This window comes from Orbaceae bacterium lpD04 (assembly GCA_036251935.1).
GTDB classification, from domain to species: domain Bacteria; phylum Pseudomonadota; class Gammaproteobacteria; order Enterobacterales; family Orbaceae; genus Orbus; species Orbus wheelerorum.
Genome location: CP133967.1, coordinates 692,058 through 748,481, shown reverse-complemented (window position 1 = coordinate 748,481; position 56,424 = coordinate 692,058). Strand labels below are relative to the sequence as shown.

Here is a 56,424-nt window from a genome sequence, read left to right as displayed (position 1 = left end):
TAGATTTGATGATATACATCAACTTGAATTGAGCTTGTTGTTTCAGCGGTTCCACAAAATGTATCAGTTTTAACATTAGATATCGGGGTATAAACAATGTATGGTGCGTAAGTGTTTTCATCAGCAACCAAAGGATAAACATGTCCATCACACAGTTCAGCTAATGTGTTATATATCTGTTTTTCAATCATTTCATAAATACCTCGTCAATAGCGGTTATAATTCCAGTGATACAAAGGTTTTCGGCTTTACTTTGGTTTGTATCAAATGCAGGTCTGATAAATGGATGTGGTGCCATTTTAGATGTGCCATACTCAAGCCAGTTAGCCTTTTGCTCAGAAAGCCGACCACCTTTAATATAAACCTCGCCAGTTCTTGCGGTAGATCGTGATTTAATGTCCTTTTTAAGTATTCCTTTACGAACGGGAGTGCGTTTTTTTACTTCATCACGTAGCAAATCAACACCTTTTTTAAGACCTTTTCGCATTACCTTGTTTTTTTCAGGCTTAGATAAACGTTTTAAATCTCGCTTAAGCACTTTAAGGCCGGATAAATCAAAGCTGACAGAATTAGCCATTATTTACGCCCTCACTAACAGGTAAAGTCAGATAATCAAGGCCGCTATTTAAATCAGCTAATACACCAGCGATGTTATAAATTTTATCTCGATATAAAATTCTCATCGTTGAATCTATAACTATGTTTTTGTTGTATCTAATGATGATTTTCGCAGTAACTTCTGACTTAATAGATTGTGCAGTTAAAAACTCTTTAACACTCGATGGTTCAACACTCGCCCATACTTTGCAAACATCTTCCCATTTAACTTTTATTGAGCCTGTACCCGTTTTTGAGCTTATTTTTTTTTGAATCGTAATTCGATGCCTTAATTTTCCTGATTTCATAGTGGTATCACTCGATAAGGATCAATCAGTTCATAAAATCCAGTTGGGATCTTTGCGGCATTACGTGAGTCGTAAAAATGATTAACCGCAAGAATCAAAGCCATTTTTATTTCAGCATTAACGACTATTCCGTTACTTTTATCTTCAGGTATAGAATCCTCATACAATTTTCGATTTAACCGTGTTTCTGCGCGATTTATTGCCGCCTTTAAGTACATATCAAGCAAGCTATCTTCATCACTATAGTCAATTCGGCATTGAAGTTTGAGTTCTTCAATCGTTGGAAATTTCATTGTGACTCCAATAAAAAAGCCCTTTACCTAAATAAAGGGCATAAAAAAACCGCTTAACGCGGCGTTATTTCAATGAAATCTTGCCAACATCAAGCAACTTGATTGCGTTGCTATCAGCAAGCATTGAACCAACCCGTTTAGTAGTATAGAAACCAACAAACGGCTTATTGGTGTAAGGGTCACGTAACATACGAATACCAATACGGTCAAAAATATAAAAACTTCGTTTAAAATCGCCGAATGCAATAGGTGATTTTTCATCGCCGACATCAGGCATTTGCTCATTTTCTGCGGCAGCGTAACCAAGAATTGATGATGGCTGACCTAACTGCAGGCCCGGTTGCCACAAATAATTACCGTTACTATCTTTTAATAAACGGACTTGGAATAACGTTTGATTATTAAGCATAAACTTAGATCCAGCTCGATAAACTTTACGCTGTGTGTAAATTAGCTTAAGCAAATCATCCCCAGTTACAATACCGGATTTGGCAGGAGCTATAGTTTGTAATTTACCCCAATCACGCGTTTTATCGTCCTTGGTATCAGTTGCGTATGCTAAAAAACCTTTTGGTTTATTCGTTCCGTCACCTGATGTAAATGCGATCTCTTCACTTTCCGCAAAATTTTGTACGAGCTCATTAGTAATAAATTGTTCGACACTAAAGAATGCATCATCAAGCATACGCTGAGTTGCCTGTGGGTTACCGTATATTTCACCGAAGATCGGTTTAATTTCAGTAAGTTTTGACGTACCGGTCTCTGGTCGTTTATCTATTTCACCAACCCAACCGCTAGACGTTCCACCAAGATTAACTAATTTTTTCCACTCTTCAGTTCCAACGGTTATAACTGTAGCTTCTTGACGCATGACAACTTGGTCTTTAAGCGCAGCCAATATATCAGTGTTTAATTCAGTCGGTACAGCAAACCCACCATCTGAGTCACTTCCTGTTTGCATTGCTTTTCGCTCAAGCTCTGCGAGTCCAGCTTCATCACCTTTTTTAATAAAGCGCATAAAAGCTTCTTTGTGCTCAGAAACATTAGCGCCTTGACCATTTGGTCGTTTCATTGATTTTAGCTCAGCTTCCATATCGGATTTTGCTTGTACTAATTCACTGATTGTTTGGTTTAATCCGTCTACTTTTTCGGCTAGTACTGCTTTTTCTTGTGTTACCGCATCAATGCGCTTGTCATTTGCTTGCTTAAACGTCTCAAATTGACCTTTTAGCTCTTGCGCGACGAGTTCAACATCTTTGTTATCTAAAGCCATGATTTATTTCTCCGTAAAAATTGATTTTAAAATTATAATTGCGTTTTCTGCATCATTATCAGCATCACGCTGTTTTAATGAAGAGTAACCCTCAGACATAAACGCTTTTGCCTGATTTCTCGACAATCCAACGTCGCGCAGGACCCGTTCAATGAGTTTTGGTTGTGGTATATTGCCATTTTCTAACGCGCACTTAATGTTATTAATACGTGCGTCATCATTAGCCGGAAATGTGACTAGTGATATTTCAAATAGCTCTATCTCTTTTAAGATAAACGCTTCTTTTGTAGCATCGTACTCGTAATCGTTTAAGCGATATCCGATTGATAAACCAGATAATGATCCAGCTTTCATGTGTGCATAAGCACGTTTAGCAAGAGGGTCATCATCAATTAACAGTTTCCCTGATACTTTTAAGCCATTTTCATCCTCTTGGATATCGGTGTAGATACCAATAGGCTCCTGCATGTTATGTTGCCAAAGTAAAGCCGGCATACGTCCTTTTTCACGCCACAAAGCTAAAGACTTTTCAAAAGCACCTTTTACTACAATGTCACTATAAGAATCTTTCACACCAAAAACTGAGCCGTAGCCCTCAAACTCACCCTTATCGTTAATTGACTTCACCATTAGTGGCATATCAAACTTGTTCTTCATCTTCTTTACCTGTATTAGCTGTCATATTTAACGGCGTTAAGAAAACATCACCGCCCTCGCGTGGGTTTCTATCTTCTAAGTCTCGGCATTCATTGGGTGACAAAATTCCCCAGTTAATGCCGGTTGCATAAGATTTATATCGAGACGACATATCACCGCGCATTAACGCACCGACATTAAATTTTGCGTAAAATCGACCTTGCTTTGATTTTTCAACAAGCCCAATGTTGATTCGCTGCTCTATCCTCGTTAAATAAGGGATCAATGAGTAGTTAACAAATCCCATACCCAAGTTTTCAATATTTGAGAATGTTGCTCTATCCGTGTTTTGTACCAAGTGAAGTGGTACGCGAAATATGCGACAGATTTCCTCAAGCTGAAATTTGCGAGTTTCAAGGAACTGCGCATCTTCCGAGCTCATGCTAATTTGATTCCACTTAAGCCCCATTTCTAAAATCATAGGCTTGTGCGCATTTGATAATCCTGTATGGTTTTCTGTAAACTCTTTCTTTAATCGATTAAATGATTCGTCTGTTAAGGTTTGATCTGTTTGTAAAACTCCGCTTGAAACTGCGCCATTACCAAATAAACCTGAGCCGAATTGCTCTGTTGCCATTGCTAATTCAGCAGCTTTTCTTGCTTGGGTTATCGGGCTAATGCCCAAGAACGAATCTTTTGTGAAAATTCGTACATGCCAGATATCATCTTGAGTTAAAAATTGACTATTACCATCGGGGAAAGTGACTTGATAAACTGGCTGCCAGTTATTATCTAACTTGGCAAAAACCGCTCCTGCATCAAGCGGTAACAACTCTTTTACTTTACCGTTTATCTTAACTTTATATGCATAGAAATTGCCGCGCAAACAAAGATTAGTCATAATACATTCCCAAAACTCTTGTGGGGTCATGTAATCATTTGGCGCAATATAGAGGAGTTTATATAAATCGTCTCTTATTGCTTTTTTTCTCTCACTTCCCGTATCTTCATATAAAAAACAAGGTAACATGCCAACCGATTCAGCTAAAACCCTAACACAACTAAATACACCCGTTAATGTCATGGCGTTATTTGGGCTTACAGATAAGCCAGTTTGAGATCCGTTACGAATATAATCATAATATGGTGGTGGTGTATTCTCATCTTGTGGCTTACTTTTCTTTAGAAAGTTAAATAATTTCATTATAATGTCCTTAATCCTACCTTCTCGATGTGATCAGATAGCTTTGTATCAAGTTCACCACCATTCACAATTAATCGACTTAACCCGGTAAACATAGCGACGGGACCATCAATTTTGCTTTCATTTGATGATTTATTCGGGAATATATTGTCGTTTTTGTCTGGTTTAACGAGCACATTTGACATCATCCAGTTCATGATCGGATTATTATTATGGTGAAGCCGCCCGGAATAAGTGTATGCCTCTGCCATTTTCATGGCTTCGGATAGATTTTTAACGGTTTGTGGCACCTCAACCAACGGAAAACCATCTTCATTTAAAGCCCTTGCAAACTGCGTTGCGCTCCACGGGTCATATGCTATCTCGCGTAGGTTTTCACCTTGTACCCATGTTCCAATTTCTTCTTTAATTAAAAGGTGATCAACCACTTCGCCATCGGTTAGTTCAAGGAACCCCATATCAGACCATTTACGATATAATTCAGCCATTCGTTCAGAGCATGCGCTTAATCGCCCCTCTGGTAGCCAGAACCGAAAATCAGCGTGAATGTCACCATTATGAGCAAGCCATAATTTAACGGCCGCGCACATATCGACTTTATTAGCGAGGTCCATACCAACCCAAAGCGGATATTCTTTTAATTTATCAGGATTATCTAACGGCTCGCATTTAGCCCACTTGGTCGAATCCATCCAAGCTTCACTTGAACTTACCCAAATATTTAAATGCTTAGTTAAAAAGTTATTTCTTGCACTAACTTGCTCTAGTGCTTTCTTTGCAAGCCTACGCATATCATCATAGCGCTTACAAATACCAAGACCGGGATTCGCTTTAATCCAGTTTTTTTCATCAAATGGTTCATCGTCATCGTCAAGCGTATAAATAATTGCAAAGAATGAGTCATCCTCAATTAATCCACTTAGGACTTTTGTTGCATACTCTCTTATTTCATAACAAATACCCGTTTGATTTGTTCCAGCAGTTGTTATTGCGGCAATAAGAGATTGTAGCCTTGCGCCTGTTGCTGTCTCTAATACATCCCACACATCTCGAGTTTTATGTGCATGAAGTTCATCAACGATGCCACAATGAATATTTAGACCATCAAGGCTATTGGCGTCACTAGAAAGCGGCTCAAACTTAGATCCCGTCTTGAGTTGAAATATCGCCATCTTATTAAAATCAAGTAGTCGGCCCAGTGCTTTTTTAGATTGCCTGATCATTGATTGAGAATCGGCAAAAACAATTCTAGCCTGATCACGAGTTGTAGCCGCGCTATAAACCTCTGCGCCGCCCTCACCATCAGCGCCAACCATATACAAGCCAATACCTGACGCAATAAAACTTTTAGCGTTCTTTCTGGCCACTTCGTTGTAAGCCGTCCTAAACCGCCGGACAAAACGAGGCTTGCCGTTATCATCTAGCTTCGGCTTACCCGTTAATTCATCAACCAATGGAACAACAAAACCAAATAGATTGATCAGGATAAATATATGCCAGTCCATTAAAACAACTATTTTGCCAGCGAGATCGCCTTTAACATGTGGTATAAATTTGTAAAAATCTAAGATGTGCTGCGCTCGGTTATGATTAAAATAAACACCTCGCTTTTCGCCATGCTCTAAATCATCTAAAAATCGCTGGCAAGCTAATATTGTTAATCTTCCAGCAACAATATCGCCATTAACTACTGACTTTGCATAATCAATACCTTGTTGTACTTTTGCCATTATTTGCGTCCTTTCAAAAACTCTTCTAATGGATCGAATTCATCTTTATTTGTTACACTAACCTTTGAGCGACTTGATGGAGTCATACCAAATTCAGCTAACATTGTTTTAATTCGCTTCCATGCATCAGCTTTCATTGCAGCTGCAGGATGTGCCTTAATTAATCCCTCACTTGTTCTATAGGTATAATCTTCTTTATCTAATACACCACAGTGATGGCGATATTCTGCGTAAGCTTCGACGAGCAACTCGAGAGCTTTGCCATCAATTTTTGTTAATACACCGATACAATCTAGTTCATCAGCGATCACATTAAACCAATATTTAGGTAGTTTTTTTAAATGACGTGGTGCATTAGGGATCGCTTTTTTGGGTTGAGGCTCATTTTTATTTTTTCCACGCTTACCAGGGTTACCCTTAAGATTATTAATATGCGTGGGCGTTTTTGCTGGTCCCGGCATTATTAAATTCTCCTAGATTTTGAGTAATCCGAACCCTAAAAAAGGTTTACAACTTGCGGTGGTGTAAAAAGAGGTATGCCGACGGTACTAAGGCGTTGATTCTGTAGGGATTTACCTACCCCCTCCCATTTAATCGTTCTCTTGCTGTTTTTCTCTTGTGACATTCTTTATTTATTGCTCGTAAGTTAGATAATGAATCATTACCACCGTGAGCTTTGGGTATAATGTGGTCTACTTCTGTAGCTGGTTTAATGAAATGGAATCTTTTACATTCTTCACACTGGCATAGATACTTATCACGCTTTAGTATTCTTCCTCGTAACTTATCCCATGCGGTACCATAACCTCTTTGATGCCTGCTTTTACCGTTTTGATACTTAGACCATGTGTTCTCAGTCTTTGTATGTTCAGCACAGTAACCGGTTGTATCTGTAGTCGTCTTGGCGCATCCAATCTTTCTACATGCTTTTGGTATTCTTGGTGGCACTTTCTTTCACCTTTTTATTAATTATCTTAGTGAGCTTGGTGATAGCTGAGGTGTTATCAGTTTCAGGACTCATTGTTACTTCTTTCCACTCACCATTAATCAAAGCCCTTACCTTTACCTTACCACCGCAATAGATAAGTTCATTGTTCTGTATATCACCACTAATGCGGCGCTTACTTAGATCAGCGTGAAATTGTTGTATTTGCTCTCGATACATAATTACTTCTTCCTAATTGAGATAAACATTATGAATAATATCTTTTCTTTCGATTAGACTTGTTTAATAGATAGCCTATTCTGGCGTGCTTATTACAATAACCACTTGAATAGCTTGTATGTGCAATACAGCCTTTATAACGACATTGCATTATGTTTTCCTATTTAGTTAATTATGGTCTTATGGATATTTATCGCGAATGATTATTTAAAAATTTAATTAGATTGGCTGACAGTCTTTTATTTAGATGCAAAAAAAACCGACTTTCGCCGGCTTGTTAAAAATTTATATATAGTAGATAATCATTTTTTTACTATTGGAATATTAATATGCGTTTACTTATAAAAATATTATCTATAATTACAATTATTTGCTCATTAGTAGCGTTAGTTAACGGTATTTTGATTATTATTTATTTTTCGTTTGATTCTTATTATTACGATAAAATAGCACAATTTTGTCTATTGTTAGAAGCCGCTTTAATTACGGGGATTGTAGTATTACTTGGATTGTTAATGCCATTATGGATGATGAATCAAATAAATAACCGCAATTAAGCGGTTAATGATTGGTTTATAATTTACGGCCGATGGTGTTATTCCAAATCTTAACGGCCTCTGGTGCATAATCAACTTTATCAGTTGCTATCTTGCAGTGTTTGCAAATTATGCGATATGTTGTTTTTGAAAATCCACCACTTGTTTTAGTGAGTGTGGCACTCCTACCGCAAAAAGAACATTCATTCATTATTTCACCTTAACCAATTATCTTTACAATTATGGTTTATGGGTAGCGTTTTATGTGTTTTGAATAGATATGCATGATATTTTTTTACTCACCCGGGTAATATTTATACTTTATGCGGTTATTGTGAATATTTAACCAAAATAGCCAGTAGCACGCCACATTACTAGGTGACTAAGGTAGTCGATGTGGTGAGTGGTTGTGGCAGATTAGCTACTGGCGTTATTTAGTTACCGTTCCAACCATCAGTTATTAAGTCGTCGGATTTGTCTGTCATTTATTTAAATCCCTTATAGCTAAACCCAAGTCAGGTGACCAAATAGCCAAATTAATAAACCTATAACTTTCCATAATCCAAATACTGCAAGAATGGTGAGGAATATTACTAAACCGCTAATATTTGGTATTCTTCCCATTATTAATCTCTCTTATTGCTCAATTAAGCAAACATTCTTAATATATTCTTGCAAGCCTAAAATTTGATTATCTTTCGTTATAATGTCGTCTCGGAGTAAATAATAATTTTGTCGAGCTTCTCCAGTGAGTTCGCAGGCTTTTGCATCATCCAAGTTGGTGGTGGTGGGCTTTGCGGCTTTATCGATGTTGAGCTGCAACCGACCAAGCCCATTGATAACATTGTTATAAAACTTATTGTTTTCAGCTTTTGCATGAGTAAGTTCCTGAGTGAATTTACTATCTATCTCGTTAACTTTTAAAACTAATTTTTGATACTGCTTAAATTCGTCTTTAACTTGTGATAACTCAACTTCTATAACCCCAAGCTTCGTATATGTGTTATTGATATCAATAAAAATCGCTATCAAGGCCCCAAGCGCAGCAATAACCATTATGGCTATTATTAATTTAAGTTTGACAGACATAATGCACGCTCTTTTTCACGACGAGTAACTAGGCCATTTAATACTTTACCATTTGCTTTATTCCAACGTGGCAATTCGTTACAAGCTGCTTGATAGTTACCAGTATTAAGATATTGATACATCGTTGAGCTTTTCATCTTTGAGCAGCCAACATTGAATGTGATTGAAACAGTCGCATCAAATACTGATTGCGGCAGATGAAAACCATTAGCGAACCGGTTAACGCATTGTTCAGCGCTTTTGATATCACCAACCCAGCGCCGCGCTATTTCAGCATCTGAGTATTTCCGTTGTTCAATTTCGCCAGTAGTTGAACCAATACCGACCGTTAGAATATTAGCAGGGCAATAATAAGGCTCATTTCTACAAGCTTCTGCATTACCCATTATCTCTAAGCCAGCTTTACTTGTTCTGATTTCATCAGCATAGTCACTGGTTACAATACCAATTATTACTAAAACACTACAGATCGCAGTTTTCGCTATCTTTTTTATGTGCTGCATAGTATCGCTCTCTTACTTTCTCTTTATGTATTGCATCGCGGCGCTTATACCACCAGTTAATAGCACACGTTAAAAGTGCTGTGCCGACACCAATAAGAAAAGCCCATTCATCACGGGACAGCGCACCGAATGTTGCGAAAAGGCTACACCATGCATAAGAAATGTGAGATGTGAATTTATCCATTCTATCAATCTTCATAATTGCGCCCTTGTGGGCTTAAGTTAGTAAAAGACCTAAGCCCTATCTAGCCATCAGTCAGTTAATTCTGAAACAGTTTTCATAAAACATTCTTCTTCAAATTCAACACCGATCCCTTTTCGTCCTAATTTCTTAGCGGCCTTTAATGTTGATCCTGAACCCATAAAAAAATCTGCGACAATATCACCTGGTCGAGAACTTGCATTAATCACATCCTCTAACATAGCCGCTGGCTTTTCACATGGGTGTTTTCCTTTGTAGTAAGGAACAGGAGCATAAGTCCATACATCGATATAAGGTACTTTTTTACTAACAAGGAATGGCCGTCTTAATAATTCGTATTGGGCTTTTAAATCATCATATTGCAGAGATAAGATCTGATAGTTTTTATGCAAAAGTGAATATTCATCAGCTAATACGTTATGATCATGCATCAGTGGATTAGCTATACCCTTTTCTTTTGCTACACGATTAAATAAGCTTTGTAGGTCTGCATATTGTTTTTCACTTGGTAATTGCCATTGGCTATAACTAAACCAGTGACTACACATTTGTGTACCAGTTGCTATGTTAATATCTGCTGCAGATATACCCAATAATTCTCTAGCTGATTTAAAATATTCTATTAAAGGGGCAAACAAAGATTGTCTTAATTCGCTACATTTAACAGCATAACCAGACTGACCTTTGAATTTCCCTTCGGCGTTATAATGCTCAGCAAAAATAATGCGTTCTGAGGCAGGAAAGTAAGATCTTAATGATTCTTTATGTTGTCTCAACCATGGCCCGTTAGGTTTAGACCAAACAATATGATTAAGAACGTTAAAGCGTTGCTTTACGAGAAGTTCTGTTTCAGCAGACAACCTAGAGCCGCAAAAACAATACAACGAACCATTTGGCTTTAATACTCGCCAAAATTCCGCAAAAATATCATCTAGCCATGCTAGGTAATCAGCCTCCGTCTGCCATTGATTGTCCCAACTATTAGATTTAACTTTAAAATATGGCGGATCGGTTAAAATAAGGTCAATATGATTATCAGGTAAGCTTTTTAGAACATTAAGGCAATCATCATTAATTAAAATTAGATCATTTATTTTTATTTCTTGATTCTTTTTACTGGTCATTTATACAGTTATTCCGTAAAATACCCAAGCTGATCGGCTGGGACTCGATTGATACCTATGACCATGACTTATGGGTGTCAATGTCTGCTGCATGTTAGCGCATGTAGCAGTCTCCCATTCACATATAAAAAAAAGCCTCAGATTAACTGAGGCTGGAAGTTATCCACTTAAGGGATAAAATGAAAGTTTTAGAATTGGCGAGGTGCAGCGATATATGTTACACGCGGAGACAATACATATATCTACTCGCCAAAATTAGGTAATAAAAAACCCCGACTTGTTAAATCGAGGTTTAATTTGAATGCAAGAACTGCAATTTAATCACATTGTATGTCGAGACATCGAGACAGTCAATAGTAGATTTCACTTATTTTTTAGTTGATCATTGTATTGTTCTGCTCTTCTATTAAAATCACTCAATTCTCGCTTACTAACTATTTGAGATCTAAACAATACAAGAAAAAGCAACATAATTACTCCATATATAGGAATAAAAAATAAAGAATAGTGATACGAGGATAGAAATGAAATAGCCACAAAAAGTGCCATAAATAACAAACCTAAGATCTTAAATGAAGCATTCGTACTTTTTAATTTTTTTAAATTATCTTGATTAATGTCAGGCTTACCTTTATCCATGATTAAATATGGGTATAGTTTTTTAAAATAACATGGAGAGATAGAGTGATTGTAAAATTCAGATAATCCAATAAAATAGTCAGCCATTTCTCTATTATAAGTTTTTGAAATTCTTTCTCTTACTAAATAATCTAGTTCAACCTTACAAATTTTTTTAGTTTCTTTAGTACCAAATTCAATACCATTTTTAAAAAATTTTGCCTTATAAGTAAAAATAAAATCACTCATTAAAAATTTATCTAAGATAATCTTGACCGCTTCAATAAAGCCCATCATATATTTACCTCACTGTATTTGAGAATAGTAGTATAACATACACTATACAAGGTATTTATATGATTATATCCATAACATCATCAATTTTAGCTAATATATAAAACTCAGCTAATTTTAGTTGATCACATATGAAATCATTACTTTTATTTATATTCTTAGCAAGTAAGCGACGTGATTGTTTGTTTATGTAAATTGATTTAAGAATTGAATACGAAATAGGATCTATTTGTGCTAGTCGCAAAGCTGCTTTGTCGACTATATGAGCTTCGCTTTCACTAAGTAAAGGACGACAATCAAAGCAATCACCAGAAGTAACTGGTATTGATGGGGATTTGTATGGGTATTCTAACCCAGTTCTGGTACTGCGACGAACATTAGCCCAAGCGACAAGGACCTGTTTTATATCTCTCTTCATATACTCTCCAATATTAATAAGAGAGGAATTTTTACAATATACAGTCTGCACTCTGTTTATTGCTTACACTCCACGATTAGCCATCTTAACATCTAGACGTTTAGATGGCAACATTCAGACTAAATTTAAAATTAAATCATCATTACACAATCAGCCTAATTTGGGTTTATTGTTAATGCATCAAAACCAGAGGCCGTTAATTTTAGTTCTCCTGAACCGAAGTCGAAAAGGAGGCCGAGCGTTCTCAATATTTTTAATATCTCTGGGGGTGTTTTCTCTCCCTGATTTAAAAGATAGATAAATAAATTCCCAAAATTAGGGTTTAATTTTAATCTACCCTGATAATACTCTTTAATATCAGGGAGTTTTTCTATTAATGGCAGAATTCCTTTTTGAGTATATTCTACTTCATTTAAAGTCCTTAGCCTTTCACGTACTTTAGCAACATAAACTATAGTTTTGCCAGTCTCACTATCTTTTTTGGTACATAATCCGTTTTGCATAATTTCCTCTATTTTGTTAGTTATTTTGATATATTATAGTTCATACTTAATCAGTTGCTGGAAATTATTTTGTTAAATTATGACTTGCATCCCAAAAACACAATCCAGAAAGTTAATTAATAATAATATTTGTGATCCGTGTCTTTGTTCCCATTCAACCACATTGTGATGTAAATCATTGTGATGAGTTCGACAAAGCGGAATGGTGAAAATATCGTGAGGTTTGCCCCCCATTTTCCCTTGGCCATAGCCAATAATATGATGGGGATCATCTGCTTGCTTACCACAACAAACACATGGCTGAGTTTTTACCCACTGCGTGTATTTTTCACATTCCCAGCGCTTTAATTTTGGCCGTAACATAAATGATTCTGGCGAATTGATATCAACCGTTATTTTTTTGATTGGCTTAGCTACTTCCTGCAGGTATTGCATAGTCTCATTAGCTTGTTGGTTTAATGTAATATATGAGCGGTCATCGCTAGCGATTGTCTCCGACTCTTTATATACTGATTGATGCTTTTCCATCTCACGGTTATATAGCAATCTTGCCATGTTCTCTGGTATCAAATCATGTTGTCGATTAATAACCGCCCACCAACCAAGTTCAAATATTGATAATTTATGGCTAGCACCTAGTTTTAAATCTTGTGAAATACTTTCAAGTAAGAACATTTTTAAATTGCGCTGTGCAATACTTTTTATATTTTCATCAATGACTAAATCTTTATTATGATGATAGCAAATACGAATCGCACTATTACTTACCGTTTCATTTGTAGACTCATGATAACAATAATCACCATCTTCTAATTGGCATTTATATTTTCTTTCTAGCCACCAATCAAAAACGAAACCCTTATTTTTTATAATATCGATGATTTTATCGTTAAATAGAAATGGATCTATATGCTTGTTTTTTAGGAGTGGTTGTTCTTCATTTAATATGCCAGACTTAATGCCATTGTGCTTTTCTGTACTTGGCTCAATAATAATGCGAGAACTGGTACCAATCTTTTTTAAAAGTTCAGCACCAGGTTTAAGAATTATCAGCCCTAATTCAGGCTGATAATATGGAGTAAGTAATGCTTTCATTATGCTGCTTTAGCATTTTGCATTAATTTTAATAGTTCTTTGAACCGGCTCTCATAAAAATGAGGTTGGGTTTCTCTTTGATTATTAGGAGGTGTTAAGTTTTTACCGTACATTAGTCCATATGAAGTTACTGACCAAAATTCTTTATCCTCGCCAGTTTTTAGGCTTTTACGCTTATTACGTTCAACAATACCAAGGTCCTTTAATATTGCATAAGCTACTGTTGTTTTGATTGGTACCTCATATTTTTGTAGTAAGTGAGTTAATGAAAATGATGGGCGACTGGAACCATCGATTACATCGCTCGGCGCATCAATAGCATAATTAGGCGTTAGATTTGGTAACCCAAATGTTTGTTGAATAGTTTTACAACCATTAAGTACTGATGAATTTGATAGATTAAGGTTCTTCTTCAAAAAGTCTAATAACATAAAACTAGCATTAATTTTGTTAGAATATAGATCTGATGGCTGTTGTTTAGTCATTACTTCATCAAAGGTACGGATCACCTTTAAATTAAAAGTAGGACTAATCCACATAGCGTAAGCATAAACTAGCTCTTTACACACATAAGTACCGGGGTTAACTCCACCTTTAACAACATTGGTTATGTTTTGACCTAAGCCCGAATTAGGGCTTAGCTCTTGTATAAGCTCTTGAGCCTGATTCGTGAATAACCACTTACTAGGCCTTTTATGGTGAATACTGCCCGCTGCTCTATGGAAGTCATTTAAACAATATAAACCTTGTTCATCTTGACGAATAACTACGTTTTCAATAGTAATTAATTGATTCATTTTTAATACTCCACTTTTATTTTCACAATACTAGCCTGCAATGCTAGCGACGATTGATACAACTAAAATCAGTAAAAAGTGAAAAGTATAAGGAGCAAATACCGATTGACGGCATTATTGATGTGGCATTACTTGCCACGATAGATTGGCTCTGCATAATATGCTCCTATACTCCACTTGTTTTATCTTAACCTCTGCACTGGTTAAGTATCTTTTCGTATTATGTCAGTCTGCACTCTGACATTAAAAATATATTATTTCAATTCTTGTGTATTCATCACTGGGTAATCATTATTATTGAATTTATACTCAATATCTACCCATTGATTACTAGATTTCCCTTTTATTAATTGTTTAATAACTAAAGAGCATCTTGGTGCTTCTTTTGTATCTTTCCTTATATTATCAATTAATACTAGATATTCTCCGTTGTTTTCTGGAGTGAACTCCGTATTAGCGTATCTACAATAACTAACTCTATTTGGTCTAGTTAAATTCGTATCAGTAAACCAATACTTACTCACATTTACGTTAAAGTCTAACTTTTTATCAGCTGGAACATAAACATTGTATTGAATCTTGCTATCCTTTGGTACAGGTATACCAAAATCTCTATTTTTTGTCTCATCATCAAACTTTATAGTTGTTCTTGTTTCATTCATAAAAATGCCTTCACTCTTACGAATAAGAAAAGTTCTAGGATAACCACTGAGAAGGTTAGTTGATTGAGCAAAAGTAATTTTTGCCTTTGGCTCTGTTTGTTGTGGTTCTTGATATGTTTCATTTAAATAAGTATTACAACCGGATAATACCAATGCAGTAAAAACAACAATAAAAAACTTATATAACTTACTCATTCTACTCTCTTCCTAATTTCTATCGATTTTAAATATTAATAATATAACAATGAATGCTTTTTATAACGAAAGTGTAATATATACAATAAATTATAATTTATCAAACTCTAATACGTGCCTAATTTTTACTTGGTAAATTTTTACTTTCGGATATTTATCTCTAATTAAAGCTATCAGTTTATTCTTTTTTTGGTCGTTTATTTTAGGTCCGAAATATACTGACTTAATCTGCTTTTTAATTTCAAAATATGAATATAATTGATCATCATTTAAATTCTCTACTCTCGTTACAATTCTTACTTCCTTTTCATAATTCCAACAGTGATACTTTTCATAAAAAATATTATCTAAAATATTTGACTCTTTTATAAGAAAGTAATCATGCCAAAATTTATAAGAATTCCCATCTAGTTCATTTTTATAATTGATTTTACGTAAGCTATTATTAGCTACTCCATTTATTTCATCTAATTTGTCAAAAGAAACTACAACCCCTGAATACTGATCTGCATAATGATACCAAAGCGCTATGTTGTCTTTAATTTGTGATAAACATAGAATACGAGTTTTTTTAATTTGGTTTTCCCAATTATCACAAAGCTGTTTTATTATTTTTTCTTCGTTAATCAATAAATCAGTTAACTTTATCCCTTTTTTTTGGGCCTCAATCACCACTTTATGAAGAGGTTCAATCAATTCACTTATATCCCTTTTTCCTTCAACATAATCTGTTTGAAGATATTTTAGTATTTCAGATGAAAAACGCTTGAAATCAAGGCTACCTAACGGATAACGAACTACATCAAAAGGATCATTAAACAATAGTGGAGAGCTAAACCTTAGTTTTCCAGACTCCAATACCTTACAGCAAACTTCTGCAGACATATATTTATATAATTCTTGTGAAATACCCTTATTCATCGTTAAAGATAGCCTTATTTAAAGAAATATTTATTAAAATTTTACCATTACTAATAACATTATACCAATTCGATTCAATTCGTTTTATCTGGCTGTCATCAACCCAAACACCAGCATATGTTAATGAGTCAAATAAAGCTTTATAGTAATTATTAGCACCTCATATTGTGAAATAAAATAACGATATTTTATTTTTCAAATAGAAAAAAATTCAATAGAATAATACGTTATTTGATTACATTATCGACAGAATAGGAAAAAGGGAAAGATCGATGAGTATAAAATGTATGTGTGATAATAAAGAATGTAATAGATTTTTTACTGCAGATCCTGATGTCATCTGTCCCTTTTGTAATAAAAAACAGAAAATAATTAAAAATATGATAAATAGCTTTCTTTTTGCTGGAGCCATTGTTGTTGGTGGATATCAAATTAACAATTGGATATCTCATGATCGATATCCAACAGACATAGAATATAGTCTAATAAATCGCTGCCTTAATGATGGAAAATATATATCAGAAAAAATATATAAACAAAAATTTAAGCTTTGTGTATCTGCTTTGGAAAAAACTATAGAAGATATTAGTTATCCCACTTATAAAAATAATCTAACAAAATTTAACATTACTTTTGAAAAAAACTTCCAAGAATATAAAACCAAATGAAAAAAACTTGTTTGAATACAGAATATGAATCACTTTTGGATGAATTTGATAATGGTTTAGTCCGATTGCAATGGAATATTAGAAATTTCTTCGATGAGTTTTATAACACACCAACAAATGAAGGCGGAGACGGCATATTAAATAAAGATGAAATAAAACAAAAATATGATGCATTTAGAAAAGCTAAATCTAGACAAAAAGTAAATTTATACGAATTGAAAACATATATTAATTATATTCAAAATCACCATAACTTTAAAACATCACAAAATATATATGCTAATTATATATCGTTAGGTAATTTAAGTCCTAGCACTGAAAAAATACTAAAAAAAATTTCTACAGAATTTACAAAAGAATTCATGGAGAAAAATGATGAGATGTAAACGATGATTGTATAATATCATCGTTCACATTTAGTAATTCTATTTTACTTTAGGTGGATTATTATCTCGACCACCACCTGAGCCTTTACCGGGTATTTTACTTGGCCAATTTGTTTTTTTAGACATGTGATATCTCCTTATATAGTGAATTTAATAAACCATATTATTTATGGTGTTTATATACTAACAAAGGTCATTGTGACACTATGTGACATATTGTATAAAAATACTTCTATTGAGAAATTTATGTATTTCTTTCATATATATCATGCTTTAGCCTCCATTCGATTAACTAGATTTTGAGCAGCCACCACCATCTGATCATGAGGAAAACGGTCGATAATCATTTTGTTAATGCTTTGTTTGACTTTTAATTGAAGTGCTGCAGGTAATGCTTTAGCGCTCTCAATTAAATTAAAGATTGAATTAACTTCTTTTGGCCAGACCGTGTTATTTATTGGATCAGGAATGGTATTTTTTATTTTTTCGTAACTTTCAAATATTTCATTGCGATCAATACATGAAACTTTGCATTCGCCAAATGAACGAGGATTATATACAGCATATAAAGAACCTTTGTTATTGCCGTTTACTTTCTTTTTCGTATCTGCCCTAACAAATGAAATACGTCCACCAGTGATAAAACAGATTTCTGATGCTGTATCTTTTAATGTTTTAAACCACTCAACAGATGTATCGACAGGTAATAACATCACTGTACCCACTCCATTTGCTTGAGCTTCTTTAGCTTTTTTCACCCAAGGTAGTATTTTTGAATATGGTGGATTACAAAATGCATAACCTCCCCTTAAATGTGACCAACCGTTAATTAATGAATTGTATGACTCGGTTAAGTAATTTAAGTGCAAATGGTTATGATCACTTGCAGCAACATCGCAGACAAAGTTAAATCGGGCGTTTAAGAACTCGTACAGTTCAATTGGAGTCTGCCATAGGTCTTTAATATCAGTATTAGTTTTACTGGTTGAGTGTTTATAGTCTGATTTAGCCATTATTAGAACTCCTTTTTGCTGCTTCGATTCTGTCTCTTATTTTTTTAATTATTGGGTGATCACACTGAAATGATGATAAGCATGGCGCTGAATCTTTGTTTTCGATTTGTACTCTAATTTCTGGTACCTTTTCACCCCTACTTAATTTTTTTACCCATTGATTAAGTGAGTATTCCGCCCGTTTTTCTACTTCGAGGTCCGATTGGTTGTGTTGCAACATATTTTTTCTTAGGTCGGTTACGATCCAATACATAATGGGCAGTGACCAAGGAAATAGTTCAGCACTTGAATAATCAAGACGCTTAGAATTGTATTTTCTAAATTCTCTCATCACTTCAATTACAGTTGGCAATCCCATCAAAGAGTAGCTACCCTCTTTGCTCCAGGATATGAATTTTCCAACCGATGGTAAAAAGTCAGTATTCTGCTTCCGAGCAATAACTAAACCAGCATCCACCTGCTTGAGAAGTAAACCATTTTCAACAAATGCTGCTATCCATTCTCGACGCATAGAATCATATTCTTGTTGAGTTTTAATGGTATTCGCCATTGATGGAAATATTCCCTTTAACGACATAAAAATTTTATTAAACTCTCTTTCGTAATATTCATGGCCTTTGCCTGTGGGCCTTGCCCTTTGCGGCTCATGACGCAATCCTGTTTGAACATTACTGTAAACGTCTTGTAGTGGCTTAAGCATGTTGGTCTCCCTCATTCAAATAGCCGGTACTATTCCAATTAATATTGGTGTTGCTATTCGATTGCTGTGGAACATTGAAAAACCTATCCCAATGTTTACGAAGCTTTGCTGGGCACTGAATATTATCTTTCCAAAACCCATCCATGTTGGCGATTTTGAATCGTCTACAAATTTCTTTATGTGAATTATCATAACTACCACCAATAACCTGCGTTCTAAGAAGCCGAATATCATTCACCCAGTCAAACCAATTCGGCACCTGTGCTGTTGGGTTCACATCAAGAATTTTTTTATAAATATAATCCGCAGCTCTCAAATCCTCTTCGGTACCCCATTTTTTACCTAACGGAGAGTAAATATACGCATCAGGATATTTAGATAAAAACTTATTCAATTTTTCTTCGTCTTTGGAATTTGAAAAATTCCGAGACATAGAAATAAGGATCTGTATGTTAGTAATAGGATCTGTTATAGATTCGGGAATTTTACCGAATCCATGGTTTCGGGGATTTTCCCGTTTGGAAGTGGGAATTTTACCGAATGAGTGGGGTAACGGTTCCCCCTCTGATTCGGTAATTTTACCGATTAGGATTTGCTCTTTTTCATCACAGTCGGGAAACAATAATTTAACAAGCACATCTTCATTAAATCGATAGTGAGTTGTTGGCGTTCCGAACGCTTTCTTTTTACAAGTCTCAATGCTTGAGCCTAATAATAACTTTAATTTTTTGATTGAATATCGAACCTGATCGACAGTAAGTCCAAGTTCATCGCCTAATTCTTCATTTTTCTTCCAAAACCATCCATCTTCACGCATTCCCTTTCCGGATAAAAAAACTAATTGCGCGAGAATAGCTGCAAGATTGTAATCACCTTTACAAAAAAGAATATACGGTTTTGGTATGCTGATATTATTGCGCTGGCCGCTCATTTGAGTGACTACGTTAAATAATCTACTCATGAGTGTATTCCTTGAAATGAATTCCACAAATATTTAACTATTTTGTGGGTGACTGGCTGCCATTGCTGGTTTATCATGGCTTCATATTGAAAGCTTGAATGATCCAGTTTTCTACAACGTAATTGCGTTATAGTGTTATTTAATGTTAAACTCTTCATTGCGACTAATACTCCACGTGTTATTTCGCGACCGACCGATAGTGCTTCTGCAAAATTCGCTATCGGTCACCCTTTCCAAATATCAAATCTGTTATGACTAAAATTTCACTTAATCGACATTGAATATTGTAAGATGTGAGCTTTAATGCCTGTTTCTCTTTACGATCTAATATACCGTCAGATGTAAACTCGTTATGCTGACGACAAAAATCCCCAAGCCCTGACATTAACTCATTAAACTTTTTCAGTAATTCGTCGTTATCAAGCTCATCAAATTCTGGTAACTTAACAAATACACCACCTCGATATTTTGCTATCGCTTCTGTAATAACATTAGAATTGGCTTCTGCTTCCATTTCTAATACCATTCCAAGCGGTACCATTTGACCGTTTAACTGTCTAACTCTATTGCGAAGTGCATTTTCAGTGCCGGAGTCAGGATCTAATCGACTAGCCATTGCTGGATATTTACCATCAAATGAAGTGATTAACTTATGCGTCGCTTCAGTTATTTCTGGTGGTGTTGGATAATTTCTATTGTCCACATGTACTCCTTATTTTTGTGGTTTAACAATTTTGATTGTCATTTATAGTATGACTCCGTAACGAACTCTCAAAACCATAACAAAGCCATTCAACGCTACAATGAAGAGCATGGGATATTTCTAGAATTCGTCTAGGTCTCTGTATCTCCCCTTTCTCAATCGATTGAACAGATTGTTGAGAAAGGCCTGATAATTTACCTAGTTGTACCTGAGTTAAATTAAGCTCCAATCTTCGAGCTTTGACTCTTTCAGCAATACTCATTTAAGTCTCCTTTTACAGTTTTTTATGTATTGTTATACAGTTTATACTGTTTGTCAAATACAGATTTTCCTGTAATTATTAAGTTGTAAAATATTAAGAGGTTTTTATATGGCCACGCTAGCCAACAGAATAAGAGCAAGAAGAGAAGCCTTAGGTCTAACACAAGATGATGTCGCCCAAAAAGTGGGGATGACTCAACAGTCTTATCAAGCTATTGAAGCTGGACAAACTAAAAAACCTCGTTTTTTATATGAAATATCTCAAGCGTTACAATGTGATATGGCTTGGCTATTAAGCGGAAAAGAAGAAGTAAATATCGCTCCAGTTAATTTAAAAAATATCCACAAAGTTCCAATTATTAGCTATGTTCAAGCAGGACTTTGGACTGAGTCTTGTAATATGGAAGATTCAACTGGTTATGAATATTTATTAACAGATCTTGATATATCAGCAAATACTTTTGCACTAAAAATAAAAGGTCAATCAATGGAGCCAGAATTTGTTGATGGGGACATGATAGTTGTAGATCCGACAATAAAACCATTACCCGGTGAGTTTGTTGTGGCTGTAAATGGTGAAGAAGAAGCCACTTTTAAAAAGTACCGTGAACTTGGGTATGATGAACATGAAAGAATGCAATTTGAATTGGTACCTCTAAATTCAGACTACCCTAAAATGAGTTCATTAACACAACAAATAAGAATTGTAGGTACTATGGTTGAACATAGGACTTATAGGAGAAAAAGATGACCAATACTATAAAAAAAATGACTGAGGTATGGGGAGTTACTCGATCAACTATCTTAGATTTTGCATTTAGTGATATTAAAAAAATTATGGGATTTGCAGGCATAGATATGTCCATTATTGCCCATCTGGAACTGAAAAATGGATCTACAAAATCACAGTTATTAAGTGAAATAGATTTAATAACAGGCACAATGGACACCTCAACATTTAATCGATTTGTGCTTATATGCTGCGAAAAAATAATAGAAATAATGCCTTCAAAAATTGACTCATTAAATAGTAATTTAAAAAAATTAGGATGGAGCTATATCGATAATAGTATAACTCCTATAGATATTCTAAATATTGAAGAATTATCGTACCTCCCACAAGACGCGTTAACTGATATTAATAAGGCAATGACCAGATTTCGTGAAAATGATCTTAGTGGAGTAGTAACATCCGTGTGCGGCGCATTAGATTCTGTCACATCAAATATTTATAGAGAATATGACTTAGGAGATCCAACCCAAGACTCTTTTCAGCAAAGAATAGTAAATTCAATAAAGGCTTTACAAGTAATAGAAAAACTTAGAAATGAATTATATTCTCAAGATGGATGGGATGAATCTGATATTAAACCATTCACTAAGAACCTAGAAGGTTCATTCAATCAAGCTGCATATGTCATGCAAACCTTACGTTCAAAGATAGGTGATGTTCATGGAACAAAATCAGTTATTGAGAGTTTAGTATATGACTCAATAAAATGGTCAACGTTATTACTCAGAATGTTATCGTAAATTAGATCTCAGACTTCAACTAATCTAAATAGTTTTTTGATTGGCCAGCTTTAAACTCAATTTAAAATCATACTCAGAAGAGCAAAAATTATTATTTACATTTTTACAGCTTAAACTGTTTACTTTTTACAATTTAAACTGTAAATTAACTTATATTAAATTGCTCTTTAAAAATCAAAAACTAATTAATTGAACGATTTGTCAGGTCTTCGAATTTCATACCTGATTCTGATTCAAAATACTCTAAAGCTGAAATGGGATAACTACATGTTGTACACTTGATACACTCTACCCATTCAGCATTTGATTCGGGACTTGTTCTTGGCTTGGTTTCAAGTAAATATTCGTGGTTCTGACATATTACACAGCTGTGTTTTAAGTTTTCAACTTTGCTCATAGTAGTGACTTAATTAATTAGTAAAGATTTATTATAACAAAATTACTGTTATTATATACAGCAATCTTGTTAAGCTCTTTAAAAATCAGGAACAGTATTAACCAAATGTATTTTTATTAATATAGGAGATTATATGATAATAGAATTGGAAGTTCATTCTTCTTCTGAGTTGCCAAGACCAGAAGATTGGACAAAAGAAGCTATTCTTTTTAACAAATGCGATGGCTACCATATTGCTCACAAGATAGTGTTTAATGATGACGGCTCATTTGATGGTTTTTATGATTTCACAATGAACCGTTTTGATAAAGACTTCTATGTCGCTTGGGCTATTTTACCTGATAGCGTGACTATTAAGTAAGTGAACGCAAAAAGGTTCGAAATATTTTTATATTCTTATCATTATTAGGAATAGTGTTATCTTTTATCATTTTATTTAATATTGGTTTAAGATTTTCCTCTGTGAAAAATTTTTTCGAATTATCTAAAATGGATGTAACCTGGTTGAAACAGTTTTCAATATTATTGACCTTTTTGGATGTCTCCAAAATAAAATCTTCATCATCTATATCAGGAGGCATAAGAGAAAGTTTTATTAATGTCTCTTCTAGTTCTACTAATAATAAATTTTTTAAATTATTGGCATCACTCAAAACAGATGTATAAGAAACTACGCCAATAAGCTCCTCAACCTCATATGGAGGAGACCTACCCTGTAGTTTCATTACATCTATTTCGTGTTGATCTGCTTTACGAATCCAAATTATTCGACCGTTGCCTAATCTCATCATATTAGAAAATTCAGATCTTGCGAAACTACCGACTTGATCTATGTTAGATATTTGGGTCATTTTTTTTAGGATTATTTTTGCAACAGGTTTTAAGCTATTTAGTCGATCAAACCAGAACGTTAATTTATCTTTGTTTTCCAATAATGATTGTTTGGCTTGTGAAACCTTTAAAGACCGATCAAATGATCGAGTCTTTGATTTAAAATTTATTTCACCAAATATCTTCTTACCACATATGTTACCAATATAAGTTTCTTCACCAGTTGAAGTTAAAACTAAATATCCGTAATTATGAGGTTGATTACAGTTAGTTAAACAACAACTAAGTTTTTCTTTAAACGAATATTCACCAATAACGTCAGCAAGTTCTTTACCTTGAGGGTCAAAACTAGTCACAAAGTTCGGTCTATTTAAAATATCATCCCAACTATGAATTTGAATATATTTATTACCTTCAAGAAGAAATATAAGACCATTTTTAGACATAAATCTTCATCCATTGCAATTGTGGTTTCCTAAATTATATCAAAATTCCTTGCTGTTGTGGTGACAAAAGGAAACTTGAGCCTAACAAGTATAAAGATAGGCACCTAGTACAATTGGTTAATACTATTTCTGATTATCGGTTTATAAAGTGGAGTACCATCGTACGTTCTTGGAGTGCAGACCAGAGCGTTTTATTAATTAACACGTGGAGTATTAAAAATGTTTTTCAAAAATCTTATCGTTTACACAATGCAGGATAATAGCAGCATCAAAAATATTAATGATGATCTATTACAAAAAATTGCATTTGTCCCTTGCGGTCCAACTGACTTTTCAAAAATGGGCTTTGTATCGCCAGTTGATAATTATGCTTTGATGCTCACCCTTGGTGAACATTCGCTTCTAAAGGTTAGGACAGAAAGCAGGATCCTACCCTCTTCTGTTGTCAATAAGAAGCTAGCTGAAAAGGTTAAACGCCAAGAAGAGTTATTGCAGCGTAATTTAAAAAAATCAGAAAAGCTTTTATTGAAAGATGAATTGATGATTGATTTATTACCTCAAGCATTTACAAAAGACCAATATACTAATATTTGGATTAATCACCGAGATAATTTTATTGCTGTTTCTAGCTCGAGTTTCAAACAAGCTGAAAATATACTTGCATTATTGCGCAAGGAACTTGGCACGTTAGCTGTAACACCATTATCAAGCGATCAACCGGCAGAAAGAATGTTTACTGAATGGCTCAGAGAAGATAAAGCAGCTGAAAACTTTATTATCCATAATGATGCGCTTTTAGTTGATCCACTTGATACGGGAAAAATCAAACTAACCAAAGAAGACTTAACGACTGACGCGGTTAAAAATTACTTAGATGCAGGTCGTACAGTTGAATCAATTTCACTAGTTTATAAAGCTCAAACAACGTTCACGATCAATACTAGTTTTATTCTATCAAAGATTGGTTATTCTTCTGAAATGTTAGATAAAAATGATGATTTCAACGTTGACGAAAAAGAATGCAGGATAGAAGCTGATTTTTTACTTGTAGCAGAAGAGCTATCTAGTTTAATTAAAGATTTAATGCCAAATTTTAAAACTGAATAATTTTCGGAATATTTTGTAGTTGAATTTGTACCTAATCCAACTAGTGCAAAAAATGCCTTAGTTGGATAAACCTTAACGAGTGCAGACGTTAACAATAAAGTGGAGTATTTATGACTTGGATAACAACCTATTCTGGCCGTCATTTTGACTATTTAAAACCTAGTATTGAATCAATCAATATAACCGATATTGCTAAAGCATTATCACATGAGTGCCGATATACAGGTCAGCTAGAACGATTTTACAGTGTTGCACAACACTGTGTTGAATGCAGCTATATCGTTCACAAAAAATTCGCTTTAGAGGCCCTATTGCACGACGCTGTTGAAGCATATTGCAAAGATATACCCTCTCCTTTAAAAAGACTTTTACCTGATTATCAACGTATGGAAAAAAGCATTGATCTAATCGTTAGGCAAAAATTTAATTTACCGCTAGCCGAATCACCAGAAGTAAAACGCGCTGATTTAATTATGTTAGCAACAGAACACCGCGATCTTGCTAATGATGGTAAAGACTGGCCTATATTAAAAGACATTCCTATGCTTCAACGCAAGATTGAGCCATTACCTTCAAATATAGCTCTCATTCATTTTAAAAGGCGTTTTGACGAATTAACGATGGGGATGATCTAATGCATAACAAGAAAATGAGGTTATCAGATATAAAGCTATTTCACCACTTTAAGCATGATGGACGAATACTACAGCTAATTGATAATGATTATTTAGAGCAATGGGCAGTTGGGTATGATCAAAAAACAGGGGAAGTAATTAACTTAAATTTATACATAAATGTTGAACCTATAAATGTAGATATCATTGAAATTAATAATCGTTAAGTTGCAGATAACAATTATTTGAAAATTTTGTGGAGTATTTGGAGTAAAAATTATGATACGTTATTTACCATTAAGCAAATATTGTAGTGATTTTGGTGATACGGTTAATGCTGTTAATTTACGGTTAAAACGAGGAATATGGGCGCACGGAATCCATGTTTTTAAAGTGTCAGGAATCAAAGAACGGCAAGTGGATATTTTGGCGGTAGATGAATGGAAAGGCAAGGAAAAGCAAAAATGCCGCGCGGAGTAACTATTCGTGAGCATACAGTAAGTAAAACAATATCGATCACCTTTACTTACAAAGGTGTTCTTTGTCGTGAGCCACTAAAAGGCTTACCGGTTACCACATCGAATATAAAATATGCTGAACGGCTACGAGGTGAAATAATCAATAACATAGAAAGAAACATATTCAACTATGCTGATTATTTCCCGAACTCACCGAAATTAAAAGCATTTGGTTATTCAAGTAAAGGATTAACAGTATTTAATTCATTAAATAACTACATTGAACTATGCTGTAAAAGGCAATTATCTCCATCGACAATTGATGGTTACAAAAAATGTGTTAATGCTCTTAGATATTTGCATAATATTTTGGTCACAGAGCTGACAGCCGGTATTATTAAAAACTGGATCCAAGAGCAAACCACATCACTAAAAACTAAGCGAAATATTTTATCTTTTCTAAAATCATCGTTAGATGATGCGGTTATTGATGGCTTAATACTTGTTAATCCGGTTTCATCAGTATCAGTATCTCGTTATCATAATGCTGAACATGACAAAATTAAGGATGACTATGTTGTTGACCCATTTTCACCTCGCGAAATCGAATTGATATTGAAATCATGCATAGATGAACAGCATTACAATTTATTTAAATTTGCATTTGCAACGGGGTTAAGATCAAGCGAATTGTGTGCAGTAAAATGGAAAGATATAAATTTCAATGATAATACACTTCATATTAATTCAGCTAGAGTAGTTGGTATTGAAAAAACGACGAAAACAAAAGCTGGTACCAGGACTATAGAGCTAAATATACAAGCTATTTCAGCGTTATCTAACCAAAAAAAACATAGAGTTTTAGGTAATGAATATATATTTTTGGATCCTAAAACAAAATCGAACTGGGCTAGCGCTGACGCGATCAGAAAAAAAGCATGGGTACCGGCATTAAAACGAACGGGAATTAGATACCGGAATCCGTATCAAACACGGCATACATTTGCTACCAGTCATATCAGTCAAGGCGTAAACCTTTTTTGGTTATCAAAACAAATGGGGCATAAAGGACCTGAGATGCTATTCCGTCATTATGGAAGTTATCTCAAAGAATATGACGGAAATACGTCGATCAATAAATCTGCAAGTTAACTTCACGTGCACTACACGTGCACTTTTAAGACCACGTGTAGACCATTTTAAGACTATTTACTGTGTTTTTAACCAGTTTAAAAAATCAATAACTTGTTGATTTTATTGATAATAAATTTATTTGAGTGGTGGAGCTGGGGGGAGTTGAACCCCCGTCCGAAATTTCTACATCCTCGGCACTACATGCGTAGTTTGTCTTTTAATTTCGTCTACCCGCTGCGAACAAACACGCCACTGATAAACTAGCTTGATTAGTTTTAATGCTTCCGCCACAAGCTAGGCTTCCACACGATCTCGTTTGGGTTTGACTCCCCTTGATCCCCGTCCTACGAGCGAAGGCTAGGGAGGGAAGGCTCTGAGCAGGTTATTAAGCTGCTAGTGCGTAGTTTTCGTCGTTTGCGACTATATTTTGCGGTTTGTTAACGAGGCCTACCGCACCTCGGCATGCACCTTGGGTTTCGCAAATCCCGTCGAATCCAGAATCAGCCCCAAAAATGAAACACTAGTATACCCAAAATTCTGACGTTTAACTAGCGCTATTATTTTGCTTAAGCTTATTAAGTAAAAAGTCGCGCAATACGATCGCATGATTATGCTTAAGATCTCGACTTCCATATAACAGCGTTATTGGCTCATTATCTTTAAGTTTTTGATATAAAGGAATTATCGCGGGATTATTTTCAAGTTCTTGCTGATAATTTTGATAAAAAATATCCCATTCATCTAAATGCTCGTGATACCACTGACGTAGTTCATTTGATGGGGCAACCTCTTTTAACCAAGCAACACCAGTAAGCTTCGCTTTACTAATTCCCCTTGGCCATAAACGATCAACTAAATAACTATCTTGATTAAAAGACGCTATTTTTTCATAAACACGTTTAAGGGTAATTAATGACATATTATGATATTTTATCGAAATTTATTGACGGCTTGAAACAAATAAACCGCATCGCTAGTCAAAAACGATACGGCTTGAATGACACCAATAGATTATTTAGTGTTATCTTTTTGGGTCATTGGTAGGTTTTGTTGTTGATAAACTAACGTATTGTTACCTGATTTTAAAACCAGTTTACCATTTACTTTCTCAACATTAGCACCTTTACTTAACATATCGCCAATTACAGTATCTAGTTGATTTAAAGTAGGCTCATTACAAAATACGCGAGTCATTGCAACGCCATCAGCAGCTTGTAATACGCCATTTTGATAGATTGCTTGGCCATTAAATATATTACACATTTTGCCATTTAATTGAATATTAGTCACACTGCTATCTTGAGTAATATTAAGTACAGGTGGAATAGCGTTTGGTATAGGCTGATCATTTACTGAAACAAGTAGATAACTACCAACGATATTGTTATCAGTTTGGTTACTAGAACAAGCTGCTAACAATGCTGAAGCACCAACAACGGCACATAATGTCACTATTTTTTTCATTTCTGTCTTTCTCCTAACTTATTAAAAAATTACACAATTAAATTAAATGGTTCCGTTTACCTAACAATAGCATAATTTCAATACAATGCAATTAAAGTAAGCGTGATTATTAATAATTACCATAATCATTAAAACATGAAATACACTTAGATATCAATAATTAACCCACTTCTGGATTAACCCAATTAGCAATTGGTTTATCACTTTGTAACGCCGCAATAATATTATCAACTGCGCATTTTGCCATTGCATAACGGGTTTCCGTCGTTGCCGAGCCAACATGTGGCGATAGTAAAATATTATCTAATTTTAATAAGGGGGAATCCATCGGTAATGGTTCAACTTCAAATACATCAAGCCCCGCTGCGCGAATAATTTTATTTTTTAGCGCCTCACCTAACGCCTGCTGATCAATAATTTTACCGCGTGCGCCATTTATTAATATCGCTAATGGTTTCATCAAAGCGAGTTTTTCTTTGGTGATTAAGTGCGTGGTTTCTGGCGTTAAAGGTAAGATCACAACAACAAAATCGGCTTGTTTTAATAAATCATCTAACTCACAATGAATTGCTTGATATTTTTGCTCTACATCTTGATGTGCTGAGCGATTATAATAAAGAATATTCATATCAAAGCCGCAATATGCGCGCTTAGCTATCGCTTTACCTATACGCCCCATTCCAAGAATACCTAAGGTTTTGCCATAAATATCTGTGCCGTAATAATCTGGCGTGATACTCTTAGTCCATTTACCATTATGGATTAAATTCGACAATTCAACGGTTCTTCTAGCGGTTGCCATTAATAAGGTAAAAATAAGATCGGCGGTTCCTTCAGTTAGGACAGTAGGCGTATTCATTAAACGAATGCCCCGTTTTTTGAGCGCCGCTAAATCATAATTATCAAAACCAACAGATATGGTTGATGCGGCTTTAAGATTGGGAGTATTAGCTAAAAAAATATCATCCACTCTCGTTGCCATATTAGAGCCAATTATACCATCAGCATTAATTAGGGCTTTGGTAAATGCATCTGTATCAGCATCTGGGCTACTTGTAAAAACAGTTAGATTGAATGCTTGTTCTAACCTTTTTTGCTGTTCAACAGGAATTTTACTAAATAAAACGACATTTTTTTTCATAAAAACACCCATAATGTATATAAATTAAGTTGTCAGTTTAGTCTTTATTCGCTCAAAAATAAAAGAAAACAACTTAAATATTATCGATACGAAAGTTAGTTTTATTCAGTGAAAGATCATAATAAGCATACTATTAACAAATACCAGGCTAATTATTTAGTTTGAAGGTTTAACTTAAGCCCAGCTAAAATTAGCGCCAACAAGCAATTGAAAAGAATATTTTTATTAAGGCTTTGGTTGCTATAACAAATATAACAATATGTAACCGTTATCTTGCTAAACTTTCCAAGACCTTGCATGACGTAAAAAAATAAGGATAGGTGATATCAACAATCATATATATAAGCCGTTTAGCGTTACCATGTTTTAAACGACTTGTTATTTAATTGCACATTCAAGGCACGCTTTAATACAATTTGTTAAAGCGTTAATTTCAGATTTAGCTAGGCTGAGGATCTTATTTTACCTGCTCGGCAGTTTTATAATTTCATGAATTGTTGGAGTTTTAGCGCTCGCTTTTTGTAACCATTTAGCTCACCTCGTTAGCATTAACGATTCGCGTTTTTCATGATCCGTGCCTTATTGACTTGCCATTCACGATCTTTTTCATCGGCACGTTTATCGAATTGTTTTTTACCTTTAGCAACGCCGACTTTGATTTTAACCCAAGCATTTTTCCAATACATGGATAACGCAACAACCGTGTAACCTTCGCGATTAATTAGACCAAATAATGAAGATAACTCTTTTTGATTTAAGAGTAATTTACGTGTTCGAGTTGGATCACAAACGACATGACTTGATGCAACGCTTAATGGCGTAATCGTTGCGCCAAATAGCCATGCTTCGCCATTTTTAAAGATCACATAACTATCGCTAATATTTACCTTACCTGCACGTAGGGATTTAACTTCCCAACCTTGCAAAGACAGACCAGCCTCGATTTCTTCTTCAATGAAGTATTCGTGGCGCGCGCGTTTATTAAGTGTAATTGTTGCCGAACCCGGCTTATGTAATTTTTTCTTTGTCATAATATGCGATATTATAGATTTACATGCTACTATATGCCACAACTTTATGTGTAATTAATAATTTAAATTTATGACTCGTGTTTTTTATGAAATAACAGAACCCTACTCAACAACACAAATGTTTGATTTAGTTAATGATATTAACTCATATCCTTTGTTTGTGCCTGATTGTGCAAGTGCGGGTATATTACGTCAGCAAGACAATATTGTTCAAGCTTTTATCGAGGTTGAAAAACTTGGATTTAAGAAAAAATTTATTACGCTCAATAAACTTAATACGCCGCACTCAATGGAAATGACCTTAATTGATGGTCCATTTAGTCAATTGCGCGGTACTTGGAGCTTTATCGCTATATCGGAACATGAGTGTAAAATTAGTTTTGATCTTACATTTGAGTTTAAAAATAAGTTGCTTGATCTTGCCTTTACACCATTGTTCAAAGAATTAATGGAAAATATGGTAAAAGCCTTTAGTGATCGAGCAAAACACGTTTATGCTTAATTGGGGTTGTTGATATGATTAATGTACAAATTGTATATGCCTTACCTGAAAATCCAATTATCGTTGATTGCACTATCGATGATAATTGCACGGTAAAACAGGCGATAACACAATCAAATATATTATTTCAACACAATCTTATTCTTGATAATCATCAAATCGGTATTTATGGTAAACCGGTAGTCTTAACAGATACATTACAAGATGGCGATCGTATCGAAATTTATCGACCATTAATTAATGATCCTAAAGAAATTCGCCGCAAACGCTCACTTGCGCAGCAAAAAAAGAAAAGGCAAGCCAATGAGTCGCGATAATCATTTATTAATATTAAACGATATTGAAGCTGTTTGTAAAAAGCGTAATGTTAAATTAACCAATCAACGTAAAATTGTTCTTAACATTATGCTTCAGGCACAAAAAGCCATGAGTGCATACGAGCTCTTAGATTTACTAAAACAAGAAGAGCCTCAAGCTAAGCCACCTACTATTTATCGTGCGTTAGATTTTTTATTAGAACAAGGTTTTATCCATAAAGTAGAATCGTCTAATAGCTATATTATTTGTCCTCATTTTAGTCATCCTAACCATATTTCGATTTTATTTATTTGTGATAACTGTAAGCAGATCCTAGAAAAAAATAGCCACCAAATAGAAAATAACCTAGAGCAGCTTGCTAAGCATAATCAGTTCGCAGTAAAGCATAGTATTATAGAAATACATGGTCTTTGCCCTGCGTGCCAGAACACATCCCTTTTATCAAAATGACATTGGCTATTTTTGGTTTATGGCTTTGTAGTATCTGCTGTGATACTGTTGGTCAAATTGCATTTAAATGTGCCGCAATATCACCTAAGCGTCAAAGTGGATGGCATTACTGGTTTGCTATATTACGTAGTTACTGGCTATGGATTGGTGTATCCGCTTACGGCGTTGGTTTCTTATTTTGGATTGCCTTTTTAACCTTATTACCGCTATCCCAAGCAATTTTACTCGGATCAGCTAATATTATTTCGGTTATGATTGTTGGCCGCTTAGTGTTTAAAGAGCAGTTAACGCCATATCGTATAATTGGTGTTAGCTTAATTACCTTTGGCGTTATTTTAGTGGGGATCGGTTAATGAAGCGTTTTTATATTATTGGCTTTGCATGCTTGTTATTATTTGATACGCTTGGCCAAACGGGCTTTAAGTTTTCGGCACTTAATGCAAGGCCGCTTGACTACTCATTAGAATGGGTAATTCGAATCTTATCTAATAAATGGATCTATATTACCACCTTAAGCTATATTGGCGCTTTTTTTACTTGGATGATTTTATTGAAAAAAGCCCCTGTAGGCCCAGCATTTGCCGCATCAAGGCTACAAATTGTTACAGTAATGTTAGTATCAATATTTATCTTTAATGAGCCTTTGACAGTCACTCGCACATTAGGTGCGATAATTATCATTTCGGGCATTATATTTTTGGCATTAGCTGAAAAAAAATTAGCAAGTAAGCAAAAAGATAATCAATAAAATACGCAGTTATTACATAACTACGTATTTTAAACGAATGGTGTTATTGATTATTTAACATCAACTAAGGTTTCACTATCAATAACAATGGCTAATTCCGCGTCACGTAATACGATATTCGCTTCATAATATTTGCCATTTTTAAGGAGTTTTTGAGCTTTACTAACGGCAATACGAGTTTGTGCAAGCGGCATTAGATACTGCGTTTGATTAACGCCAACACCGGCTAATTTTAACTCTTCTATTGCTCCTTGTTTATCACCACTTTTCATCTTCTTATTGGCTTTTTCAATTGCAGCATTTTTAGCTTTAGTCGCGACATAATTTTCCGCAATAGAAATAGAAGAATCAATTAATACATAATCACCATTTTTAGTTAGTGCCGGATCTTTAGCCTGTTTAACAAAGTTTTTCCAGTTTGTTGCATCAGCGGCGAGTAATTTTGCTGCTTGATCGGTTAACTTCATTGCAGAGTCAGGATTAGCATTAAAAATCGCTAGTCGTGCATATTGCATCATTCGAACAGCGTCAAAGCCTTGAGTTGCAACTGCTGATAGTTCTTCAATTTGTTGGTTGGTAATAGCCGATTGAGGGACTTGTATTGTTGGTGTACTTGCTGAAGAAAAGCCTGATAACATAGCGAGAGAAAGAGCGGTTACAGTTAAAATACGTTTCATAATGTGATTCTCCTAAAATATTCTCATTCAGAATTTTTCTGAGTTTAACAAATAATAAACCGAGGCTGATAATAAATAAGTTATTTATTATCAGTAATATATATACTATGCCTTCTCGTATACCGTGTCAAATCACGTCTAAATTACGATTTAAATCGGCGCCTTGCCTACTCAATAGGTACACAAAGCGTCGTCGCCAATATTATTCAGTTATCTAATGTTGATCAGATATAATTTGCGAGCCCTTGCCATGTAAGTAAATAGTTTAGATATCTCTATTTAGTTATGATTTAATTTTATTTCACTAATTGTTAAAGCCAATCAATAAAACTAAACCAGATAACTAAGAGAAGAGTCTAAGATATTTCATTGATAATAAACTAACGCCACACTCACTATCAAATTCGTTGAACTTAACTAAGAACGACGTATAATGCACAAGAATTTTAAGGAATAGTCATGGCGTTAAAAATAACATCTAAATGTATCAATTGTGATATGTGTGAACCCGAGTGCCCTAATGATGCAATATCAATGGGTTTTGATACTTATGAAATCGATCCAGCTAAGTGCACAGAATGTATAGGATATTACGATCATTCAACTTGTCAGCGAGTTTGTCCTATTCAAAATGCGATCATTGCAGATCCAAATTATCATGAAACTGAAGAACAGCTTATGACAAAATTTAATCTGATAAAAAAATCGCGTTAATACTATTTGATATCAATTCTTAAAGCTTTAGGGATTTCAAAAATAATATCTTCTAATATACCGTCCATCTCAATTAATGAATGATAGCCAATACCTTTAAGGTAATTAACTACGTCATTAACTAAAATTTCTGGTGCAGAAGCGCCTGCGGTTACCCCAATAATTTTCGCATTTTCAAGCCAGTTAGGTTGAATATCTGAGCTAAAATCGATTAAGTAAGCCGGTTTACCTTCGCGGCGAGCAAGTTCAGCAAGGCGATTAGAATTAGACGAATTTTTTGAGCCTACGACTAAAACAACATCAGATTGCTTCGCAAGTTGACGCACCGCTTGTTGGCGATTGGTTGTGGCATAGCAGATATCATTTTTACGTGGGCCACGAATATTAGGAAAACGTTGATATAAAGCCTCAATCACTTCAGCGGTATCATCAACAGATAATGTCGTTTGCGTCGTAAAACAGAGGAAATTTTCATTTTTTACTTGTAATTTAGCAACATCAGCAATTGATTCAATAAGATAGATCCCACCTAAAGAGTTACTATATTGCCCCATTGTACCTTCAACCTCAATATGCCCAGCATGGCCAATTAAGATCACCTCTTCACTGCGATTGCTTGCTCTGGCAACTTCCATATGTACTTTTGTCACTAATGGACATGTTGCATCAAATACCTTTAAACCACGTTCTTTCGCTTGATTTCTTATCGCTTTAGATACGCCATGAGCAGAAAAAACTAATGTAGCCCCATCAGGCACATCATTAAGATCTTCAATAAAAATAGCACCCATCTCTTTTAAGCGATTAACGACATAACGGTTATGTACTACTTCATGACGAACATAAATTGGCCCATCAAATAGATCAATTGCACGCTCAACAATACTAATTGCCCTATCAACACCCGCACAAAAACCGCGCGGGTTGGCTAAAATAATTTTCATTTTTTAGGCTCTTTTCTCGTGTTATAACCAGCAAAGATAAAAAGCACAATACCGACACAAATGGCGCAATCAGCAAGATTAAATGTCGGGTAATGCCATGAACCGAAATTAACATCTAAAAAATCGATCACAAAGCCATGGTAAATACGATCGAATAAATTACCTAAGGCTCCACCAAGAACTAAAGCGAGCGAAAAGCTTTCTAATTTTTTAGTTCGGCCATTTTTATAAAGCATATAAATAATTAATAAACTAATAATAATTGCAACAGCTGCTAATAACCATCGTTGGCCTTCAAGAATACTAAATGCAGCGCCAGTGTTTCGATAGTAGCTAATTGAAAAGAAGTTTAACAATCGAACTGATTCACCATAATAAAAAGTATGATGAATATAAAATTTAGTCGCTAAATCAGTAATTAGCACAACCGCCGTAAAAACTAACCAGATAAGGCCTTTAGCCTTTGCAAAACATAGCTTCATATTAGCTCACTCTTTTAAATAGCAAAGGCAAGATATTCACCTTGCCTCTACGTTTATACACTAAAATAATATTTAGGCAAACTGACGAACTTCACCATTACCATGAATATTAGTATCGCAGCGTTTACATAAATGCGTGGTCGGTTCATTATCAACAGTATAGTGCCAGCAACGAGGGCATTTATCACCCTGAGCTTTATCTAATTCGATTTTTAGCCCTTCAATCTCAGTCGAGATAGCATTAGCTGTTGCTTGAGCCAGTGGTTTTACAATCGCCTGTGAAGTTAATAGCACAAAACGTAATTCGTTTTGTAGTGATGATAGTGCCGCAAATAATGCCTCATCTGCATATAATGTTACAGATGCCTCTAATGAGCCGCCAATGACTTTATCGTTACGACCTTGTTCTAATACTTTATTAACTTCATCACGAATTTGTAAAATATGTCCCCAGTATTGGCTGTTCATTTTTTCGCTATCAGCTAATGTAAATAAACCTTGATACCACTCATCAGCGAAAACAAATTCAGGCTTATTATCAATTGGTAAATATTGCCAAATTTCATCAGCGGTAAATGATAATACTGGCGCAATCCAACGAACCATCGCTTGAACAATATGGTATAAAGCGGTTTGACAACTATGACGAGCAACGCTATCGCTTTTAGCTGTATATTGACGATCTTTGATAATATCTAAATAAAACGATCCCATCTCAATTGAGCAGAACTGCATAATACGTTGCACAACTTTATGAAAATCATAATTATCATAAGCATCAATAATTTCTGCTTGAGCGTCTTTGGCCATACTAACCGCCCAACGATCTAAAATCACCATATCTTCTGGCTTAACAAGATCTGTTTTAGGATTAAAGCCATTTAGATTTGCTAATAAAAATCTTGCCGTGTTACGAATACGACGGTAACTATCTGCTGAGCGCTTAATAATTTCATCAGAATAAGCAATTTCACCCGAGTAATCTGTTGATGCAATCCATAACCTTAAAATATCAGCGCCTAGTTTACCCATTACTTCTTGCGGGGTAACAATATTACCTAATGACTTAGACATCTTACGGCCTTGACCATCAACAGTAAAACCATGCGTTAATACTTGATTATACGGTGCGCGATTATCAATAGCCGTTGATAACATTAGTGATGACATAAACCAACCACGGTGCTGATCAGAGCCTTCTAGATATAGATCAGGCGCATGACCATTAAACTCAGGACGCACACTCACAACGGAATAAAAAGTTGAACCAGAATCAAACCAAACATCTAAAGTATCTGGAATTTTGCGATAATCGTCGGCATCAGGTCCTAGTAGCGCTTTAATATCGGCATCCCACCAAGCTTGAATGCCACCCTTTTCAACTAACTTAGCAACTTTTTCAATCAGTTCTAAAGTATCAGGATGAAGTTCATCTGTAACCTTATTCACAAACAAGGTCATCGGTACGCCCCAAGTACGCTGACGCGAAATACACCAATCAGGGCGATTTGCGACCATTGATTCGATTCGAGCTTGTCCCCAATCTGGGATCCATCGAACTTGCTTAATTTCACCTAATGATTGTTTACGTAAACCTTGTTTATCCATGCTAATAAACCATTGTGGTGTTGCACGGTAAATCACAGGTATTTTGTGTCGCCAGCAGCAAGGATAACTATGCTCGATATTTTCAAAATGCAGTAATACGCCCTTTTCAGTTAGCATTTCAACAATAATTTTATTTGCTTTAAATACGAATAATCCATCTAACCCAGCGCCAGTACCTGGTAGATAACAACCATTACCACCAACAGGATTGGCGACTTCTAGCCCATATTTTTGCCCTACTGTAAAGTCTTCAACCCCGTGGCCTGGCGCAGTATGCACGGCGCCCGTACCGGCATCAACAGTTACATGCTCGCCAAGTACAATTGGCTCATCAAAATCCAAAAATGGGTGCTTAAAGCGTAATAGCTCAAGCGCTTTACCTTCGCTACTCGCTAAGATTTTCCAATCACTAATTCCGGCCCTAGCCATAACCGACTCAACAAGCTCAGCGGCTAAAATCACACATTCTTGTCCATTAATCTGAACTAATTGATATTCAACCTCAGCATTTAATGCAATCCCTCGACTTGCTGGTAATGTCCAAGGTGTGGTTGTCCAAATAACGGCATAAATAGGCAAATCAGTTTTAACCGCAAATTTAGCTGCAACCGCCACATTATCGACGGCTTTAAATTTTACATCAATTGCTGGCGATGATTTATCGTAATATTCAACTTCTGCTTCAGCAAGAGAAGACATGCAATCAGTGCACCAGTAAACAGGCTTGGCCCCTTTTACAACATGACCATTTTTAATAACTTTACCTAGCGCACGGATAATGTTCGCTTCAGTATCATAATTCATAGTCAGATAAGGATTATCCCAGTCACCAATAACGCCCATACGGATAAAATCGGCTTTCTGAATTTCGACTTGTGAAGCGGCATAATCACGGCAAATTTGACGAAACTCTGCAGGCGAAATTTTCTCGCCAGGTTTACCGACTTGCTCTTCAACTTTTTGTTCAATTGGTAAACCATGACAGTCCCAACCCGGAATATAAGGAGAATCATAACCCGTTAATGTTTTTGATTTAATGATAATATCTTTAATAATTTTATTAACTGCATGACCAATGTGAAGCTTACCATTTGCATAAGGAGGGCCATCATGCAAAATAAAACTTTTTTGCCCTTTTTTAGCTTCGCGAATATGGTGATAAAGGCCCTTATCGTACCAATTTTGCAACATTGCAGGTTCACGTTTAGCTAAATCACCACGCATAGGGAAGCCCGTTTCAGGGAGATTCAATGTGTCTTTATAATCTGTCATGCTATTTATTCCGCTTTAATATGACTTAGTTAATAAATTAATATAAATTGTTTTTAAACAAACCCGCGTTAAACGAATTTTAAATAATATTTTGCTATGATTTATCTCATAGCGGCAAATTTTGCCTTAATCTTATGTGCGATGCAAATATCTTGTTCAATTTGCGCTTGTAGAGCCGCTAAAGAATCAAATTTAATTTCATCGCGAATTTTTTCAATAAACTCAACTTGTAAATATTGACCATAAATATTCTGATTAAAATCGAAAATATTGACTTCTAAAATAGCCGTTTTACCATTTATTGTCGGTCTTATTCCGATATTGGCAATACCATAATGTTCTTGATTTGAGCACATCTGTTTTACTTTGACAAAATAAACACCATGTAGTGCTGGTTTTTTGCGTTGCAAATGAATATTTGCCGTAGGAAAACCTAATTGCCTAGCTAATTGATTACCATGAACAACTCGTCCTTGAATAGTATAAGTTCGTCCTAGTAACATTTTTGCTTGCTCAAAATCATCATTTAGCAATGCTTGGCGAATTGCGGTACTACTTACTCGCAAACCATTAATAATATAGCTTGGTAAGCTTTCTAATTCAAAACAGCCACTATCAGCATACTGTTTAAGTAACTGCGTGTCACCTTGTCTTTTTGCACCGAATTTAAAGTCATCACCAACAATAATATACTGCGCCCTTAGTTGACCAATCAATCCCGCTTCAATAAAGTTTTTAGCGCTCATATTTGCAAAGGTTTGATTAAAGGTTATCGCCAAAACATAATCAACACCTAATGATCGAATAAATGTGCATTTTTCCTTAAACGACATTAATCGCGAAGGCGCATCTTCAGGCTTAAAAAATTCTAACGGCTGCGGCTCAAATAACATAACAACGGTTGGTAATTGCTTTGCCGCACCAGCTTGCTTTAAACGCGCGATAAGTGCCTGATGGCCTAAGTGAATACCATCAAAATTACCCATCGTTATCACACAGCGATTGATACGATTATGTAGGTTACTTAGTCCGAGAATGATTTCCATTAATTCACGCTTTTAAAAATACATTGTTAAAATAATTATGTAACGTTAAAAATAACGGGCTATTATATCAAAAAACCTAACTAAACGGTAGTTAATCAATAGTGTTTTAACGCTCTTAAAAATTCTTGCCTTGTGCTAGGATTCGTTTTAAATCCGCCACCTAAAGAAGTCGTTGTGGTAACACTATTGGCATCTTTCACGCCTCGAGCTTTAACACAGTAATGGACAGCATCAATTGACACCGCGACGTTGACAGTCCCAAGTAATGTTTGTAATGCGACTAAAATTTGCTGAGTTAATCGTTCTTGAACTTGCGGGCGCTGTGAAAAAAACTCAACAATACGGTTAATTTTAGATAAACCAATTACCGATGCTTTAGGGATATAAGAGACAGTTGCTTTACCATCGATAGTTACAAAATGATGCTCGCAAACGCTGGTCAACGTAATATCACGCACCGTTATCATTTCATCAACTTGCATTTTATTTTCGATCATCGTAATTTTAGGGAAATTATGATAATCAAGCCCCGAGAAGATTTCATTAACATACATTTTTGCAACGCGGTGCGGCGTTTCGGCCAAACTATCATCAGATAAATCAAGTTCCATCAATTTCATTATTTCACGAAAATGAGATTCAATTTTTGCCTTACGCTCAGTATTATCCATTGCCATACGGCAAAGTGGCGTTTCAAGATTTTTAGCCTCAAGGGCCGCTTTAACCTTTTGCGCTTCAATGCTTAATTCATTCATGATAAAAACTCGAATATTGTGTTATCTGGCTATTATATACTAATAATTATTTAATATGTACTAAGCAAATGAGCGCTTATTATGAATAAGTTATTCGATTTTTTCTACACAAAACTTAACAGGCAATCGTTTACCGTAAATGGCGATAAGCCGCTACTCTGGCTCAAACGAACTTTCACGGATTTTTATACTATTGGTTATTTCACGCCAAATGACAATTAACTGCGCTTGAGTATACCCCTGCGTTTCGTCTTCGGGAATTCTGTAAGTCATTTTGATTTGTAACTGTGGTGTTTTATGGCTTGGATCAAGCATATTAATACCTAATATAAACTTATACCCCCAGTCATCTGAGTCATAGCCTGATTCATCCGAAAAAAACTGACCTTTTACCAGCCATTCTTCCAGTTTTAAACCATGACTTTCACGCGTGCCCTTATAAATAGTGTGACCACGATCTTCGGTCACGTAACTTTCGGATTGATCAAGTAGTTTATAATAGCCTTTATAATTGTTATACGAGATATTAAAATAAAAATCGTTGTCCGAATCATGCTGATAAGTAACCCCCGTATTTTTCCATTCTTGCTCCTCTCCTTGCATAAATCCACGTAATAGACAAAAACCCGGCGTAGTTGGGATAGTCAAATCATCACGTGGCTTAATCCGGTCAAAAAGTTTACGCAGCTCAAGTAATCTTTGTGGAACGTCATTAGTATAAAGTTCTGGGTATTTTATCCTGTTTTCGTCATGTTTTTCATCAGAACCATTTTGAGCTTTCATCTCGATTTTCAAGGTTACTTCATCTTGCCAGCGGTACCCCTCGAGAACTCTCGCTGAATCATCGGTACCCTGGCTCTCCATTCGTTCAAAAATAATGCCTTGTATTTTATCCGGATGATTTGTGTGCACGGGGTAAATCGCTTTTAAATAAGGGCTATCAATCGGGTCAACCGTTTTAGTTTTTTTAAGCGCCTCCTCACGCAGGGCGATCAGCTGTTTAAACGGAGGTAAATATTGTTGCTTGGTGGTAATGATAACATCACCCGTATCCTTATAATAAAAAAGGCTTTCTCTATTGACTTTAAATGCTACAGGAAAATCAATTAAATAGGTGCCAATACAACGTGTTAGTGAGTTTGAGAGTAACGCCGTAACTTGTTGCTGCTCTTTTAATGGGAGAGTGGTCATTTTGATATCCTTGTTAAATATCTGACAACTGGTTAATACGGTTAGTGCAAGTAGACTTGCCACAATGCCGTAACGCCGTTTATTTAATTTAACCAGTTCAATCATTAACTCTTCCCTTATATTCAATTTTTTCTACACAAAACTTAACAGGCAATCGTTTACCGTAAATGGCGATAAGCCGCTACTCTGGCTCAAACGAACTTTCACGGATTTTTATACTATTGGTTATTTCATGCCAAATCACCATCAGTTGGTCTTCACTGTATCCCTGAGTTCCATCTTTTGGGATTTTGTAGTACATTTCAAGACGTAATTGCGGCGTTTTATAAGTTGGGTCGGTCATATGGATCCCTAGTGTAAACAGATAACCCATGTCATCAGTATCAAATCCCTTCTCATCAAGAAAATATTTCCCTTTGACTATCCACTCTTCTAATTTCAGGTATTCACTACTTCTTGTACCTTTATAAATAGTATGCCCTCGGTTAGAGGTAAAATAACTTTCTGGCTTATCGAGTAGGGCGTAATCGTCAGCATAATCATTGAACTTAAAATAGAAAGAGAAGTTCTCGATACTATTATGAAGATAACCATAATTCATATCTTTCCATTCTCGATCTTCCCCTTGCATAAAACCACGTAAAAAACAAAATCCAGGTGTAGTTGGAATCGCTAAATCATCACGAGTCTTAATTCGCCCAAATAGCTTACTCATGTCGGTGAGTTTTTGAGGAACATTATTAGCATATAACTTAGGGTAGTCCTCTCTATCATCATCATATCGACTCGCTATTCCATTACGCGCTTTTATTTCAATTTTTAACGTTACTTCATCTTGCCAGCGGTATCCCTCTAAAATTCTAGCCACATCTGGAGTACCAATACTTTCCATATGTTCAAAAATAATTCCTTGTATTTTTTCGGGATCATCACTGTATAAAGGATAAATCGCTTTTAAATAATTACCATTAATCGGATTTACCGGTTTAGTATTTTTTAACTCTTGCTCACGCAGTGCTATCATCTGCTTAAAGGGCGGTAGATATTGCGGGTAAGTATTAATTTTTACGGTTCTATTTCGATAGTTAAAATCCATAGTATCATCTGCCTTAAAGACTGCTGGCAAATCGATTAAATAAGTGCCGATACAGCGAGTTGGCGAGTTTTGTAATAATGCGGTTACTTGCTCTTGTTGCTCTTTTGATAATGTCATGTGACGAATATCCTTATGAAAATAGTTATAACCAGAGACTAAAATAATCGCTAAAACAACCGCGATTAAGGCATAATACTTTTTATTATATATGGATTGTTTAGTCATTAATTTTTACTTCCTGCATAATGTCAACAATTGCCCGAAGAGTAAACTCTTGACTGATAGTACTTTTATACGCACCTTCATGATCAATAGCTAAATGCATACGCGCTTTTAAATGCTTTATGTCAATCTCGCCTGAGCGTTTAGGCACCGTACCATCACCATTACCATCAGCACCTTTTAGAATATAGCTTTCGGCTATATTGCCCCATTTAAATACCCCCTGCCAATCATGAGCAAAGTCATCAAGTTTATTTTTTTCTACCCAATCATGGTGACTTGCTTCAAGTGTTCGGTGCGCTGAAAGCTCACGGAAATTCAAACGCCTTTTATCTCCAATATCGGTCTGTATTGGTTTGGTTAAATCATCCTCATAGCCTTGTTTAAATTGACCTTGCCAGTGAGCTGTTTGATAGGTTAACACTGCCGTGTTAATATTTTGTTCATTATCTTCAATACCAAAAAAAACGTAAGTCTTTAAGTGATAGCTATTAATAATATCCTCATTGAATGTTTGTACTTTATCTTTAATTATAATCACATATTTAGCCCAATCATCTTCCATTTGTCTTTGATTATGTTCGGTATTAAGGGGATTTATCAGGTGTGGCTCACATACGCACCACCATTTATTTTTTGCGAGATATATCTCTTTATATGGGTCTGACTCAGGATACGATTTCTCGTTGCCATCAGGATCGGTAATAGTGAGCCAGCGCATACCGTATTCAGGTGTGGGTAATAATTGCAGTGGTCCTGGTGATTGAGCACAGACGGCTGTCATTTCTGCCGCATCCTTACCTAATACATTTTCCATAACTGCCGCACTTATTTTACCAACACCTGTCGCGCCGTTAACTTCTGTACCACGTTTCATCCGAGTATAGGCAGCTACGGCCCCCGTCGATGGTTGCACGCCATTAATCACCCCACACACCTTTTTACCGCCACCTAATGCCTGAGTATAATAACGGGCAACCAGCCCTCCCATTGAGTGAGTAACTAAAATCACTTGTTCACAGCTCAGTCCACGGTTTTTATAATAGTTAGGCAAGGTCACTTCAACCAATTTTTTTAATGCCATAGCGCTATCTTCATTGGATTGTAGCCAGTTATAACCCATCGCATGTACTGGAAAATAAAACGCCTTACAGCGCTTAATTTGCTCATCGATTAGTTCTAATTTAACTTTTGATTTTTCATCTACTTTGAAGCTTGGGGCACTGACTAAACCAGCCAAGTCGATTGATAACGAACTGCTTGGGTCAAATAAACTCTCTTGAAAAGTCTGTAAAAATTCACCATAACTGATGTTGGCGACCGTTCCCCAGCCTCTTTCCCGCCGAGTACCAAACAGTTTGTTTTCTGGATGATTGTTGATAATCTCTTGGCGTTTTGCATCATAATCCTTAGCCGCCTCAGTAAATTTTTTGATATCATCCTCATCAATACTTTTTATTGACTGCTTGTAAGTTTCCTCGATTTGCGCTAATTTTTTTACCGCCGCATCAACGACAGTCCCTCGATCATCCACTTCCGTTGCATTAGGGTCTAGTTCTAATTTACGCGCTTTGGCTGTACCATAATGGGGAAAAGACCAGCCCATGGCTGATATCTCGCAATCTAATCGCCAAACCGGTTTTGAATATTGGGAATTATTTCTTGCTGTTGTCTTTTCTTTTAAATTACTGCCCATCACGCCAGGAATAAAAATAATCGGCACCACCAGTCGCGGTTTTTCTACCTCGATAATATTCTCTTTACTCTGTGACTTTGGCACCGTCATAAAATGATATTCGGTTTGTAAGTTAGGTGTATCCATCCACTTTTCTGCCTATTTTATTGTTGTCGTTAAACCAACTGGGTTGGGCTAATCAGTTGTAAGCACAGCTGCTGCTTAGATTGGCTGACGGCTAATTGCAATGTAAATTGTTCATTAGCATAACAGTTAGCCATCGTTAGCAGTAAGTATTGACTTAAATTCGTCGGTTTGGCAAAGGTTAAATCAATATCGTGAACAACATTGTTATCCCCGTCTGTTTCTATTGCTATCCCCAGTTTATGGCGCTGCATCGCTAAAGCCAGCCCATTTTTTTTATCTAATCCAGATAGCCAAATCGCTTTTACTTTTTCAGGGACTTGCTGATTATAGCTAAAAAGTTGCTCGATATCCGCAGATAGATCCACTTCATCTGACATCATTAAGCGCCCTAACCACGATTTGATAGGCAACTGCTGATGATAAGAGTTATCACCGATTAACATCGCACTGATAAACTTGCTATGCTGACGATAAGCCTTATCACTGTATTGGCACACGAGTAATAGCGAGAGTGCTAACGTGTCGCCATCATCATAAAGCATGGTCATCAATGCGTCATAATCATCAATAGGCTCTGGCTTTAAATTCCAATGTGAAAATATGGCGTCAATCAGCTGATTATCGGCCATAAGTTCATCCGGTAGATAGATATGCGTCAGATATTTACGGTAATTAGGTGCTTGCTTTTCTAAATTTGACATCACATCGTCAAGAAACCAAAATGGTTTAGTAGAGGATAAAGGATTAAATAGCGGTCTTGCTTTTTCAGGAAATAGTGGAATTTTACTGACGTCGCCGGTTAATGCCTTAATGCCATCGTCTTCAGCCGAAATAAAATAGCTACCATAAACAGGAATTTGTTTTTTACTCCAATGTTGCCAAGTTTGCGTAGTATGCTGATTCTGTTTTTTTAGCTCTTCATTATATCCAAGCGAATAAATATATTTTGATAAGCGGCAAGAGAAGCCAACTAACCATATTAGCAAAGGCAAGACAATAGCATAAAACCAAAAAAGAGACGTATCCTCATTGGTAAATAAAAAGACAGTCAAGGTAAAAGCCACCGCGATTAATACGATTAATGCAATGACCCCAAAAACAATTGACGGGCGCTTAATCTTTTTATAACTTAGTAACGCAGGAATTTGCCATCCCATTTAATCGGTCCTTGTTATCTATTGAGTATTTAGCTATTTAATATTTAGTCGTTCATTATTCTTTTTTTTACTAATCTTAATTATTTTGCCTGAGGCTCAATGATGATTTTTATTGGCTCAACGAACACACTATGCTGCGTCGGCAATTTACCTTCCCCATCAGTCATGGTTTCTATCTCACTGTTATCGGCGCGAATAAGACGCACTTTATGGTTTTTGACGACCGAATTATCATGCTGCCAACGCAGTTGTGAGTCGAATTGATACGCGCCACCTTGCTGTTGATTGGTCATTTGACTCAGGCTTTGGGAGCCCAGCTTTTGCCACGTTGCTGATTTATTCATAATATTATCCGGCGCGCCAATTTCAATCGACCCATCAGCAATACGGATATACGCACCACCACAGGTTAAAATTAGCTCTTGTTTTGCTGAAATCACCGTTCGCCCTTGCTGGCTGGTTATTAACATATCCTTTAATGCACTGAGTGACATCTCATCATTTTGTGCTTGAACATCGACTTTACCTTGAGCAGCAAAAAGCTTAATACCAAATTTTTGCGCAAACAGGCTAATTGCCTCGCCGGCAGCCAAGGTAAATTTGCGTAATACATTAATATTCGCATGCTGATGGCTGGTTACAATTAAATTTTCACCGGCAGTAAGTTGAATACTTTTGGGGGTGACTTGCGCAATCCCTTTCGGGGCTGAGAGTAAAATGGCAGCTTCTTTTAGCTCATCTAAGGAATCAATAAGTAATTGTTTTTGTGTCGCTAAATCCGCTAATTCGGCTTTGGCACGCTCAGCCGCATCTTGCAAAGATGAGACTAATTCTATCGCGCTATCAAGTTGCGCTTTTGCCTCTTGCATGTTGAGCTGTTTATCTTGCGCTTTAGGCTGCGCATCCGCACTAATAAATACCCCTTTACCCGCACGAATTGCGCCCCACTCATCGGTGCGTAGCTCAAAGCCTTCACCGCGCTGCTCTTTATTTTGGTTAACTAAGTGACCGATATTTAGCTGGGTTTTACCGTATTCCGTCGCGAGCTTAATATGCTCTTGACCGCGCTTATCATCCAATCTCAGTTTGTTGTTAGCTGGCGTTCGAATAATATTACGGTGTTTATTAGCAGTGGTAACGTGGTCAGGGTGTGTACTGTCATGCAGGGCATGAGCAATATAGGGTCTGTCAGGATTGCCGCCAGTGAACGCAATAGCAACCCCAGTACCATCGATTAATGGGAAGTGAAAACCATATGTATCCCCTGCGTAAGGTTTCGCGAGCCGTACCCATAAACTCTCTTCACCATTTTTCCAGCTTTTCAGGTCAAAATCGAATTTAACTCGGTAGCGCCCCATGGTGTCAATATAACCATAGGTGTCGTTATCAGGGCTGGTGACACGGGCAGGTAACGTTCCAGCCACTTGTGGCCACGGTAGCGGCGTTGGTCGATAGGGCTTTAATACATCATAAGGGATAGCGGTAAACTGTATTTCATACGACTCACTGCGGTCACCGTAGGATTTGGTTGATAAAACAACAATCCCTTCACTAATCCCGTTTATCGGGCTGCCGCTGACAATAATGCGTTGCCCAGGAGTTAAGTGGTAGTCATTACATTTACCACTGATAATAATTTGGACACTAATGCGCTGCTGATGGCGGATATTTGCATACCAACTGCCGCTTTCAATAATGTTGTTATCGCCTTTGTTTTTAAAGTGCTCACCATAGCGGTAATTGGTACCGGCGGTAGTTGTCAATTTGGGCTGTGAGTTGACCAGCGAGTACATATCAGTTTGTGCCTGACGGTAGTTATCGTCTTGCACCATCACTTGACGTGGCACACTGTGACTTTGAAACTGTAAATCCCACACACTATCACGGGCTTTATCAACCATACCACTGGGTAAGGTGTAACCAATGCTCCCGGCATCGTCAAAGCCTTGCTCGTAATCACTGAGTACCAGCACATCGCAGTGATGCTCGCTATGGCTTTCAAAGCGAAACCATATGCCAACATCGGCAAGTAACCGCTGAATAAAGGCAAGGTCGCTCTCTTGCCACTGGGTAATAAACTCGCGCGCTGGGTAGCTGTCTTTTAGCTCTAAGCGGTAATCAACACCCGTAAAACCATGCCGACGTAGTACTTCTTCAACCACGCTAACCACACTTTGGTTTTGGTAAATAGCGCTATAATAGTCGTTAGCAAATAACGCCAGCCGCGGCTGTAAAACAACCTGATAACGCGCTTCGTCTTTACCCACCGATAACTGGCTAAACTCGGTAATCACGCCATATAAGGTGCGGTTTGTTGGCGGTTTATCAAGGGAACTGATTTGCGTGACTTGCTCAATTAAATTGGGGGCTAAAAAGGTAAAACTGGCAGGCTGACTTAGGACACTGTCAATGGCAATCTGTTTATCATGACTTGTAAAGGTGATCGTATAGTGCCAGGGGTGATTAAGCTGCTCTTCGGTCTTAATTGATAAAATAGACAAAGATGAGATTAATTGGGGAATATTCAATACATAATGGTTGTTAGCCTCATTAATAAGCTTTGCAGCTATCGAGTTTACAACACTAATCAGCTTTTCGGACATGGTTCGACTCCTTTCATCTTTATCTTATAATTATTTTTAATTTTATCGATTCTATTCGTCAAAAACGATTATCATTATAGATTAAAATTTGCCAAAGTTAAGTGTTATTTTTATACTTTCTTTGAGTGTATAACAACCAACCCCCTGTTGTAGTAAAAATAAAGTTAATTATGTTAACTTTCGCCCTGATAATGATACGTTTCAATCAACAATTTTGCTTAGCTTGTAAGATTCACGTTTGCATAATAGCGTCATTGTAATTGTTACTGTTATAATAAATGCGATATCACATTAAAGGATCTTAATATGTTAAAAATTGGTTTAGTTTCAGTTTCAGATAGAGCGTCATCGGGTATTTACCAAGATAAAGGGATCCCTGAACTAAGTAGCTGGTTACAGCAAGCAATTAAAGGCGATTTTATCATCGAAACAAGGCTTATTCCGGATGAGCAAACTATTGTTGAAGAAACGCTAATTGAGCTGGTCGATGAACATGCATGTCATTTAATTTTGACAACCGGAGGAACTGGGCCTGCTAAGCGTGACATTACGCCTGATGCAACAATGGCAATTGCCGATAAAGTCATGCCAGGATTTGGTGAACAAATGCGCCAAATTAGTCTTCATTTCGTGCCTACCGCAATTTTATCACGGCAAGTTGGTGTTATTCGTAAACAGTGTTTGATCCTAAATTTGCCCGGTCAACCTAAATCAATCAAAGAAACATTAGAAGGCGTTAAAAGTGATGATGGTAAGGTATTAGTGAGCGGAATTTTTGCCAGTATTCCATACTGTATTCAGTTACTTGAAGGACCTTACATTGAAACCAATGAAAGCATCGTTAACGCATTTAGACCCAAAAGTGCTATCAAGTAATAAGCAATTTTTATAAATTCAAAGCACTATTTTAAGTAAAAGCGTGCATATTAGTATTTATTGATTTTATTTTATGCAAATTTATTGCATAATTATCTAGCAGTTATGCAAATAGATATAGGATAGACTGATGACAACACGTAACACACCTGCCGATCTGGTTAAAATTTTTAAAGATATGCTCAAGCAGGAAAAATTTAGTTCACAGCTAGAAATAGTACAAGCATTACAAGAGCACGGATTTGAAAATGTAAATCAATCTAAAGTGTCGCGTATGTTAACTAAATTTGGCGCGGTGAGAACGCGTAATGTAAAAATGGAAATGGTCTACTGTTTACCTGCTGAAGTCAGTGTACCAACAACCTCAAGCCCATTAAAAAACCTTGTACTTGATATCGATTATAATCAATCAATGGTTGTTATCCGTACAAGCCCAGGGGCTGCGCAGCTTATTGCTAGGTTACTTGATTCCATCGGTAAATCTGAGGGTATTTTGGGCTCTATCGCTGGTGATGATACTATTTTTAGTACGCCATCTAACGGCTTTACTGTTAAAAAACTCTACCACACAATTTTAGCGCTTTTTGAGCAAGAACTTTAATCTTGCTCAAGGGTTGTTACTCACCATATTCATCGTATTGGCGGCATAAAATAACGGTATCTTCAATTAATCGCCTTGCAACGGTTCCGTATTCAGGGATCTTTGGTAATTCATTGTAATGATACCAATTTGCTTCAACAAGTTCGTTAGGATCGATATCAATATCACCATTATCATAATCAGCTAAATACGCCATCATCATTGAATTAGGGAAAGGCCAAGGCTGTGACGTTACATAGCGAATATTTTTTATTTTTATTTTGGACTCTTCAAATACTTCTCGTGTGACGGCTTGTTCCATAGTTTCGCCAACCTCAACAAATCCAGCTAAGACAGTATAAAGATTATCTGCGCGGTGACGAGTATGTTTAGCCAGTAAAATCTGGTTATTACGACGAATAGCAACAATAATGGACGGTGATATTTGTGGGTAATAGCGTTGATGACAGCTAGCACATAAATAACACCACTCCGTCTCACTATGGTGCATTTCATGACCACAGTAACCACAATACTTATGTGAACGATAAAATTCAGCAAGCTGAACAGCTCTGCCAGCCATTAAAAATAAAGTTTGGTCAGTGCTACCAAGTAAAGGACGGATCGTTCCCATACCGTGTTTCATCTCTTTACAAATTAACCACGCACTTTGGCCTTGAAACTCACCAATAATTTGCGCCGTATTACCTGTAAAACCAAAATCGTGCGCTAAGCCATAAGGCACATCACCTTTAGGCAACCATAAGCGACCATTTTGACTAACAAACCAATGACCTTGTTCATTACCTGTTAAAATAATTTGTTGCTGCATATTATTTTACCTATAAATAATTAAGGCAGAGTATACTCTGCCTTAAATCGTCAATTACTTTTTCTTCTTCTCATGAAGCCCTTTCTTTTCAAGCTCCCAGTAGATAATACGTTGTTGTACAATCGTAAATAAGTTACTCACAATATAATACAACACGAGGCCTGAAGGGAACCAGAGGAAAAATACCGTAAAGATTAATGGCATAAACGTCATTAATTTTTGCTGCATTGGATCACTCACTGGCGTTGGCGACATTTTTTGAATCAAGAACATTGTCCCACCCATAATTAATGGGAAAATATAGTATGGATCTGGCGCAGATAAATCCTGGATCCATAACATAAATGGCGCTTGACGAAGTTCAACAGAGCTACCTAGCATATAGAATAAGGCAAGGAAAATTGGCATCTGGACAACTAGCGGTAAGCAGCCACCTAATGGATTAACTTTTTCTTGTTTATAAAGAGCCATCGTTTCTTGGCTCATTTTTTTACGATCATCACCATAACGTTCTTTTAAGCCTTGTAATCTTGGCTGTAATAGCTTCATTTTTGCCATTGAACGGTATTGTGCACGGGTTAATGGGAACAAAATACCACGTACAATAAATGTGATGATAATAATTGCAACGCCCCAGTTTCCAACAAAACTTTGAATAAATGTTAGTAGATGGAATAAAGGCTGAGATAAGAACCATAACCAACCATAATCCACAATCAAATCTAAGTGAGCAGCAGTTGCTTTTAATTCGCTTTGGATTTCTGGACCTAACCATAACTTAGCCGTAATGGTTTGATTTTTGCCACTATCAATAACCGTGTCTTCACCTTTAAAACCAACAGTTGCTTGTGATTTTTTAGATGTTGAGCGAGTATATAATAAATTATCTTGATCTTGCGTTGGGATCCAAGCAGAAGCAAAATAGTGTTGTAACATCGCAACCCAGCCAACTGAAGAATTAACAGATAAGTTTTTATCTTCAATATCACCAAAGCTGTATTTGCTATAATTAGTACTAGAACTAGAGTAAGCTGCGCCACGGAATGAACTTAAACCAAGTCCCCCGCCACCTTCTTTTATCGCATCATTAGGTAGTTCAACAGTTTGCTTTAACTGACCATACATAGCAACTTCAACAGCTTGATTGCTTTTGTTATTGATCTCGTAGCTAACATCAATTGCATATTTACCACGTTTAAGAAGATAAACTTTAGTATAAGTCACACCATCTTTTTGGTAAGTAAGCGGCACACGTAACTCATCTTGGCCATCAGCTAAAACAAATTCATTTTGAGCTGCTTGATAAACAGGCCTACCACCTTGTTTTGCATTATCAGGGCCATTTCTACCTGTTAGTCCACTTTCTGCAACATAGATAAAATCAGGTCTAGCTGTTAATAGCTGAAATGGAGTATTAGAACCTAAAGTTTGATTATACTTCAACAACTCAGCGGATAAAACATCACCACCATAAGTATTAATCGTTAGGGTTAATACATCTGTTTTCACAGTAATTGATTGACCAACATTACTAACTGCTGAATCATCTGTGATCATTTGTTCGGTTAATTGATTTGCTTTTACTGGTTTTGGCTCATGATCTTTCTGCCATGCCTGCCAAATTAAAAAAGAAACAAAAAGTAAAGCAATAATTAAAATATTACGTTGAGATGCCATTCGTGTTTTCTCTATTGTTTTTTATCTTTCTGAGGGGGGACGGGATCGTCACCACCTTCATGTAAAGGGTGACATTTTAATACACGTTTGAGTGTTAGCCAACTACCTTTTATCAATCCAAAGCGGTTTAATGCAATAATTGCGTATTGAGAGCATGTTGGCGAAAAGCGGCAATTAGGGCCAAGCAGAGGGCTAATAAACCGCTGGTAGCCTTTAATTAACAAAATAAAACTATTTGCACCTAATGACTTAAATGCAAGTAAATATAGTTTTAACTTTTGCTTTGTTGCATTACAATGAGGCGTTGCCATACCTTATCTAATACCTGCCTTAACGCTGCATTATCAAGTTCAATAACCGCAGCTTTTGCCATAACAATCACATCTATTGCAGGTAATTCATGCTGTGCTAAACGAAAATATTCTCTCATTAATCGCTTTATACGATTACGTTCATGCGCACGCTTCACTTGTTTTTTAGCAATAGCAAATCCGAGACGTGGATGGGATAAGGAACTTTTTCTTGCAACTAGAGTAATATAAGGAGAACCTACCCTGATAGACTGGCTAAAAACGTAGTTAAAGTCATTGGGAGTTAACAAACGTAACTCCCGAATAAAGGTGAGTCGATTAATCACTCAACTTTAAATATTAGCTAGATACAGTTAAACGAACGCGGCCTTTAGCACGACGACGAGCTAATACTTGACGACCATTTTTTGTAGCCATACGAGCACGAAATCCGTGAGTACGATTACGCTTTAAAACTGATGGTTGAAATGTACGTTTCATGACGATTTATACCTAAATCAAATAATTAACAATTAGCAGAGTAAAACTCCACTTTGACGATAAAGAGGTCGAGATTATAGAGGCAATTAGTCAGATAGTCAACGAACTTTCTTGTCTTTTTAATCTCGACTAAAGATTACCTTAATGATTTAACAAAATAACGATTTTATACTGTTAAATCATTGTAGCAACCGCATAAAGCTCATTTTTTATGGGCTTTTATTTATGCAAAATAGAGTTTATTTGCGTTTTTGCCATAACCATAAGCTCGTAATAGCTAGTGAGAATAAGACACCAAAACCAACGCCGATTAATATCGTTGAAAAACCTAGCGCGACACTCATTGAGTAAAGCCCTAGCATAATCATCATACCGCTATACTCACCGCAGTTTTGCACAGCAATAGCGCTCCCGGCCCCAATCGTTTGCTTACCAAAATTTTGTAATAACGCATTAAGTGGCACTAGAAAATAGCCACCTAGTGCGCCAATAATGATTAGCAATAAGTATGATATCGCCATATTGCTTTGCACTGAAAAACAGATAACGGCAATCCCCATCAATATTCCTGCAGGAATACAGCGCGTACTTTGTTTCATACTAACAAATTTTGCAGCTAACCCGGCACCAATTACGATACCAATAGCAACAACAGCATTTAAAATAGTCGGCGTTTTATTATCACTAATACCAAGTGCAATGGGCACCCAATCAATAAGCAAAAAACGCAGCGTAATACCTGCCCCCCAAAAAAGGCTAGTACCTATCAATGTGATCCGCGCTTGCTGATGGCTTAATAAAATTTTTGCTGACTTAATGAACTCTCTTACCATAGCAAGTATATTCCAGCTCATACCCGTTCTTGCTGGCGCGAGTTTAGGAATAAATAAATTAGCGAGCATTGCAACAGTAAACATTAAAATACACATCAAAATCGACATAAAAACATTAAGATCAGCAATATATCCACCAGCAACACTGCCTAATAAAATTGCAGCAATGGTTGATGCTTCAATTAATCCATTGGCTTTTACTAAATTATCACCATTGGTTAGTTCACCTAAAATTCCATATTTAGCAGGAGAATAACATGCTGCGCCAATTCCGACTAAAGCGTAGCCTAAAAATGGGCTAATACCGATACAAATAACGAATGCGCCAAATAATTTGATCGCATTTGAGCATAACATAACTCGCCCTTTGGAAAATCGATCAGCAATTTGGCCAACAAATGGCGCTGAAATAATAAATGCTAAAACAAACACCATTTGCAAAACAGGCTTGCTCCACTCCGGATAATGCAATGTTTTAACTAATGCAAGAATAGCAAAGAGTAAGGCATTATCAGCGCAAGCCGAAAAAAACTGTGCAAACATTGTTGCAATCATTCCTCGGCTTAATAAAGTTTGATTATTCATTAATAACTCCAGCTTAATAATCGCGCCAAATTAGCGCGATTATTTATGTTGCAATAGATTTAGCTTTCATCTGCCATCTGGCGCAGAGTAATGTAATCGATTTTCCCCGTACCTAATAACGGTAGCTGTTTAACAACTCGAATATCACGAGGTACTGCAATTGCTGGAACACCCTGTAATTGCGCTTCCTTGGTTAGTTTCTCACGGGTAAGATTTACTGATGTGCTAAATAAGACGATAGCCTCACCTTTCGAACTATCGGTTTTAATCGATGCACCATGCATCGCATCACTATCAATTATTTTCGCTAACGCTTCGGCACTTTCGAGTGAAACCATTTCACCAGCAATTTTTGCAAAACGCTTTAATCGTCCTTTGATGGTAATAAAACCATCATTATCGATAAAGGCGATATCACCAGTATCATACCAACCTTTTTCAATATGACCGTTACTATCCGTTGCACATGGTTTGACTAATTGCCCAGGATTATCAACTAATAAATAACCTTTCATGACATTAGGGCCTTGTAACTGTAATTTACCGCCATGCTCAATACCAGGAACTGAAATTAACCTTGTTACCATGCCAGGTAGTGCCCGGCCAACTGTACCTACTTTATAGGCCATCGGCACATTTAAAGAGACAACCGGTGCGCACTCAGTAACGCCATATCCTTCCAATAGGCGGATACCAAATTTTGTTTTCCATACTTCCCTTATACTTTCAGATAATTTTTCAGCGCCAGCAACTACATAACGTAATCGCATAAAATCGTATGGATGAGCATAACGTGCATAATTAGCTAAAAAAGTTGGTGTACCAAATAATACTGTGCAGTTTTGATCATAAATAATTTCAGGAACCATTTTGTAATGTAGAGGATTTGGATACAAGAATGTTTTACTACCTGAAAGAAGCGGTAATAGTAAACCGGCCGTCAAACCAAAGGCATGAAATAACGGTAATGCAGACATAAATCTGTCGCTTGGCATCGGATCAATAATAGTACGAATTTGTTCAACATTAGCTAATAAACTGGTATGAGAATGAACAACACCTTTTGGATTACCCTCTGAGCCCGAGGTAAAAAGAACTAGTGCTTCATCATTATAGTGATGATTGCGTTTAAGTAAGCGAGGCATAAATTGGTGAATGAAAACCCACACTTTATCGCTAAATGTTAAAGAGTTTTTTTGATCTTCTAAAAAACACCATTTGACGCCTTCGATTTCATCAAGTAAATAGTCTAACTTAGCTTTAGCTAAGAATTTTTTTGAAGTAATGACCGTTTTTATTTCTGCCGCTTTTATTGCACAATTTAAGCCCTTTTCACCTGCAGTATAATTAAGCATGGCAGGTATGCGATGTTTTAAAGATAAGGCAAAAATGGTCGAGACACTGATGACGGCATTAGGTAATAACACACCAACACGTTCTTTGTCTTTGGTTAATTTTTCGATAATACAACTAACCCCTAAAATTTGCTTTAACAATTGGCGGTAAGATAAATGCTTGCTGGTCGGATCTTGTATAACTCGTGATTTTGCCCCGTACCTAACTTGTGATTCGAGCAATGCATCAAAAAGTGTTAATTTAGGTCGGCTTTCCAATCTTGCGTCCATCATTATT

Annotated in this window: 69 protein-coding genes and 1 other RNA gene (2 of these 70 running past the window's edge); 19 read left to right on the top strand and 51 right to left on the bottom strand. The window is 36.1% G+C overall.

Annotated features, from left to right (window positions below; translation table 11 throughout):
* The 11 genes from RHO14_03395 to RHO14_03345 form a co-directional block, all read right to left on the bottom strand.
* On the bottom strand, window positions 1-191 hold the 5' portion of the coding sequence (locus tag RHO14_03395) for a hypothetical protein (protein WVD71849.1). The gene continues 139 nt to the left of window position 1, outside the view; only the first 191 of its 330 coding nucleotides appear in the window; it begins with the start codon at window positions 189-191; the stop codon falls past the left edge of the window.
* A complete protein-coding gene (locus tag RHO14_03390; GenBank protein ID WVD71848.1) occupies window positions 188-577 on the bottom strand; it encodes an HK97 gp10 family phage protein in 390 nt (129 codons plus the stop codon). The genes RHO14_03395 and RHO14_03390 overlap by 4 nt, the downstream gene beginning before the upstream one ends.
* Window positions 570-905: a phage head closure protein gene (locus RHO14_03385; protein ID WVD71847.1), complete on the bottom strand. Its 336-nt coding sequence runs from the start codon at window positions 903-905 to the stop codon at window positions 570-572. Before RHO14_03385 ends, RHO14_03390 begins: the two co-directional genes overlap by 8 nt.
* The gene (locus RHO14_03380) at window positions 902-1,198 is read right to left on the bottom strand and encodes a head-tail connector protein (protein ID WVD71846.1); all 297 of its coding nucleotides are present in this window, start codon (window positions 1,196-1,198) and stop codon (window positions 902-904) included. Before RHO14_03380 ends, RHO14_03385 begins: the two co-directional genes overlap by 4 nt.
* Before the next feature lie 64 nt (window positions 1,199-1,262).
* Window positions 1,263-2,471, bottom strand: coding sequence for a phage major capsid protein (locus RHO14_03375; protein ID WVD71845.1), 1,209 nt, complete (start codon window positions 2,469-2,471; stop codon window positions 1,263-1,265).
* 3 nt (window positions 2,472-2,474) lie between these two features.
* Window positions 2,475-3,128 (bottom strand): HK97 family phage prohead protease, encoded by a 654-nt coding sequence (locus tag RHO14_03370; GenBank protein WVD71844.1) that lies wholly within the window; start codon window positions 3,126-3,128, stop codon window positions 2,475-2,477.
* Window positions 3,112-4,311 carry a phage portal protein gene (locus RHO14_03365; protein ID WVD71843.1) on the bottom strand — a complete coding sequence of 400 codons (1,200 nt, stop codon included), beginning with the start codon at window positions 4,309-4,311 and terminating at the stop codon, window positions 3,112-3,114. The genes RHO14_03370 and RHO14_03365 overlap by 17 nt, the downstream gene beginning before the upstream one ends.
* Window positions 4,311-6,041, bottom strand: a complete 1,731-nt coding sequence (locus tag RHO14_03360) for a terminase large subunit (GenBank protein WVD71842.1) — start codon at window positions 6,039-6,041, stop codon at window positions 4,311-4,313. The genes RHO14_03365 and RHO14_03360 overlap by 1 nt, the downstream gene beginning before the upstream one ends.
* Window positions 6,041-6,502 carry a phage terminase small subunit P27 family gene (locus RHO14_03355; GenBank protein ID WVD71841.1) on the bottom strand — a complete coding sequence of 154 codons (462 nt, stop codon included), beginning with the start codon at window positions 6,500-6,502 and terminating at the stop codon, window positions 6,041-6,043. Before RHO14_03355 ends, RHO14_03360 begins: the two co-directional genes overlap by 1 nt.
* A 115-nt stretch (window positions 6,503-6,617) precedes the next feature.
* On the bottom strand, window positions 6,618-6,989 hold the full coding sequence (locus RHO14_03350; GenBank protein WVD71840.1) for an HNH endonuclease signature motif containing protein: 372 nt from the start codon (window positions 6,987-6,989) through the stop codon (window positions 6,618-6,620).
* The gene (locus RHO14_03345; GenBank protein WVD71839.1) at window positions 6,961-7,206 is read right to left on the bottom strand and encodes a hypothetical protein; all 246 of its coding nucleotides are present in this window, start codon (window positions 7,204-7,206) and stop codon (window positions 6,961-6,963) included. Before RHO14_03345 ends, RHO14_03350 begins: the two co-directional genes overlap by 29 nt.
* Window positions 7,207-7,535: 329 nt before the next feature.
* Between RHO14_03345 and RHO14_03340 the strand changes: the two genes are divergently transcribed.
* A complete protein-coding gene (locus tag RHO14_03340) occupies window positions 7,536-7,763 on the top strand; it encodes a hypothetical protein (GenBank protein WVD71838.1) in 228 nt (75 codons plus the stop codon).
* Between the two features lie 16 nt (window positions 7,764-7,779).
* Here RHO14_03340 and RHO14_03335 read toward each other — a convergent pair whose 3' ends face one another.
* The 12 genes from RHO14_03335 to RHO14_03280 all read right to left on the bottom strand — a co-directional run bounded on the left by RHO14_03335 (window position 7,780) and on the right by RHO14_03280 (window position 16,163).
* Complete coding sequence (locus RHO14_03335; protein WVD71837.1) at window positions 7,780-7,953, bottom strand: Lar family restriction alleviation protein; 174 nt, start codon at window positions 7,951-7,953, stop codon at window positions 7,780-7,782.
* Between the two features lie 425 nt (window positions 7,954-8,378).
* Window positions 8,379-8,831: a lysis protein gene (locus tag RHO14_03330; GenBank protein WVD71836.1), complete on the bottom strand. Its 453-nt coding sequence runs from the start codon at window positions 8,829-8,831 to the stop codon at window positions 8,379-8,381.
* Entirely contained in the window at window positions 8,810-9,334 is a 525-nt protein-coding gene (locus tag RHO14_03325) for a lysozyme (protein WVD71835.1), read from the bottom strand. Before RHO14_03325 ends, RHO14_03330 begins: the two co-directional genes overlap by 22 nt.
* A complete protein-coding gene (locus RHO14_03320; protein ID WVD71834.1) occupies window positions 9,294-9,533 on the bottom strand; it encodes a phage holin in 240 nt (79 codons plus the stop codon). Before RHO14_03320 ends, RHO14_03325 begins: the two co-directional genes overlap by 41 nt.
* 53 nt (window positions 9,534-9,586) lie before the next feature.
* Entirely contained in the window at window positions 9,587-10,660 is a 1,074-nt protein-coding gene (locus RHO14_03315) for a site-specific DNA-methyltransferase (protein WVD71833.1), read from the bottom strand.
* 363 nt (window positions 10,661-11,023) lie between these two features.
* The gene (locus tag RHO14_03310; GenBank protein ID WVD71832.1) at window positions 11,024-11,575 is read right to left on the bottom strand and encodes a hypothetical protein; all 552 of its coding nucleotides are present in this window, start codon (window positions 11,573-11,575) and stop codon (window positions 11,024-11,026) included.
* Window positions 11,576-11,630: 55 nt separating this feature from the next.
* Window positions 11,631-11,990, bottom strand: coding sequence for an antiterminator Q family protein (locus RHO14_03305; GenBank protein WVD71831.1), 360 nt, complete (start codon window positions 11,988-11,990; stop codon window positions 11,631-11,633).
* 155 nt (window positions 11,991-12,145) lie between these two features.
* On the bottom strand, window positions 12,146-12,493 hold the full coding sequence (locus RHO14_03300) for a hypothetical protein (GenBank protein WVD71830.1): 348 nt from the start codon (window positions 12,491-12,493) through the stop codon (window positions 12,146-12,148).
* Window positions 12,494-12,565: 72 nt separating this feature from the next.
* Window positions 12,566-13,588, bottom strand: coding sequence for a DUF968 domain-containing protein (locus RHO14_03295; protein ID WVD71829.1), 1,023 nt, complete (start codon window positions 13,586-13,588; stop codon window positions 12,566-12,568).
* Entirely contained in the window at window positions 13,588-14,385 is a 798-nt protein-coding gene (locus RHO14_03290) for a KilA-N domain-containing protein (GenBank protein WVD71828.1), read from the bottom strand. The genes RHO14_03295 and RHO14_03290 overlap by 1 nt, the downstream gene beginning before the upstream one ends.
* 254 nt (window positions 14,386-14,639) lie before the next feature.
* On the bottom strand, window positions 14,640-15,242 hold the full coding sequence (locus tag RHO14_03285; protein ID WVD71827.1) for a hypothetical protein: 603 nt from the start codon (window positions 15,240-15,242) through the stop codon (window positions 14,640-14,642).
* 90 nt (window positions 15,243-15,332) lie between these two features.
* The gene (locus RHO14_03280) at window positions 15,333-16,163 is read right to left on the bottom strand and encodes a DUF2971 domain-containing protein (protein WVD71826.1); all 831 of its coding nucleotides are present in this window, start codon (window positions 16,161-16,163) and stop codon (window positions 15,333-15,335) included.
* 272 nt (window positions 16,164-16,435) lie between these two features.
* Here RHO14_03280 and RHO14_03275 point away from each other — a divergent pair, with 272 nt between their 5' ends.
* Both RHO14_03275 and RHO14_03270 read left to right on the top strand, forming a co-directional pair.
* Window positions 16,436-16,831 (top strand): hypothetical protein, encoded by a 396-nt coding sequence (locus RHO14_03275; GenBank protein WVD71825.1) that lies wholly within the window; start codon window positions 16,436-16,438, stop codon window positions 16,829-16,831.
* Window positions 16,828-17,217: a hypothetical protein gene (locus RHO14_03270; protein WVD71824.1), complete on the top strand. Its 390-nt coding sequence runs from the start codon at window positions 16,828-16,830 to the stop codon at window positions 17,215-17,217. The genes RHO14_03275 and RHO14_03270 overlap by 4 nt, the downstream gene beginning before the upstream one ends.
* Before the next feature lie 266 nt (window positions 17,218-17,483).
* Here the strand turns inward: RHO14_03270 and RHO14_03265 are convergent, their stop codons facing one another.
* The 4 genes from RHO14_03265 to RHO14_03250 form a co-directional block, all read right to left on the bottom strand.
* Window positions 17,484-18,230 carry a phage N-6-adenine-methyltransferase gene (locus tag RHO14_03265; protein ID WVD71823.1) on the bottom strand — a complete coding sequence of 249 codons (747 nt, stop codon included), beginning with the start codon at window positions 18,228-18,230 and terminating at the stop codon, window positions 17,484-17,486.
* On the bottom strand, window positions 18,223-18,930 hold the full coding sequence (locus RHO14_03260) for a replication protein P (GenBank protein WVD71822.1): 708 nt from the start codon (window positions 18,928-18,930) through the stop codon (window positions 18,223-18,225). Before RHO14_03260 ends, RHO14_03265 begins: the two co-directional genes overlap by 8 nt.
* Window positions 18,923-19,891 (bottom strand): hypothetical protein, encoded by a 969-nt coding sequence (locus RHO14_03255; GenBank protein WVD71821.1) that lies wholly within the window; start codon window positions 19,889-19,891, stop codon window positions 18,923-18,925. Before RHO14_03255 ends, RHO14_03260 begins: the two co-directional genes overlap by 8 nt.
* 217 nt (window positions 19,892-20,108) lie before the next feature.
* Window positions 20,109-20,594 carry a YmfL family putative regulatory protein gene (locus RHO14_03250; protein ID WVD71820.1) on the bottom strand — a complete coding sequence of 162 codons (486 nt, stop codon included), beginning with the start codon at window positions 20,592-20,594 and terminating at the stop codon, window positions 20,109-20,111.
* Between the two features lie 370 nt (window positions 20,595-20,964).
* Here RHO14_03250 and RHO14_03245 point away from each other — a divergent pair, with 370 nt between their 5' ends.
* The 3 genes from RHO14_03245 (at window position 20,965) to RHO14_03235 (ending at window position 23,146) form a co-directional block, all read left to right on the top strand.
* Window positions 20,965-21,606 (top strand): LexA family transcriptional regulator, encoded by a 642-nt coding sequence (locus tag RHO14_03245; GenBank protein ID WVD71819.1) that lies wholly within the window; start codon window positions 20,965-20,967, stop codon window positions 21,604-21,606.
* The gene (locus RHO14_03240) at window positions 21,603-22,388 is read left to right on the top strand and encodes a hypothetical protein (protein WVD71818.1); all 786 of its coding nucleotides are present in this window, start codon (window positions 21,603-21,605) and stop codon (window positions 22,386-22,388) included. The genes RHO14_03245 and RHO14_03240 overlap by 4 nt, the downstream gene beginning before the upstream one ends.
* A gap of 530 nt (window positions 22,389-22,918) precedes the next feature.
* On the top strand, window positions 22,919-23,146 hold the full coding sequence (locus RHO14_03235; GenBank protein ID WVD71817.1) for a hypothetical protein: 228 nt from the start codon (window positions 22,919-22,921) through the stop codon (window positions 23,144-23,146).
* Here the strand turns inward: RHO14_03235 and RHO14_03230 are convergent.
* On the bottom strand, window positions 23,139-24,062 hold the full coding sequence (locus tag RHO14_03230; GenBank protein WVD71816.1) for a hypothetical protein: 924 nt from the start codon (window positions 24,060-24,062) through the stop codon (window positions 23,139-23,141). The genes RHO14_03235 and RHO14_03230 overlap by 8 nt on opposite strands.
* Window positions 24,063-24,281: 219 nt before the next feature.
* Here RHO14_03230 and rdgC point away from each other — a divergent pair, with 219 nt between their 5' ends.
* The 5 genes from rdgC to RHO14_03205 all read left to right on the top strand — a co-directional run bounded on the left by rdgC (window position 24,282) and on the right by RHO14_03205 (window position 27,393).
* Window positions 24,282-25,169, top strand: a complete 888-nt coding sequence (gene rdgC / locus RHO14_03225) for a recombination-associated protein RdgC (GenBank protein WVD71815.1) — start codon at window positions 24,282-24,284, stop codon at window positions 25,167-25,169.
* 110 nt (window positions 25,170-25,279) lie between these two features.
* Window positions 25,280-25,804 (top strand): hypothetical protein, encoded by a 525-nt coding sequence (locus RHO14_03220; GenBank protein ID WVD71814.1) that lies wholly within the window; start codon window positions 25,280-25,282, stop codon window positions 25,802-25,804.
* On the top strand, window positions 25,804-26,010 hold the full coding sequence (locus RHO14_03215) for a hypothetical protein (protein WVD71813.1): 207 nt from the start codon (window positions 25,804-25,806) through the stop codon (window positions 26,008-26,010). Before RHO14_03220 ends, RHO14_03215 begins: the two co-directional genes overlap by 1 nt.
* Window positions 26,011-26,062: 52 nt before the next feature.
* Complete coding sequence (locus tag RHO14_03210) at window positions 26,063-26,263, top strand: hypothetical protein (GenBank protein ID WVD71812.1); 201 nt, start codon at window positions 26,063-26,065, stop codon at window positions 26,261-26,263.
* Window positions 26,248-27,393: a site-specific integrase gene (locus RHO14_03205; protein ID WVD71811.1), complete on the top strand. Its 1,146-nt coding sequence runs from the start codon at window positions 26,248-26,250 to the stop codon at window positions 27,391-27,393. Before RHO14_03210 ends, RHO14_03205 begins: the two co-directional genes overlap by 16 nt.
* A gap of 126 nt (window positions 27,394-27,519) precedes the next feature.
* Here the strand turns inward: RHO14_03205 and ssrA are convergent.
* From ssrA to smpB, 5 genes are all read right to left on the bottom strand, one after another.
* Window positions 27,520-27,883, bottom strand: a transfer-messenger RNA (tmRNA) gene (gene ssrA, locus RHO14_03200).
* 36 nt (window positions 27,884-27,919) lie between these two features.
* On the bottom strand, window positions 27,920-28,294 hold the full coding sequence (locus RHO14_03195) for a DUF488 family protein (protein WVD71810.1): 375 nt from the start codon (window positions 28,292-28,294) through the stop codon (window positions 27,920-27,922).
* Between the two features lie 92 nt (window positions 28,295-28,386).
* On the bottom strand, window positions 28,387-28,839 hold the full coding sequence (locus tag RHO14_03190; GenBank protein ID WVD71809.1) for an META domain-containing protein: 453 nt from the start codon (window positions 28,837-28,839) through the stop codon (window positions 28,387-28,389).
* A 160-nt stretch (window positions 28,840-28,999) separates the two neighbouring features.
* Window positions 29,000-29,980, bottom strand: coding sequence for a D-glycerate dehydrogenase (locus RHO14_03185; GenBank protein ID WVD71808.1), 981 nt, complete (start codon window positions 29,978-29,980; stop codon window positions 29,000-29,002).
* 548 nt (window positions 29,981-30,528) lie between these two features.
* Window positions 30,529-31,011: an SsrA-binding protein SmpB gene (gene smpB, locus RHO14_03180; GenBank protein ID WVD71807.1), complete on the bottom strand. Its 483-nt coding sequence runs from the start codon at window positions 31,009-31,011 to the stop codon at window positions 30,529-30,531.
* Window positions 31,012-31,081: 70 nt separating this feature from the next.
* On the opposite strand from smpB, the gene RHO14_03175 reads away from it, so the two are divergent.
* From RHO14_03175 to RHO14_03155, 5 genes are read left to right on the top strand one after another with little or no spacing between them, the layout of a single operon-like run.
* Complete coding sequence (locus RHO14_03175) at window positions 31,082-31,513, top strand: type II toxin-antitoxin system RatA family toxin (GenBank protein WVD71806.1); 432 nt, start codon at window positions 31,082-31,084, stop codon at window positions 31,511-31,513.
* A 14-nt stretch (window positions 31,514-31,527) separates the two neighbouring features.
* Window positions 31,528-31,830 carry an RnfH family protein gene (locus RHO14_03170; GenBank protein ID WVD71805.1) on the top strand — a complete coding sequence of 101 codons (303 nt, stop codon included), beginning with the start codon at window positions 31,528-31,530 and terminating at the stop codon, window positions 31,828-31,830.
* The gene (gene zur, locus RHO14_03165; GenBank protein WVD71804.1) at window positions 31,817-32,281 is read left to right on the top strand and encodes a zinc uptake transcriptional repressor Zur; all 465 of its coding nucleotides are present in this window, start codon (window positions 31,817-31,819) and stop codon (window positions 32,279-32,281) included. Before RHO14_03170 ends, zur begins: the two co-directional genes overlap by 14 nt.
* Window positions 32,251-32,634 carry an EamA family transporter gene (locus tag RHO14_03160; protein WVD71803.1) on the top strand — a complete coding sequence of 128 codons (384 nt, stop codon included), beginning with the start codon at window positions 32,251-32,253 and terminating at the stop codon, window positions 32,632-32,634. Before zur ends, RHO14_03160 begins: the two co-directional genes overlap by 31 nt.
* Window positions 32,634-33,029 carry an EamA family transporter gene (locus RHO14_03155; GenBank protein ID WVD71802.1) on the top strand — a complete coding sequence of 132 codons (396 nt, stop codon included), beginning with the start codon at window positions 32,634-32,636 and terminating at the stop codon, window positions 33,027-33,029. The genes RHO14_03160 and RHO14_03155 overlap by 1 nt, the downstream gene beginning before the upstream one ends.
* Window positions 33,030-33,079: 50 nt before the next feature.
* Here the strand turns inward: RHO14_03155 and RHO14_03150 are convergent, their stop codons facing one another.
* A complete protein-coding gene (locus RHO14_03150) occupies window positions 33,080-33,706 on the bottom strand; it encodes a YfdX family protein (GenBank protein ID WVD71801.1) in 627 nt (208 codons plus the stop codon).
* 459 nt (window positions 33,707-34,165) lie between these two features.
* Here RHO14_03150 and RHO14_03145 point away from each other — a divergent pair, with 459 nt between their 5' ends.
* On the top strand, window positions 34,166-34,420 hold the full coding sequence (locus RHO14_03145; protein WVD71800.1) for a YfhL family 4Fe-4S dicluster ferredoxin: 255 nt from the start codon (window positions 34,166-34,168) through the stop codon (window positions 34,418-34,420).
* Between the two features lie 2 nt (window positions 34,421-34,422).
* Here RHO14_03145 and ispH read toward each other — a convergent pair whose 3' ends face one another.
* From ispH to vgrG, 10 genes are all read right to left on the bottom strand, one after another.
* Window positions 34,423-35,364 (bottom strand): 4-hydroxy-3-methylbut-2-enyl diphosphate reductase, encoded by a 942-nt coding sequence (ispH, locus tag RHO14_03140; GenBank protein ID WVD71799.1) that lies wholly within the window; start codon window positions 35,362-35,364, stop codon window positions 34,423-34,425.
* A complete protein-coding gene (gene lspA / locus RHO14_03135) occupies window positions 35,361-35,846 on the bottom strand; it encodes a signal peptidase II (GenBank protein WVD71798.1) in 486 nt (161 codons plus the stop codon). Before lspA ends, ispH begins: the two co-directional genes overlap by 4 nt.
* A 72-nt stretch (window positions 35,847-35,918) precedes the next feature.
* Entirely contained in the window at window positions 35,919-38,726 is a 2,808-nt protein-coding gene (gene ileS / locus RHO14_03130) for an isoleucine--tRNA ligase (protein WVD71797.1), read from the bottom strand.
* Between the two features lie 101 nt (window positions 38,727-38,827).
* The gene (ribF, locus tag RHO14_03125; protein WVD71796.1) at window positions 38,828-39,772 is read right to left on the bottom strand and encodes a bifunctional riboflavin kinase/FAD synthetase; all 945 of its coding nucleotides are present in this window, start codon (window positions 39,770-39,772) and stop codon (window positions 38,828-38,830) included.
* Window positions 39,773-39,867: 95 nt separating this feature from the next.
* Window positions 39,868-40,527 carry a GTP cyclohydrolase I FolE gene (folE, locus tag RHO14_03120; protein WVD71795.1) on the bottom strand — a complete coding sequence of 220 codons (660 nt, stop codon included), beginning with the start codon at window positions 40,525-40,527 and terminating at the stop codon, window positions 39,868-39,870.
* Between the two features lie 153 nt (window positions 40,528-40,680).
* Window positions 40,681-41,823 (bottom strand): T6SS immunity protein Tli4 family protein, encoded by a 1,143-nt coding sequence (locus tag RHO14_03115; protein ID WVD71794.1) that lies wholly within the window; start codon window positions 41,821-41,823, stop codon window positions 40,681-40,683.
* Window positions 41,824-41,899: 76 nt separating this feature from the next.
* Window positions 41,900-43,039, bottom strand: coding sequence for a T6SS immunity protein Tli4 family protein (locus RHO14_03110; protein ID WVD71793.1), 1,140 nt, complete (start codon window positions 43,037-43,039; stop codon window positions 41,900-41,902).
* Window positions 43,032-44,858 (bottom strand): hypothetical protein, encoded by a 1,827-nt coding sequence (locus tag RHO14_03105; protein ID WVD71792.1) that lies wholly within the window; start codon window positions 44,856-44,858, stop codon window positions 43,032-43,034. The genes RHO14_03110 and RHO14_03105 overlap by 8 nt, the downstream gene beginning before the upstream one ends.
* A gap of 29 nt (window positions 44,859-44,887) precedes the next feature.
* Window positions 44,888-46,015 (bottom strand): hypothetical protein, encoded by a 1,128-nt coding sequence (locus RHO14_03100; GenBank protein WVD71791.1) that lies wholly within the window; start codon window positions 46,013-46,015, stop codon window positions 44,888-44,890.
* An 80-nt stretch (window positions 46,016-46,095) separates the two neighbouring features.
* Window positions 46,096-48,618, bottom strand: coding sequence for a type VI secretion system tip protein VgrG (gene vgrG, locus RHO14_03095; GenBank protein ID WVD71790.1), 2,523 nt, complete (start codon window positions 48,616-48,618; stop codon window positions 46,096-46,098).
* Window positions 48,619-48,924: 306 nt separating this feature from the next.
* On the opposite strand from vgrG, the gene mog reads away from it, so the two are divergent.
* Both mog and argR read left to right on the top strand, forming a co-directional pair.
* Entirely contained in the window at window positions 48,925-49,494 is a 570-nt protein-coding gene (mog, locus tag RHO14_03090; protein WVD71789.1) for a molybdopterin adenylyltransferase, read from the top strand.
* 130 nt (window positions 49,495-49,624) lie between these two features.
* Window positions 49,625-50,095, top strand: coding sequence for a transcriptional regulator ArgR (gene argR, locus RHO14_03085; protein ID WVD71788.1), 471 nt, complete (start codon window positions 49,625-49,627; stop codon window positions 50,093-50,095).
* A 16-nt stretch (window positions 50,096-50,111) separates the two neighbouring features.
* On the opposite strand, the gene nudC is transcribed toward argR, so the two are convergent.
* The 7 genes from nudC to aas all read right to left on the bottom strand — a co-directional run.
* Window positions 50,112-50,906 carry an NAD(+) diphosphatase gene (gene nudC, locus RHO14_03080; GenBank protein ID WVD71787.1) on the bottom strand — a complete coding sequence of 265 codons (795 nt, stop codon included), beginning with the start codon at window positions 50,904-50,906 and terminating at the stop codon, window positions 50,112-50,114.
* Between the two features lie 54 nt (window positions 50,907-50,960).
* Entirely contained in the window at window positions 50,961-52,583 is a 1,623-nt protein-coding gene (yidC, locus tag RHO14_03075) for a membrane protein insertase YidC (GenBank protein WVD71786.1), read from the bottom strand.
* A gap of 11 nt (window positions 52,584-52,594) precedes the next feature.
* Window positions 52,595-52,810: a membrane protein insertion efficiency factor YidD gene (yidD, locus tag RHO14_03070; GenBank protein ID WVD72491.1), complete on the bottom strand. Its 216-nt coding sequence runs from the start codon at window positions 52,808-52,810 to the stop codon at window positions 52,595-52,597.
* A 44-nt stretch (window positions 52,811-52,854) separates the two neighbouring features.
* Complete coding sequence (gene rnpA, locus RHO14_03065) at window positions 52,855-53,220, bottom strand: ribonuclease P protein component (GenBank protein WVD71785.1); 366 nt, start codon at window positions 53,218-53,220, stop codon at window positions 52,855-52,857.
* Window positions 53,221-53,233: 13 nt separating this feature from the next.
* The gene (rpmH, locus tag RHO14_03060; GenBank protein WVD71784.1) at window positions 53,234-53,374 is read right to left on the bottom strand and encodes a 50S ribosomal protein L34; all 141 of its coding nucleotides are present in this window, start codon (window positions 53,372-53,374) and stop codon (window positions 53,234-53,236) included.
* A 239-nt stretch (window positions 53,375-53,613) separates the two neighbouring features.
* Window positions 53,614-54,792: a lysophospholipid transporter LplT gene (gene lplT, locus RHO14_03055; GenBank protein WVD71783.1), complete on the bottom strand. Its 1,179-nt coding sequence runs from the start codon at window positions 54,790-54,792 to the stop codon at window positions 53,614-53,616.
* Window positions 54,793-54,851: 59 nt separating this feature from the next.
* On the bottom strand, window positions 54,852-56,424 hold the 3' portion of the coding sequence (gene aas / locus RHO14_03050; protein ID WVD71782.1) for a bifunctional acyl-ACP--phospholipid O-acyltransferase/long-chain-fatty-acid--ACP ligase. 572 nt of this gene lie beyond the right edge of the window; only the last 1,573 of its 2,145 coding nucleotides appear in the window; the start codon falls outside the window, past its right edge — the gene reads right to left on this strand; its stop codon occupies window positions 54,852-54,854.

Bases quoted from the DNA above. Each gene is read 5' to 3' on its own strand.
- RHO14_03390 (WVD71848.1), bottom strand. From the start codon at position 577: ATGGCTAATTCTGTCAGCTTTGATTTATCCGGCCTTAAAGTGCTTAAG.
- RHO14_03385 (WVD71847.1), bottom strand. From the start codon at position 905: ATGAAATCAGGAAAATTAAGGCATCGAATTACGATTCAAAAAAAAATA.
- RHO14_03380 (WVD71846.1), bottom strand. From the start codon at position 1,198: ATGAAATTTCCAACGATTGAAGAACTCAAACTTCAATGCCGAATTGAC.
- RHO14_03375 (WVD71845.1), bottom strand. From the start codon at position 2,471: ATGGCTTTAGATAACAAAGATGTTGAACTCGTCGCGCAAGAGCTAAAA.
- RHO14_03370 (WVD71844.1), bottom strand. From the start codon at position 3,128: ATGAAGAACAAGTTTGATATGCCACTAATGGTGAAGTCAATTAACGAT.
- RHO14_03365 (WVD71843.1), bottom strand. From the start codon at position 4,311: ATGAAATTATTTAACTTTCTAAAGAAAAGTAAGCCACAAGATGAGAAT.
- RHO14_03360 (WVD71842.1), bottom strand. From the start codon at position 6,041: ATGGCAAAAGTACAACAAGGTATTGATTATGCAAAGTCAGTAGTTAAT.
- RHO14_03355 (WVD71841.1), bottom strand. From the start codon at position 6,502: ATGCCGGGACCAGCAAAAACGCCCACGCATATTAATAATCTTAAGGGT.
- RHO14_03345 (WVD71839.1), bottom strand. From the start codon at position 7,206: ATGTATCGAGAGCAAATACAACAATTTCACGCTGATCTAAGTAAGCGC.
- RHO14_03340 (WVD71838.1), top strand. From the start codon at position 7,536: ATGCGTTTACTTATAAAAATATTATCTATAATTACAATTATTTGCTCA.
- RHO14_03335 (WVD71837.1), bottom strand. From the start codon at position 7,953: ATGAATGAATGTTCTTTTTGCGGTAGGAGTGCCACACTCACTAAAACA.
- RHO14_03330 (WVD71836.1), bottom strand. From the start codon at position 8,831: ATGTCTGTCAAACTTAAATTAATAATAGCCATAATGGTTATTGCTGCG.
- RHO14_03325 (WVD71835.1), bottom strand. From the start codon at position 9,334: ATGCAGCACATAAAAAAGATAGCGAAAACTGCGATCTGTAGTGTTTTA.
- RHO14_03320 (WVD71834.1), bottom strand. From the start codon at position 9,533: ATGAAGATTGATAGAATGGATAAATTCACATCTCACATTTCTTATGCA.
- RHO14_03315 (WVD71833.1), bottom strand. From the start codon at position 10,660: ATGACCAGTAAAAAGAATCAAGAAATAAAAATAAATGATCTAATTTTA.
- RHO14_03310 (WVD71832.1), bottom strand. From the start codon at position 11,575: ATGATGGGCTTTATTGAAGCGGTCAAGATTATCTTAGATAAATTTTTA.
- RHO14_03305 (WVD71831.1), bottom strand. From the start codon at position 11,990: ATGAAGAGAGATATAAAACAGGTCCTTGTCGCTTGGGCTAATGTTCGT.
- RHO14_03300 (WVD71830.1), bottom strand. From the start codon at position 12,493: ATGCAAAACGGATTATGTACCAAAAAAGATAGTGAGACTGGCAAAACT.
- RHO14_03295 (WVD71829.1), bottom strand. From the start codon at position 13,588: ATGAAAGCATTACTTACTCCATATTATCAGCCTGAATTAGGGCTGATA.
- RHO14_03290 (WVD71828.1), bottom strand. From the start codon at position 14,385: ATGAATCAATTAATTACTATTGAAAACGTAGTTATTCGTCAAGATGAA.
- RHO14_03285 (WVD71827.1), bottom strand. From the start codon at position 15,242: ATGAGTAAGTTATATAAGTTTTTTATTGTTGTTTTTACTGCATTGGTA.
- RHO14_03280 (WVD71826.1), bottom strand. From the start codon at position 16,163: ATGAATAAGGGTATTTCACAAGAATTATATAAATATATGTCTGCAGAA.
- RHO14_03275 (WVD71825.1), top strand. From the start codon at position 16,436: ATGAGTATAAAATGTATGTGTGATAATAAAGAATGTAATAGATTTTTT.
- RHO14_03270 (WVD71824.1), top strand. From the start codon at position 16,828: ATGAAAAAAACTTGTTTGAATACAGAATATGAATCACTTTTGGATGAA.
- RHO14_03265 (WVD71823.1), bottom strand. From the start codon at position 18,230: ATGGCTAAATCAGACTATAAACACTCAACCAGTAAAACTAATACTGAT.
- RHO14_03260 (WVD71822.1), bottom strand. From the start codon at position 18,930: ATGCTTAAGCCACTACAAGACGTTTACAGTAATGTTCAAACAGGATTG.
- RHO14_03255 (WVD71821.1), bottom strand. From the start codon at position 19,891: ATGAGTAGATTATTTAACGTAGTCACTCAAATGAGCGGCCAGCGCAAT.
- RHO14_03245 (WVD71819.1), top strand. From the start codon at position 20,965: ATGGCCACGCTAGCCAACAGAATAAGAGCAAGAAGAGAAGCCTTAGGT.
- RHO14_03240 (WVD71818.1), top strand. From the start codon at position 21,603: ATGACCAATACTATAAAAAAAATGACTGAGGTATGGGGAGTTACTCGA.
- RHO14_03235 (WVD71817.1), top strand. From the start codon at position 22,919: ATGATAATAGAATTGGAAGTTCATTCTTCTTCTGAGTTGCCAAGACCA.
- RHO14_03230 (WVD71816.1), bottom strand. From the start codon at position 24,062: ATGTCTAAAAATGGTCTTATATTTCTTCTTGAAGGTAATAAATATATT.
- rdgC (WVD71815.1), top strand. From the start codon at position 24,282: ATGTTTTTCAAAAATCTTATCGTTTACACAATGCAGGATAATAGCAGC.
- RHO14_03220 (WVD71814.1), top strand. From the start codon at position 25,280: ATGACTTGGATAACAACCTATTCTGGCCGTCATTTTGACTATTTAAAA.
- RHO14_03215 (WVD71813.1), top strand. From the start codon at position 25,804: ATGCATAACAAGAAAATGAGGTTATCAGATATAAAGCTATTTCACCAC.
- RHO14_03210 (WVD71812.1), top strand. From the start codon at position 26,063: ATGATACGTTATTTACCATTAAGCAAATATTGTAGTGATTTTGGTGAT.
- RHO14_03205 (WVD71811.1), top strand. From the start codon at position 26,248: ATGCCGCGCGGAGTAACTATTCGTGAGCATACAGTAAGTAAAACAATA.
- RHO14_03195 (WVD71810.1), bottom strand. From the start codon at position 28,294: ATGTCATTAATTACCCTTAAACGTGTTTATGAAAAAATAGCGTCTTTT.
- RHO14_03190 (WVD71809.1), bottom strand. From the start codon at position 28,839: ATGAAAAAAATAGTGACATTATGTGCCGTTGTTGGTGCTTCAGCATTG.
- RHO14_03185 (WVD71808.1), bottom strand. From the start codon at position 29,980: ATGAAAAAAAATGTCGTTTTATTTAGTAAAATTCCTGTTGAACAGCAA.
- smpB (WVD71807.1), bottom strand. From the start codon at position 31,011: ATGACAAAGAAAAAATTACATAAGCCGGGTTCGGCAACAATTACACTT.
- RHO14_03175 (WVD71806.1), top strand. From the start codon at position 31,082: ATGACTCGTGTTTTTTATGAAATAACAGAACCCTACTCAACAACACAA.
- RHO14_03170 (WVD71805.1), top strand. From the start codon at position 31,528: ATGATTAATGTACAAATTGTATATGCCTTACCTGAAAATCCAATTATC.
- zur (WVD71804.1), top strand. From the start codon at position 31,817: ATGAGTCGCGATAATCATTTATTAATATTAAACGATATTGAAGCTGTT.
- RHO14_03155 (WVD71802.1), top strand. From the start codon at position 32,634: ATGAAGCGTTTTTATATTATTGGCTTTGCATGCTTGTTATTATTTGAT.
- RHO14_03150 (WVD71801.1), bottom strand. From the start codon at position 33,706: ATGAAACGTATTTTAACTGTAACCGCTCTTTCTCTCGCTATGTTATCA.
- RHO14_03145 (WVD71800.1), top strand. From the start codon at position 34,166: ATGGCGTTAAAAATAACATCTAAATGTATCAATTGTGATATGTGTGAA.
- ispH (WVD71799.1), bottom strand. From the start codon at position 35,364: ATGAAAATTATTTTAGCCAACCCGCGCGGTTTTTGTGCGGGTGTTGAT.
- lspA (WVD71798.1), bottom strand. From the start codon at position 35,846: ATGAAGCTATGTTTTGCAAAGGCTAAAGGCCTTATCTGGTTAGTTTTT.
- ileS (WVD71797.1), bottom strand. From the start codon at position 38,726: ATGACAGATTATAAAGACACATTGAATCTCCCTGAAACGGGCTTCCCT.
- ribF (WVD71796.1), bottom strand. From the start codon at position 39,772: ATGGAAATCATTCTCGGACTAAGTAACCTACATAATCGTATCAATCGC.
- folE (WVD71795.1), bottom strand. From the start codon at position 40,527: ATGAATGAATTAAGCATTGAAGCGCAAAAGGTTAAAGCGGCCCTTGAG.
- RHO14_03115 (WVD71794.1), bottom strand. From the start codon at position 41,823: ATGATTGAACTGGTTAAATTAAATAAACGGCGTTACGGCATTGTGGCA.
- RHO14_03110 (WVD71793.1), bottom strand. From the start codon at position 43,039: ATGACTAAACAATCCATATATAATAAAAAGTATTATGCCTTAATCGCG.
- RHO14_03105 (WVD71792.1), bottom strand. From the start codon at position 44,858: ATGGATACACCTAACTTACAAACCGAATATCATTTTATGACGGTGCCA.
- RHO14_03100 (WVD71791.1), bottom strand. From the start codon at position 46,015: ATGGGATGGCAAATTCCTGCGTTACTAAGTTATAAAAAGATTAAGCGC.
- vgrG (WVD71790.1), bottom strand. From the start codon at position 48,618: ATGTCCGAAAAGCTGATTAGTGTTGTAAACTCGATAGCTGCAAAGCTT.
- mog (WVD71789.1), top strand. From the start codon at position 48,925: ATGTTAAAAATTGGTTTAGTTTCAGTTTCAGATAGAGCGTCATCGGGT.
- argR (WVD71788.1), top strand. From the start codon at position 49,625: ATGACAACACGTAACACACCTGCCGATCTGGTTAAAATTTTTAAAGAT.
- nudC (WVD71787.1), bottom strand. From the start codon at position 50,906: ATGCAGCAACAAATTATTTTAACAGGTAATGAACAAGGTCATTGGTTT.
- yidC (WVD71786.1), bottom strand. From the start codon at position 52,583: ATGGCATCTCAACGTAATATTTTAATTATTGCTTTACTTTTTGTTTCT.
- rpmH (WVD71784.1), bottom strand. From the start codon at position 53,374: ATGAAACGTACATTTCAACCATCAGTTTTAAAGCGTAATCGTACTCAC.
- lplT (WVD71783.1), bottom strand. From the start codon at position 54,792: ATGAATAATCAAACTTTATTAAGCCGAGGAATGATTGCAACAATGTTT.